Origin of the sequence: Ramlibacter sp., from assembly GCF_050250995.1 — a bacterium.
Lineage (GTDB): Bacteria > Pseudomonadota > Gammaproteobacteria > Burkholderiales > Burkholderiaceae_C > Ramlibacter.
This window is the reverse complement of record NZ_JBFWNP010000023.1, coordinates 1-57,671: the sequence shown is the minus strand read 5'-3', so window position 1 is coordinate 57,671 and position 57,671 is coordinate 1. Positions and strand designations below refer to the sequence as shown.

Genomic DNA, 57,671 nt, shown 5'->3' with positions numbered 1-57,671 from the left:
GCGCTCGAAGGCACTGGCTCTGCGCGACCTGGGTGCCGTGGTCGCCGCTAGCCCGCGCGAAGCCGCGACGGACGCGGATGCAGTGATCGCCATGGTCGGCGACGACGAAGCGGCCCGGTCCGTCTGGCTCGGCGAAGCGGGTGCGCTGGGTGCGCGCGCCAAGCCCGGCGCGTGGGCCATCGATTGCTCTACGCTGTCGATCGACTGGGTCAATGCGTTTAGCCGCAATGCGCGGCAGCACGGTTGGCGACCGATCGATTGTCCGGTAACGGGGCAGCCCGCGAACGCCGCGCGCGGCGAACTGCGGCTGCTGGTCGGCGCGGACGTAAGCGACCTTGAGGCAGCGCGACCTCTGCTCTCTCTGTTCGCCAAGGATGTCGTCCACTTCGGCGCCCACGGAGCCGGGACGCAGTTCAAGCTGATACTGAACCTGCTGGGCGCTGTTCAGATCGCGGGGGCTGCAGAAGCGCTGGCCATGGCGCGCGCTACCGGGCTCGATATGGACAAGGTCCTGCACGTCCTGTCGGATGGGGTGGCGAGCGCCCCGCAGGTCGTACGCGTTGCAAAGAACATCGTTGCCGATGATCACGAGCACAACATCATCTTCTCCGCCCGGTGGCGTTTGAAGGACATACGATATGGCGTCGAACTCGCGCAGCGACTCCAAAGCGCCGTACCGCTTGGCGCGGTGGCGCGATCCCTCTTCGACAAGGTCGTTGCGGCCGGTCTGGGCGAGTGCAACGAAAGCGTTGTGGTCCGAGCTTTCGACGGTGAAGCTTGAGCCGACGTATTGAACGCACCGTCATGAACTGTCCCGCCGCATGGCGCGCGCCGAGGCGCGGGCAGTCCGCGCGCGGATTCAAACACTTCTAGCTCCAAGCATCATTGCAGTCCGCGATCAGCGACCGAACGCTACGCGCGGTACACCGGGAATTCCCGAGTCAGTATTGCAACTTCGCGTGTAACGCGTGCTAGCGCCGCCGCATCGTCCGGCGCGTCGAGCAGGTCGGCGATAAAGCCGGCCACGAGGCGGCTCTCCGCTTCCTTGAAGCCACGCGTCGTCATTGCGGGGGAACCGAGGCGGATGCCGCTGGTGACCATGGGCTTCTCGGGATCGTTGGGGATCGCGTTCTTGTTCACGGTGATGCCGGCCCGTCCCAGCAACTGCTCGGCCACCTTGCCGGTGCAGCCCTTGGCACGCAGGTCCACCAGCATCACGTGGCTTTCGGTTCGGCCGCTCACGATGCGCAGACCCCGCGCGACCAGCTCGTCGGCCAAGGCCGCCGCGTTCGCGACGACCTGCTGCTGGTAGGCCTTGAACGTCGGATCGAGGGCCTCCTTGAACGCGACGGCCTTCGCGGCGATCACGTGCATCAACGGACCGCCTTGCAGGCCGGGGAACACGGCGCTGTTGATCGCCTTCTCGTGCTCGGGCCGCGCGAGGATGATGCCGCCGCGCGGGCCGCGCAGGCTCTTGTGCGTCGTACTCGTGACCACGTCGGCGTGCGGGATCGGGTTGGGGTACACGCCGGCGGCGATCAGGCCGGCATAGTGCGCCATGTCCACCATGAAGATCGCGCCGACTTCGCGGGCGACGCGCGCGAAACGCTCGAAGTCGATGCGCAGCGAGTAGGCGGAGGCGCCGGCGATGACGATCTTCGGCCTGCATTCCCGGGCCTTGCGCTCCATTGCCTCGTAGTCGATCTCTTCCTTGGCATCGAGCCCGTAGCTGACCGCATTGAACCATTTGCCGCTCATGTTGAATGCCATGCCGTGGCTCAGATGGCCCCCGTCCGCGAGGCTCATCCCGAGGAACGTGTCGCCGGGCTTCATGAAAGCCATGAACACCGCTTCGTTCGCCTGCGCGCCCGAATGCGGTTGCACATTGCCAACCCATCCATGCGTGTCGGCCCCGAACAACGCCTTCACTCGGTCCAGCGCGAGCTGCTCGGCAAGATCCACGTACTCGCAGCCGCCGTAGTAGCGGCGGCCGGGGTAGCCCTCGGCGTACTTGTTGGTGAGCTGGCTGCCCTGGGCCGCCATGACAGCGGGCGAGGTGTAGTTCTCGCTCGCGATCAGCTCGATGTGGTGTTCCTGGCGCTGGTGCTCCTGCTGCACCACCGTCCAGAGGTCGGGATCGACCTGCTTGAGTGTCTGTGTGCCATAGCTGAACATGCTGCGCTCCTGTCTTGATCGATGGGCAGGGATGGTGCGGCTTTCGCCGCCATGGCATGGCGCACGACGCGACAACTGCCTGCCAGCTTGCGACGCGGCACGCCGCAATCCTGCGCGGATTCCGTCACATCCTTGCCAAAAAGCGACAATGTCGTTGAGCCCTCCGGGTGCTCCCCTTAGAGTTGCCGTACCCACTCCTCGCGCCGCACGATGAACGTCCCCCGCACCCGGTCCCGCATCGAAGCACGCGCGCGCAGCGAGCCGCGGCTGCGGGTCGGCTTCCTGCTGGCGTCGCGTTTCACGCTGGTGGCCTTCGCCGGCTTCGTCGATGCATTGAGGCTGGCCGCGGACGAAGGCGACCGCAGCCGGCAATTGCTGTGCACCTGGAAGATCCTGGGCGATACGGACATGCCGGTCGCTTCGAGTTGCGGCGCATCGGTGCGGCCCGACACGCCGCTGGAGCGGCCGGAGGCCTACAACTACATCGTGGTCGTCGGCGGCCTGCTGCACGGTGGGCAGGTCGTTCCCGCGAAGACCTACAGGTTCCTGCGCGAAGCCGCGGCGCGCGACGTGAACATCGTCGGACTTTGCACCGGCTCCTTTGTCCTGGCTCGAGCCGGCTTGATGGATGGCTACCTCGCCTGCGTGAGCTGGTTCCACCGCGAGGAGTTCGTCGGCGAGTTCCCGACCTGCCGCGTCACGTCCAACCAAATGTTCGTGTCGGATCGCGACCGGCTCACCTGTGCGGGCGGCACCAGCGTCGTGCACTTGGCGGCTTACGTGATCGAGCGCGCCCTCGGCCGCGCCAGCGCCGTCAAGGCGCTGCGCATTATGCTGGAGGAGCAACCCCTGCCCTCGCGCATGCTGCAGCCGGAAGAGGTCGTGTCCGACCGCTCGCACGACTCGGTCGTGCACAAGGCGATGCTACTGCTGGAGCAGCAGCTACAATCGCAGACGCCGATCGACGAGATCTGCAAGCCCCTGGGCATCGGGCGCAGGCAGCTAGAGCGCCGCTTCCAGAAGGACGTGGGCCTGAGTCCCGCGGAGTATCGCCACAAGCTGCGCATGAACCGCGCCAAGTGGCTGCTGCAGAACACCGACCTCGACGTGCTGGAGATCGGACTGGAATGCGGGTTCCAGAACGGCGCGCACTTCTCGCGAACGGTGCGCCAGGCGCTCGGCGTGACGCCGACCGCGCTGCGCGCGAGGGCGCAGACTGCCTGATCCTCGCTACGCGGGGCCGGCGGCGCGAGCCGCCGCTGGCGCAGGGGCAGTCACCCGTTCGAGCAGCAGTTCGGAGAACAAGCCGTCGGGGACGGCCTGCGCCTCGACCGCCGCCAGCCCGTACGGACGCGACGCGCGTTCGACGAGATCCCATACGTACTGGGCGAAGCTTCGGCGGAACAGCAGCGTCACCGCATCTTCGCCCGTGCGCACGATGGTGTAAGCGGTCTTGCCGATCACGGTCGACGCGCTAGTCCGGACCCCGAGACCGTCGATATCGAAGGGCGACAGATGACGCAGCACGCGCGACCAGTCGCGGCCGCGCAGATGCAGCGCCGTGAAGCCGCCGCTGTTGTCCACGACCTGGGCGAAGCAGTCCTTCAGCGCGTCGCGCAACTCGGCGACGGTCGCATCCCGCTCGCCGCGCGTACACGCCAGCCACCACTCGTCCGGCGATTGCCAGAGCACGACACCCGCACGGCAGACGGCGATCGCTCCCGACGCGGCGGGCAGGTTCCCTCCGAGAGCTGCCTGTGCCGCGTCCACGAAGCGGGCGTCATCGGCTTTGCCGCGGATGACGACGTGGCCGAGGTTCGGGTATTCCGCCGCCTGCATCGCGAAGACGCCGTCGGCGGGCTGGCCCGGTCGGACATGCTGCAGCGGAGAAACCAGGCTCGGCCGCGAAGAAGAACGGGGATCAACCATGGTGGCGTTCGCCTTTCGGGTCGATGAAAACGGAGGAGACCACTTTGACCGGCGTGACCTTGCCGCGGGCGTAGGCGTACAGGCGCTGCCCCTCGCGTCCGGCGCCGCCGCGTACCACGGCCATCGCGAAGGAGCGGCCGAGTTCGGTACTGCGATAACTGCTGGTGACATGGCCCAGCATGGGCGCGGGCGCGGCGTGGCCGGGCTCCTCGACGACCTGCGCCCCCTCGGCAAGAACGTGGTTCGGGTCGTCGGGCAGCAGGCCGACCAGTTGCTTGCGGTCGTCGCCCGCAGTGTTGCTGCGCGCGAGCGAGCGCTTGCCGAGGAACGCGTACTTCTTCTTCTGCGAGACCGCCCAGCCCATGCCCAGGTCCATCGGCGTCACGGAGCCGTCCGTGTCCTGCCCGACGATGATGAAACCCTTCTCCGCGCGCAGCACGTGCATGGTCTCGGTGCCGTAAGGCGTGATGTCGTGATCCTTGCCGGCTTCCATCACCGCTTCCCACAGTGCTTCGCCGTAGCCGGCCTCGACGTTCACTTCGAAGGCGAGTTCGCCGGAGAAACTGATGCGGAACACGCGCGCGGAAAGTCCCGCGACGGTGGCGCTGCGCCAGTCCATGAACGGGAAGGCTGCAGGCGACAAATCGACGTCGGACGTGAGCCGGGCCAGCACCTCGCGCGATCGGGGTCCGACGATCGCGACGGTCGACCAGTGGTCGGTGACGGACGTCATCCACACCTTGAGCTCCGGCCATTCGGTCTGGTGCCAGCGCTCCAGCCAGTTCATGACGCGGGCGGCGCCGCCGGTCGTGGTCGTCATGTAGAACTGGTTGTCGGAGATGCAGGCGGTGACGCCGTCGTCCATCACCATGCCGTTCTCGTCGAGCATCAGTCCGTATCGGCACTTGCCTGGCGCGAGCTGGCTCCACGCATTCGTGTAGACGCGGTTGAGGAATTCCCGCGCGTCGGGGCCGTCGATCTGGATCTTGCCCAGTGTCGACGCGTCCATCATCGCGACGCCGGTGCGCGCGGCCATGCACTCGCGACGAACCGCGGCGTGCATGTCCTCGCCCGGTTTCGGGAAATACCACGGACGCATCCACTGGCCCACGTGCTCCAGGTCCGCATTGCGCCGCGCGTGGCTCGGATGGATGGACGTCAGCCGCGTCGGCTCGAAGGTCGCGCCCCCCATGTTGCCCGCCAGCGCGCCCAGCGACACCGGCGTGTATGCGGGACGGTAGGTCGTCGTGCCGACCTGTCCGACGGGAATGCCGAGCGTGCGCGCCGTGATCGCCACGCCGTTCACGTTGGACAGCTTGCCCTGGTCGGTGCCGAAGCCCATCGCCGTGAAGCGCTTCACGTGCTCGATGTGCTGCCAGTTCTCGCGGATCGACAGTTCGATGTCGGCCGCGGTCACGTCGTTCTGGTAGTCGATGAAAGCCTTGGCGCCCGTCCCCTCGTCCTTGCCGTCGGGAATGCGGAACAGGTGGCGCGGATCCTGGCGTTGCGCATCGGCGCACGATGGCGCCCGCAGCGACGGATCGCGGCCCAGCGCGGCCAGGACCGTGCGCATCGCCTGCGTCGTCTGCTCCAGAGCCGCCTCCATCCCGAACGCGCCGGTCACGGCACCCACGCACGCGACGCCGCGCCGGCCTTCCGCGGGCACGACGAAGGCGGCGATATCGTCGCGCCACGTGGGACGGCTGCCATCGTGGCAGAACAGGTGCACGGTCGGCGACAGGCCACCCGAGCTGAGCACGGCGTCGCAACGCAACTCGGGGCCCGAACCCGCAAGTGCATCGTGGCCTTCGTGGATGCGCGCCAGGCGCACGCCGCGGACCGCGTTCGAGCCGAGCGCCTGCGCCACCACGTGGCCCTGGTAGACCTCGACGCCAGACTGCAGGTTGCGCACCACCGACATCGGGCGCGGATCGGCGACGGCCACTTTCGCTCCGGCCTTCGCGAGCGCATTCGCACAGTCGTAGATCGCGTCGCCCGTGCCGGTGACCACCACGTCCTGGCCGACGAGAACGCCGTAACGCTGCAGGTACGTTTGCCCCGCCGACACAGTCATCACGCCGGGCAGGTCGTTGTTGCCGAACACCAGCGGGCGCTCGATCGCGCCCGTGGCCAGTACGACGTGGCTCGCGCGGAACTTGTGCTGCCTCTGGCGCGGAATGCGCTTGTCGCGCGCGGCGGGCGACAGGTGATCCTGCAGCAGTTCCACCGCCAGCAGCAGATTGTCCTGGTACAGGCCGAAGGCCGTGGTGCGCCGCAGGCAGGTCACGTTGGGCAGCAGCGCGAGCGCCGCCTCGACCCAGCGGATGTGCGCTGCGGCGTCGCGCCCGTCGATGCGCGCGTCGGGATCGGACAGCAGCCAGCCGCCGAACTCGGGCTGCTCATCGAGCAGGATGGTCTTCAGGCCCGCCTGTCCGGCCTGCAGCGCCGCAAGCAGCCCGGCGGCGCCCGCGCCGACGACGACGACGTCGACGTGGTGATGCAGGTGGTCATAGTGCTCGGGGTCGGCCTGGGTGGGCGCGCTGCCGAAGCCGGCGAACTTGCGAATCATGGCTTCGTAGCCCGGCCAGAAGCTTCGCGGCCACTTGAAGGTCTTGCTGTAGAAGCCGGCTGGCATGAAGCGCGAGCCAATGCCGAGCACCGCCTTCAGGTCGAAGTCGAGCGAGGGCCAGCCGGAGGTCGAGGTCGCCTTCAGCCCTGCGTAGAGCTCCGCTTGCGTCGCCTTGACGTTGGGCACCGTGTACGCGCCCTCTTCCAGCTGCACCAACGCGTTCGGCTCCTCGGCCCCGGCCGCGACGATGCCGCGCGGACGGCCGTACTTGAAGCTGCGCGCGATGCGCTGCCAACCGTTGGCCAGCAGCGCGGACGCGAGCGTGTCGCCGGCGAAGCCATGGCAAGTCCTGCCGTCGAACGTGAACGTGAGCGGGCGGGCGCGGTCGATGCGCGCGCCCGGAATGTCGATGCGGGTGGCCGTCATGCTTGCTCTCCGATTTCCATGTCGAACAACGGCCTGGCCTGAGCCAGCGTCAGGCATCGGTCGACTTCATACGTGCCGGTATGGCGCCGCACGGCAAAAACCTTCCGGCAGGCGGCGGTGTGCTGCCACTGCTCCCAGAGCCATCCCTTGGGATTGCGGCGCATGAACAGGTAGTCGCCCCAGGCGCGGTCATCCACGCTATCGGACTCGGCCGGGCGCGGGATGAACGCTTCGCCCGCGTAGCTGAATTCCTCTTCCTCGCGCGTCTGCCCGCAGTGGGGGCAATGCAGTGTGAGCATGTGGGGGCCCCCGGTGTCAGTGCGCCACGGCGGCGGCGCCGTGTTCGTCGATCAGATGTCCGCTGTAGAAGCGGTCGAGCGCGAACGGCGCGGCCAGCGGATGCGGCTCGTCGTTCGCGATGGTGGCGGCGAAAACGTGGCCGGAGCCCGGCGTCGCCTTGAAGCCGCCGGTTCCCCAGCCGCAGTTGAAGTACAGGCCCTCGATCGGTGTCTTGCCGATGATCGGGCAGGCATCGGGCGATACGTCGACGATGCCGCCCCACTGGCGGTTCATGCGTACGCGCGAAAATTGCGGGAACAGTTCGATGATCGCTGCCGCCGTGTGGTCGATGACGTGCGGGCTGCCGCGCTGGCCGTAGCCGAGGTAGGTATCGATGCCCGCGCCGATCACCAGTTCACCCTTGTCCGACTGGCTCAGGTAGCCGTGAACCGCGTTGCTCATGATCACCGTGTCGATCACGCGCTGCATGGATTCGCTCACGAAGGCCTGCAGCGGATGGCTCTCGATCGGCAGGCGCAGCCCCGCCATGCCGGCAAGCACCGAGGAATGTCCCGCGGCGACACAGCCCACGCGCCTGGCCTTGACGTAGCCCTGCGTGGTCTGGATTCCACGCATGCGACCGCCGGCGACGTCCAGGCCGGTGACTTCGCAGTTCTCGATCAGGTCCACGCCGAGCAGGCTGGCCGCACGCGCGAAGCCGCGGGCGACCGCGTCGTGATGGGCGATACCCGCGCGCGGCTGCCAGCTTGCACCCAGGACGGGGTAGCGGCTGCGCCGGCTGCAATCGAGCTGCGGGATCTTTTCCTGGACCTCGCGCGCATCGAGGACGAACGCATCGATGCCCTGCAGCTGGTTGGCATTGACGCGGCGCTCGATGTCGCGCATGTCCTGCAGCGTGTGGCCGAGGTTGAACACGCCGCGCTGGCTGAACAGGACGTTGAAGTTCAGGTCGCCCGTCAAACCCTCCCAGAGCTTCATGCTGTGTTCGTACAGCAGCGCCGCCTCGTCCCACAGGTAGTTGGAACGCACGATCGTGGTGTTGCGCGCCGTGTTGCCGCCTCCCAGGTAGCCCTTCTCCAACACGGCGATCCGGCCCGCGCTGTGGTTGCGCGCCAGGTAGTAGGCGGTCGCGAGGCCGTGGCCGCCGCCGCCGACGATCACCACGTCGTAGGCATCCTGCAGCGGCACGCGGCGCCAGGCGGGCTCCCAAGTCTTGTGGTTGCGCAGCCCGTGCTTCAACAGGCTCCAGATCGAGTAGTTCTGCCCTTGCATGTTCACCCTTGCAGTCGTGATCCGATTGTTCCCGGCCACCGATCCAAGGATTGCCTGTATCCGCTTCGCCTTGCCGGATGGCGACATCGCTCGACGGCCGGCGCGGCGTCAGCATTCGACGATGTTCACGGCGAGGCCACCGCGGGCCGTCTCCTTGTACTTGGCCAGCATGTCCGCGCCGGTCTCCCGCATGGTCTTGATCACCTTGTCCAGGCTCACGTGGTGCGTGCCGTCGCCGCGCAGCGCCAGCCGCGCCGAATTGATCGCCTTGACCGATGCGATCGCATTGCGCTCGATGCAGGGGATTTGCACCAGTCCGCCGACCGGATCGCAGGTGAGGCCGAGGTGATGCTCCATCCCGATCTCCGCCGCGTTCTCGACCTGCGCCGGCGTCCCGCCTAGAACCTCGCAGAGCGCACCGGCAGCCATCGAACAGGCGACGCCCACCTCGCCCTGGCAGCCGACCTCGGCCCCCGAGATGCTGGCGTTCTTCTTGTAGAGGACTGCGATCGCCGCCGCGGTGAGCAGGAAATCCGCGACTCCCGCGTCGTCCGATCCGGGGATGAAGCGGCGGTAGTAGTGCAGGACCGCGGGGACGATGCCGGCCGCGCCGTTGGTAGGCGCGGTGACGACACGGCTACCCGCCGCGTTCTCCTCGTTCACTGCCATCGCGAACAGGTTGACCCAATCCAGCGCCAGCAGCGGATCGGCGATCGCGTCATGCACGCGCACTTTCAGCTGGCGATGAATCCCCGGCGCTCGGCGCTTCACCTTGAAGCCGCCGGGCAGGATGCCTTCGGTCGCGCAGCCGCGCTCGACGCAGTCCTGCATCACGCGCCAGATGCGCTGGATGCCGGCGTCGATCTCGGCGTCGCTGCGCCATGCAAGTTCGTTGCGTCGCATGACGCCTGCAATGCCGCATCCCAGGCGGCGCGTCCATGCCAGCAGGTCCTCGGCGCTGTCGAAGGGATGCGGCACCATGTTCTCGTCGGCGCGCACGCGGACATGCCCGACCCCGGCGGTGTCGACTTCCTTCGTCACGACGAAGCCGCCGCCGACGGAGTAGTAGTCGCGCCGGTCGAGCTCGGCGCCGTCGGCGTCGAACGCGGCGAACTCCATGCCATTCACGTGCAGGTCCAGCACCTTGCGGCGATGAAAGACGAGGTCGCGCTTCTCGTCGAAAGAAATCTCCCGGGCGCCTGCGAGACGCAGCTTGCGCTCTGCGCGTACGGCGTCGAGCATCGAGGGGATCGCATCGACGTCGACGGTCTCGGGATCTTCACCCTGCAATCCCAGCAGAACGGCCTTATCGCTGCCGTGACCGCGACCCGTGGCTCCGAGCGAGCCGTACAACTGGGCCTCGACGCGCGCAGTGGCGTGAAGGAGTCCCCGATCGTGCAACCGTGCCGCGAACATGCGCGCCGCGCGCATCGGGCCGACGGTATGCGAACTCGACGGACCGATGCCGATCTTGAAAATGTCAAAGAGGCTGATGGTCATGTGAACTCCGTTGATGGAGTAGCCTCGCGTTCGAGCGTGACGCCGACGAGCGCCCCCGGGAACGGCGCCAGCTTCAGGAGGGTGAGCCGCACCCGGCGCACGCCGTGGACGGCTAGGACCGAAGCGCACATCGACTCGCCTAAGGCCTCGGCCAGCGTATGCGGTTGCATGCCAGCACCGCGCAGGCGTTCGATCAAGCGCGCGTAGTCGACGGTGTCTTCCAGACGGTCCGTTTCGCAGGCGCGGTGCGGCGCGACATCTACGTCGAGATCGACGACCACGGGCTGGGGTTCGGTCCTTTCCCAGTCGTGCACGCCGATGCGTGCGGGCATCTGCAACGACCGGATCATGATTGTCGGCGCGAAATTGGAGGATTTCACGTTCGGGGCTCGCGTTGTGTTGTCACCGCGACTTGCGGCCCCTCCATGCTCATGCAGCCACGTCCTGGGAACTTGCCTAGATCCGACGTGCGCTATGCCGACTGCGTCAGCCCGCGACAGAGCCCTGCCATGAGGCTTCACGCATACAGCGCATCCGTAGATTTAGAGCTGGAGTGACAGTTCTATGGCGCTTAAGGATCCGAGCAGATGCCAAGTCCCGAACTGGGAGCAGTCCAAAGCCGCGACGCGCAGGTCAGCGTTAGCAGCGAGTCAGGACCGGGTGGTCACAGGCTGCGCGTGTCTGCCGCGAGATTTGGGAATGGTGAGATCTCCGCCTCCACGTCACGTTCAACGGGACAATAATGCAGCCGAGCAGCGGAGCTTGAAAGCGCGCCGTCTCACATCGACCGCAAGCGTGAAGTGCGGCTCAATCCAAGACTTTCCAGTCCAATCACGTCCAAGCCGTGTTTAGACACTATTTGGACACCAAGAAATGAACAAAGGCTTAGGTCGAAACCTAAGCCATTGTCTTCGAAGAAAAATCTGGTGGGTGGTACAGGGATTGAACCTGTGACCCCTGCCGTGTGAAGGCAGTGCTCTACCGCTGAGCTAACCACCCGGGGTCCGCCGTTTTCGGCGAAGCGACGATTATGCCACAGGCTGTGCAGCACCCAGCCGCCACAGCGTCTTGCCGCCGCTCGCCTTGTCCAGCTGCGCCAGCACTTGCTCGTGCTCCGCGGCCTCTTGCTCGTTCGCCAGCAGCACCGGCAGCGTGAACTGGCTCAGATCGACGCGCGTGACGATGCCCACGGCTTCGGACGACGACGCCACGTCGATCAGCAGCGCGTCCTGGCCGCGCGTCATGTTGATGTAGACGTCGGCCAGCAGCTCGGCATCGAGCAGCGCGCCGTGCAGCGTGCGCGTGGAATTGTCCACGCCCAGGCGGTCGCACAGCGCGTCGAGGCTGTTGCGCTTGCCGGGGAACATCTCCTTCGCCATCGCCAGCGTGTCGGTCACCTTCGACACGCACGTCGTGATGCACGGACGCTGCAGCAGGCTCAGCTCCTTGCGCAGGAAACCGACGTCGAACGCGGCGTTGTGAATGATGATCTCGGCGCCCGAGAGATACTCGATCAGCTCGTCGGCGACGGCCGCGAACTTGGGCTTGTCGCGCAGGAACTCGTTGCTGATGCCGTGGACCTTGAGCGCGTCCTCATGGCTGTCGCGCTCGGGGTTCAGGTAGAAATGCTTGTTGTTGCCGGTGAGCTTGCGGGCCACAAGCTCCACGCAGCCGATCTCGATGATGCGGTCGCCGGCTTCGGCCGACAGGCCCGTGGTTTCGGTGTCGAGGACGATCTGGCGCATGGTCGCAATTCTAAGCGCCGGGGTCCGGTCCGGTAGCACTGGATTCCCGCCTTCGCGGGAATGACGCGCGACGTCAGTGCTTCTCTTTCGCGTGGTTGATCGTGTACTTCGGAATCTCGATCGTCACGTCCTTCTGCGCCAGGATCGCCTGGCACGACAGGCGCGAGTTCGGTTCGAGCCCCCACGCGCGATCGAGCAGGTCCTCTTCCTCTTCCTCGAGTTCGTTGAGAGACGCGAATCCTTCACGCACGACCACATGGCACGTGGTGCAGGCGCAACTCAGGTCGCATGCATGCTCGATGGCGATGTTGTTGTCCAGCAGCGCCTCGCAGATCGAGGTGCCGGCGGGCGCTTCGATCTGCGCGCCTTGCGGTGCGTACTCGGGGTGCGGAAGAATCTTGATGACCGGCATGACGTTGTTCTTCAGATCGATTCGAGGTTCTTGCCCGCGAGCGCCTTGCGGATGCCCTCGTTCATGCGCTGCGCGGCGAACGCTTCCGTGCCCTTCGCGAGCGACTGCACCGCGGCCTCCACGGTGGCGGCGTCCGTGCTTTCCTCCGCCACGCGCTTCGCGGTCGCCATCAGGGACTCGATCTCCGCGCGCTCGTCCGCGGCGAGCAGCGAACCATCCGCATCCAGTGCGCTCTGCGTCGCGAGCAGCATGCGCTGCGCGTCCACGCGCGCCTCGGTCAGCGCCCTCGCCTTCATGTCGCCCTCGGCGGTCGTGAAGCTGTCCTGCAGCATGCGCGCGATCTCGGCGTCGGCGAGGCCGTAGGACGGCTTCACGTCGACCGTCGCCTCCACGCCGCTGCCCTGTTCCTTCGCGCTCACGTGCAGCAGGCCGTCGGCATCGATGGTGAAGGTCACGCGGATGCGCGCCGCGCCCGCGGCCATCGGCGGAAAGCCGCGCAGCTCGAAGCGCGCGAGGCTGCGGCAGTCGGCCACCAGGTCGCGCTCGCCCTGCACCACGTGGATCGCCATCGCCGTCTGGCCGTCCTTGAAAGTCGTGAAGTCCTGCGCCTTCGCCGTGGGAATGGTTTCGTTGCGCGGCACGATGCGCTCCACCAGGCCGCCCATGGTCTCGATGCCGAGCGACAGCGGGATCACGTCGAGCAGCAGCAGGTCGCCATTCGGGTTGTTGCCGGCCAGTTGGTTGGCCTGCACGGCCGCGCCGAGCGCGACGACTTCGTCGGGGTTCAGGTTCACGAGCGGCTCGCGGCCGAAGAATTCGGCGACTGCTGCGCGAACCTGCGGCATGCGCGTGGAGCCGCCGACGAGAACGACGCCCTGCACTTCGTCCTTCGTCAGCTTCGCGTCGCGCAGCGCCTTGCGCACAGCGGTGAGCGTGCGGGCGGTGAGGTCCTTCGTCGCGGCGTCGAATTCGTCGCGCGTCGTCTCGACGTCGACAACACCCGACGACAGCTTGACGTTCACGCGCGTGGACGCCGCATCGGTGAGCGCCTCCTTCGCGCGGCGCGCGGCGATCTGGATCGCGGCGCGGTCGCCCGCGTTCATCGCGTCGAGGCCCGCACGCGCGAGCAGCACGTCGGCGAACGCACGGTCGTAGTCGTCGCCGCCCAGCGCCGAATCGCCGCCGGTGGCAACCACCTCGAACACGCCGCGCGACAGGCGCAGGATCGAGATGTCGAAAGTGCCGCCGCCGAGGTCGTACACCGCGTAGGTGCCTTCGCTCGCGTTGTCGAGGCCGTAGGCGATGGCTGCGGCCGTGGGCTCGTTGATGAGGCGCAGGACGTTGATGCCGGCGAGCTGTGCCGCATCCTTGGTCGCCTGCCGCTGCGCATCGTCGAAGTAGGCGGGCACGGTGATCACCGCGCCGTACAGGTCGTCGTTGAAGGTGTCTTCGGCGCGGAAGCGCAGCGTCGCGAGGATCTCGGCGCTCACCTCCACCGGGGACTTCTCGCCGGCGCGCGTGTTCAGCGCGAGCATGCCGGGCTTGTCGATGAAGTCGTAAGGCAGCTTCGCGTAGTTCGCGATGTCGCCCAGGCCGCGGCCCATGAAACGCTTGACCGAAGCGATGGTGTTCTCGGGGTCCTCGGCCTGCGCCGACTGCGCGTCGTAGCCGATCTTGCGGCCGTTGTCGGCGAGGTAGCGTACGACGGAGGGAAGCAGCACGCGGCCTTCGTCGTCCGGCAGGCATTCGGCCACGCCGTTGCGCACGGCGGCGACCAGCGAATGCGTAGTGCCGAGGTCGATGCCGACGGCGATGCGGCGCTGGTGAGGGTCGGGGGACTGGCCGGGTTCGGAAATCTGCAGGAGCGCCATGGACGTTATTGTCCCAGTTGGTCCAGCTTGTGTTCGACCTCGTGCGCAAAACGCTCGATGAACATGAGGCCTCTCACCTGCCCGGCCGCGGCGCGCGCGTCGCCTTCATCGTCGAGCAGCTTGCGGATGCGTTCGAAGGCTTCGCGCCGCGTCTTCGCCAGGGGCTCGCCCAGCGCTTCGAGCGCCTCGACCGTCCCGGCTTCTTCCAGCGCCTCGCGCAGTTCCATCTGCTCCATGAGGAACGCCGCAGGCATGGCGGTGTTGTTCTCGGCCTCGATGGGTGCGCCGCGAAGCTCGCACAGGTAGGACGCACGCGCCAGCGGATCCTTCAGGCGGCGATACGCCTCGTTGATCCGCACCGACCATTGCATCGCGATGCGCTGGGCGGCATCGCCCTGCGCAGCGAAGCGGTCGGGATGCGCCTCGCGCTGCAAGTCCTTCCAGCGCGCATCGATCTCCGCCCGGTCCTGCGCGAAGCGCTCCGGCAGGCCGAAGAGCGCGAAATCGCTGGACTGCAGGTCGACGAGGCTCACACCCGGAACGATTCGCCGCAGCCGCAGCGGTCGCGCTCGTTCGGGTTGTTGAACTTGAAGCCCTCGTTCAACCCTTCGCGCACGAAGTCGAGTTCGGTCCCGTCGATGTAGGCCAGGCTCTTCGGGTCGATGAGCAGCTTCACGCCGTGGTTCTCGAACACCACGTCCTCGGGCGCCACCTCGTCCACGTACTCCAGCTTGTAGGCCAGGCCCGAGCAGCCGGTGGTCTTCACCCCCAGCCGCACGCCCACGCCCTTGCCGCGCTTGGAAAGGTAACGTGTGACGTGGCGGGCCGCGGCTTGCGTCAAGGAAACGGCCATGACTCAGGCGTGCTTCTTCTTGTAATCGTCCACCGCGGCCTTGATCGCGTCTTCCGCGAGGATCGAGCAGTGGATCTTCACCGGCGGCAGCGCCAGTTCCTCGGCGATCTGCGCGTTCTTGATCGACGCCGCCTGGTCGAGCGTCTTGCCCTTGACCCACTCGGTCACGAGCGAGCTCGACGCGATGGCGGAGCCGCAGCCGTAGGTCTTGAAGCGCGCATCCTCGATGACGCCGGTGGCCGGGTTCACCTTGATCTGCAGCTTCATCACGTCGCCGCAGGCGGGCGCGCCCACCATGCCGGTGCCCACGGTCTCGTCACCCTTTTCGAACGAGCCGACGTTGCGGGGGTTCTCGTAGTGGTCGACGACTTTTTCGGAATAGGCCATGTTCTCAACTCCTCGTGTTCAATGCGCGGTCCACTGGATCGTGGCGAGGTCGATGCCGTCCTTGTACATCTCCCACAACGGGCTCAGCTCCCGCAGCTTCGCGACGTTCTGGCGGATCGTCGCGATGGCGTAGTCGATTTCTTCCTCGGTCGTGAAACGGCCGATGGTCATGCGCAAACTGCTGTGCGCGAGTTCGTCGCTGCGGCCGAGCGCGCGCAGCACGTAGCTCGGCTCCAGCGACGCGGACGTGCAGGCCGAGCCCGACGACACCGCCAGCCCCTTGATGCCCATGATCAGCGACTCGCCTTCGACGAAGTTGAAGCTCATGTTGAGGTTGTGCGGCACCCGGCGCGTCACGTCGCCGTTGATGAACACCTGCTCGATGTCCTCCAGGCCCTTGAGCAGGCGCTGCTGGAGCGCCCGCGCATGCTCGGTGTCCTTCGCCATTTCCTCGCGGGCGATGCGGAACGCCTCGCCCATGCCCACGATCTGGTGCGTGGGCAGCGTGCCCGAGCGCATGCCGCGCTCGTGGCCGCCGCCGTGCATCTGCGCCTCCAGCCGCACCCGCGGCTTGCGGCGCACGTACAGCGCGCCGATGCCCTTGGGCCCGTAGGTCTTGTGCGACGCCATGCTCATCAGGTCGATGGGCAGCGCCTTCATGTCGATCTCGACCTTGCCGGTCGCCTGCGCGGCGTCGACGTGGAAAATGATGCCGCGCTCGCGGCAGATCGTGCCGAGCGCGGGAATGTCCTGCACGACCCCGATCTCGTTGTTCACGAACATCACGCTCACGAGGATGGTGTCCTCGCGCAGCGCGGCCTTGAACTTCTCCATGTCGAGCAGGCCGTCTTCCTGCACGTCGAGGTAGGTGACCTCGAAGCCCTGGCGCTCGAGCTCGCGCATGGTGTCGAGCACGGCCTTGTGCTCGGTCTTCACCGTCACGAGGTGCTTGCCCTTGGTCTTGTAGAAGTGCGCGGCGCCCTTGATCGCGAGGTTGTTCGACTCGGTCGCGCCGGAGGTCCAGACGATCTCGCGGGGGTCGGCGCCGATGAGGTCGGCCACCTGCTGGCGCGCCTTCTCCACGGCCTCTTCGGCCTCCCAGCCCCAGGCATGGCTGCGCGACGCGGGGTTGCCGAAGTGCTCGCGTAGCCAGGGGATCATCGCGTCGACGACGCGCGGGTCCACCGGCGTCGTCGCGCCGTAGTCCATGTAGATCGGAAAGTGCGGAGTGCTGTCCATCTTCTTGATTCTCTCGACCGGCGGATTACGACTTGGCGAAGGCGTTGCCCAGCGCGAACACCGAGTTCGGCGCGTTCACGCGGATCGGCTTGACCACGGGCTGGCTCGAAATGGCGCGCTTCGGCGACGGCTTGTCCTCGATCTGGATGCCCTTGGCGAGTTGGTCGTCCACCAGCTTCTGCAAGGTGACGGAGTCGAGGAAGTCGACCATGTGCTTGTTCAGCGCCGACCACAGCTCGTGCGTCATGCAGCGGCCGCCGTCGCCATGGCAGTTTTCCTTGCCGCCGCACTGCGTGGCGTCGATCGGTTCGTCGACCGACACGATGATGTCGGCCACGGTGATCTCGCCCGCCTTGCGGCCCAGCGTGTAGCCGCCGCCGGGGCCGCGGGTGGATTCGACGAGCTCATGCCGGCGCAGCTTGCCGAAGAGCTGCTCGAGATAAGAGAGGCTGATTTGCTGCCGCTGGCTGATGGCCGCGAGCGTGACCGGCCCATTGTTCTGGCGCAGGGCCAGATCGATCATCGCGGTGACCGCAAAGCGGCCTTTGGTCGTGAGACGCATTGCAAGCTCCTTTTGCTTGACGCGCCAAGTGCTTGACTTGACAGCGATTTCCTGTGTTCCTGACTGAATGAGTCAAGTATAGCAGAAGACCACTCAGGACGCTCGGGAATCACAGGGTCAACCCGGATAAAGCCCGTCCTCGACGGCGCGCAGCCGCGCCAGTTCCACGAAGAGGTCGAGCATGGGCGTCGGCACGCCGTGCAGCCGCGCGAACTCGAGGGGCACGGTGCAGATCGCGTCGAGCTCGATGGGCCGGCGCGCACTGAAGTCCTGCGCCATGCTCGGCCGGTGCCCGGAGCGGCGCGCACCTTCGAGCGCCTTGTCGGCATCGAGATGGACCGGATAGCCCATGGCGGCGGCGATCGCTTCCGATTCTTCATGGAGCCGCCGCCGTGCCTCGCCGATCACCTCGGACGCGAACAGATCTTTCAGCCGCGCGCCCGTCACCGCCGCCAAGGGCGCCGAACTGAGATTGAGGATGAGCTTGGTCCACACCGCCTGCCGGATGCGCTCGGCCGCGTCCACGGCCAGGAAGCCGCTTCCGAAGGCAGCCACCACGTCGCGCAGGCGCGTCGACAGCCCACCGGCGGGCTCGCCGAGGGTCAGCGTGCAGGGGCCGGCGAAATTGATGACCTGCACGACGCCGGGTTCGAGGGCGGTACACATGGCATTGACGGTGCCGCCCAGCACGCGCTCGGGCCCGATGGCGTCCCAGGCAAGTCCGCCCGGATCGAGCCGCTCGATGCGCCGCCCTTCGTACGCGCCGCCCTCGCCGTGGAAGTACCACCAGGGAATGCCGTTGACGACGAAGACCACCACGGTCGATGGCGCCAGCAGCGGGGCGATGGTCCGTGCCACCTGCGGCAAGGCGGTCGCCTTGGTGGTGACGAGAACGACGTCATGCGGCCCCAATGCCGAGGGATCGTCGGAGCACACGGGCGCGAAGCGGATCGTCTCCGCCGGCAGTTCCACCCGCAAGCCGCGCTCGCGGATCGCGGCGAGCGCAGGACCGCGAACGACGAGCGACACGTCCTGCCCCGCGCGATGCAGCATCGCGGCGAGGAACCCGCCGATCGCACCGGCGCCGAAGACTGCGAATTTCATGAGGCGCGATTGTGCGGCAGCTTCGGCGGCCACGCGGGGCCGCCTCGCTCACGCCGCGCGCGCGAGCTTCTTCGTCACCTGGTCCGCATGCTCGCGCATCGCGCGCAGCAGCTCGCGCGACCGCACCGTCGACAGCCGTGCCGACACCGTGCTGATGCTGATCGCCGCCACCACCGCCCCGCGGTCCGGCACCGGCACGGACAGCGCGCGCGTGCCCGGCACCACGCCAACTTCCTTGAACGCGAAACCGCGCGCCCGCGTGGTCTCGATGTTGTCCAGCAGGCCGCGGCGAGTGAGGCCGCTCGCGGCCAGGCGTGGCAGGTTGCGCTGGACGATGCGTTCGACCTCCGCGTCATCCTCGCTCGCCAGCAGCACGAGCCCGGCGGCGCCCACACCCAGCGGCCGCCGGATGCCCACCCCGGCGGACAGGACCTGGATCGGATGCGCGCCGATCCTGCGGTCGATGCAGATGGAGTCGGCTCCGGTGCGCACGGTGAGGTAGACCGAGTCGCCGGATTCGTGGCACAGCGACGTGAGCGCCGCGTCGGCCAGCGTGCGGATTCGCAGCGGCGCGCCGCGCGCGAGCCCCAGCAGCACCGCCTCCGGGCCGATGACGTAGCGGCGCGACTCGGGGTCCTGCTCGACCATCTGCTCTTCCACCAGCGCGCGCAGCATGCGCTGCACGGTCGGTTGCGCGAGTTGGGTCTGGCGCGCGATGTCGATGGCCCGCACGCCGGTCTCTTGCCCCGCCGCGAGGACGCGCAGGATGGAAATGACGCGCCGGATGCTCTGGGCGCCGGAAACTTCCTCGCTCATATTCACATTATGGACATTGGTGCGCGATTTTTCGGGGGTGCGCGGCAGGCTCGGTCCACGATGCGCGCTTGCCCTTCTACCCAACCGCCGCTTTGCCATGAACACCAAGGTCCTGCAGCCCTACGGCGCCTATTTCTCCCCGCGCGACTTCAGCGAAGACGCGGTGCTCACCCACGTCGGCCGCGGCACGCCCTGCGGCGAATACCTTCGCCGCTACTGGCAGCCGGTCGGCTTCGCGAGCGACCTCGGCGACCTGCCCACGCGCATCCGCATCCTGGGCGAGGACCTCGTGCTCTTCAAGGACGGCAGCGGCCACGTCGGGGTGCTCGAGCTGCACTGCGCGCACCGGGGCGCATCGCTCGAGTTCGGCGTGATCGAGCCGCGCGGCATCCGCTGCTTCTATCACGGCTTCCTCTACGGCACCGACGGCACGATCCTCGAGACGCCCGCCGGCGCGCCCCTGTGCGGCGCGGGCAAGGTCTGCCAGGGCGCCTATCCGGTGCATGTGTTCCACGACCTCGTGTTCATCTACATGGGCCCCCCGGACCGCAAGCCCGCGTTTCCGATGTTCGACGTGTACGACGACCCGAACATCGTCATCGAGCCCGCCCCGCTTCGTACGGGCCTCATGGAATGCAACTGGCTGCAGGTGCAGGAGAACGGCATGGACCCGGCGCACACCGCGTTCCTGCACGTGCTGATGAGCGGCACGCAGCGCGGCTTCTCGGACGAGATGGGCGTGCTGCCGCACATGGAGTTCTTCCGCAACGAGACGGGCACGCACTACGTCGCCACGCGGCGGGTGGGCGACAACGCCTGGGTGCGCATCGTCGACGCCACGCTCGGCAACGTGAACCTGATCCCGCCGGACGACCAGAAGGGCGCGGTGTCCTCGGTGGCGCAGAACGCCTTCACGGTCATCTGGGCCGTTCCGGTGGACGACACCGCCACGAAGCGCTGGTACCTGCTGCTCAACGACAAGCGCGATCCGCTGAAGGACTACCAGAAGGCGCGCGCCTTCGGCCAGGCGAACGACCGCAGCTACGAGGAGCGGCAGCGCCGCCCCGGCGACTACGACGCGCAGACGAGCCAGGGGCCGATCAACATCCACGCCTACGAGACGCTCACCACCAGCGACCTCGGCATCCAGATCTTCCGCGACTACGTGCGCGAGCAGATCCGGCGCGTGCAGCAGGGCGAGGACCCGGACGGCGTGAGTTTCGATCCGTCGTACCGCATCCGCACGCGCACGCAGAACACCGTCGTAAGCCTCCCGCGGGTGGAGAATGCCGACGAGGAGCGCGAGCGCCTCGCCGCCGCGGGCCGAGAAGTGGCCGAAGGCGATTTCCGCCGGCAGTGGCCCCCGGCTCGCAAGGCATGAATGCCCGGCCCCGCACGAGAACACGAATGACCCGGAGACACCTCATGACCAAGTTCGCTCTCTTCCTCGGCGCCCTGCTCCTCGCTGTCCAGCCGGCGCGGGCCGAATGGCCCGAACGGCCGGTGCGCCTGGTGGTGCCGTTCGCCGCCGGCGGCAACATCGACGTGGCCGCGCGCATCGCGGCCGAGGGCCTGCAGAAGGCGCTGGGCCAGACGATCGTCATCGACAACCGCGCGGGCGCGGGCGGGCTGATCGCGTCCGATCACGTCGCGTCGTCGCCACCCGATGGCTACACCGTGTTCATCGGCGGCAACGGGCCGCTCCTGTTCGCGCCGCTCGTGGCCGGTCGCACGGGCTTCGACTGGCGGCAGAAATTCGAAGCCGTCGGACCGCTCAACTTCACCCCGCTCGTCCTGCAGGTGAGGCCGTCGCTGGGCGTGAAGACGATGGCGGAATTCGTGGATCTGGCGAAGAAGAAGCCGCTCAACATGGGCTCGGGCGGCGCGGGCAGCACCAACCATCTGCTGAGCGAGCTGCTGCAGGAGATCATTCCGGCGAAGTGGACCACGGCGCACTACCGCGGCAATGCGCCGGTGGTCACCGCCCTGCTCGGCGGCGAGATCGACTTCGCCATCGAACAGGTGTCGGTCGCATTGCCGCTGCTGAGGGATGGCCGCACGATCCCCCTGGCCGTGTCCTCGCGCACGCGCTCGCCGATGCTGCCCGCGGTGCCCACGCTCGCCGAGGCCGGCTTCAAGGATTTCGAGGGGGTCACGTGGACCGGCTTCCTCGTGCCGGCAGGTACGCCGAAGCCAGTGATCGCGCGGCTCTCGTCGGCGCTCGCGAAGGTGCTGGAAGACAAAGGCGTGCAGGAGAGGATGAACGCCGCGGGCTCGGTGACGCAGGCGATGTCGCCCGAGGCCTTCGCGGACTACCTGAACCGCGAGAACGCGAAGTGGGCGCCCATCGTGCAGCGCCTGAACCTCAAGCCGAACTGAGCGCGGGGAAGCGGGCGGCAGCGCTTCAGCGCTTGGCCGCCCCGATCGGCACGACGTTGTCGTGGACTACCGCGCCGAAGGCCTGCTCCTTGAGCACCGCGAGCTGGTCGCGCACCCGCGCGGCCTTCTCGAACTCGAGGTTGCGCGCGTGTTCGAGCATCTGCTTTTCGAGCTGCTTGATGCGCTTGGCAATGTCCTTCTCGGACATGTCCTCGACCATCGCGCGCTGCAGTTCCTGCTTCTCCTGCTCCTTGCTCGCCTTCTCGCTGTAGACGCCGTCGATCATGTCGCGCACCTTCTTCACGATGCTGCGCGGCGTGATGCCGTGGGCCTCGTTGTGCGCGATCTGCTTCACGCGGCGGCGCTCGGTCTCGCCGATGGCCTTCTTCATCGAGTCGGTCATCTTGTCCGCGTAGAGGATCGCGCGGCCGTTCAGGTTGCGCGCGGCACGGCCGATGGTCTGGATCAGCGAACGCTCGGCGCGCAGGAAACCCTCCTTGTCCGCATCGAGGATCGCGACCAGCGACACCTCGGGGATGTCCAGGCCTTCGCGCAGCAGGTTGATGCCGACCAGCACGTCGAACTGGCCCAGGCGCAGGTCGCGAATGATCTCGACACGCTCGACCGTGTCCACGTCCGAGTGCAGGTAGCGCACCTTGACGCCGTTGTCCGACAGATAGTCGGTCAACTGCTCCGCCATGCGCTTGGTCAGCGTGGTAATCAGCACGCGCTCGTTCTTGTCGACGCGCTCGCGGATTTCCTGCAGCACGTCGTCGACCTGGTGCGTAGCCGGGCGAACTTCCACCACGGGGTCGATCAGGCCCGTGGGCCGCACGAGCTGCTCGACCACCTGGCCCGCATGCGTCTTCTCGTAGTCGGCCGGCGTGGCCGAGACGAAGATCACCTGGCGCATGCGCGTCTCGAATTCCTCGAACTTCAGCGGCCGGTTGTCCATGGCCGAGGGCAGGCGGAAGCCGTATTCCACCAGCGTGAGCTTGCGCGCGCGGTCGCCGTTGTACATGCCGCCCAGCTGGCCGATCATCTGGTGGCTCTCGTCCAGGAACATCAGCGCGTCCTTGGGCAGGTAGTCCGTCAGCGTCGAAGGCGGCGCGCCCGGTGGCGCGCCCGAGAGGTGCCGCGTGTAGTTCTCGATGCCCTTGCAGTGGCCGAGCTCCGAAAGCATCTCGAGATCGAAGCGCGTGCGCTGCTCCAGCCGCTGCGCCTCGACCAGCTTGCCCTCGCCCACGAAGAACTTCAGTCGCTCGTCGAGCTCGAGCTTGATCGACTCCACCGCGCCCACGACCTTCTCGCGCGGGGTGACGTAGTGGCTCGACGGGTACACCGTGAAGCGCGGCACCTTCTGGCGGATGCGGCCGGTCAGCGGATCGAACAGCTGCAGCGACTCGATCTCGTCGTCGAAGAGCTCCAGCCGGATCGCGAGCTCGGAGTGTTCGGCGGGGAAGATGTCGATCGTGTCGCCGCGCACGCGGAACGTGCCGCGCGAGAAGTCCTGCTCGTTGCGGTTGTACTGCATGCGAATGAGCTGGCCGATCACGTCGCGCTGGCCGATCTTGTCGCCCACGCGCACGATGAAGCGCATCTGCGTGTAGTCCTCCGGGGCGCCGATGCCGTAGATCGCGGACACTGTCGCCACGATCACGGTGTCGCGCCGCTCCAGCACGCTCTTGGTGGCCGACAGGCGCATCTGCTCGATGTGCTCGTTGATCGAGCTGTCCTTCTCGATGAAGAGGTCGCGCTGCGGAACGTAGGCCTCGGGCTGGTAGTAGTCGTAGTAGCTGACGAAATATTCGATCGCGTTCTTCGGAAAGAACTCGCGGAACTCGGAGTACAGCTGCGCCGCGAGCGTCTTGTTGGGCGCGAACACGATCGCGGGGCGGCCCAGGCGCGCGATGACGTTGGCCATCGTGTACGTCTTGCCCGAGCCGGTGACGCCCAGCAGCGTCTGGAACACCTCGCCGTCCCGCACGCCCTCCACCAGCTTCTCGATCGCCTGCGGCTGGTCGCCGGCGGGCGCGTAGGGCATGAAAAGCTCGAAGGGCGAGTCGGGGAAGGTGACGAACTCGCCCTCCTTGTGCGCCTGCTGTGCTTCGTCGGGTGCTTGCGGAACTGCGGGCATGAGGTGCGGATGAGAATGAGAGGAAGGCGAACGCTAAAATCGAACGAAGCCGGACAGCGTACAACAAGCGCCGGCATGCCCGCTACTGACATCCCTGAAGGACATCCATGTCTCTGTTCAATGCCGTCGAAATGGCCCCGCGCGATCCGATCCTGGGGCTCACGGAACAGTTCAACAACGACCCCAACCCGAAGAAAGTGAACCTCGGGGTGGGCGTGTATTTCGACGAGAACGGCAAGCTGCCGCTGCTCGAGTGCGTCCAGAAAGCCGAGAAGCAGATGATGGAAGCGCCCAAGCCGCGCGGCTACCTGCCCATCGACGGCATCGCCGCGTACGACACCGCGGTCAAGTCCCTCGTATTTGGGGCCGACAGCGAGCCCGTCAAGAGCGGCCGCGTCGCCACCGTGCAGGGCATCGGCGGCACGGGCGGCCTGAAGATCGGCGCGGACTTCCTGCGCAAGATGAATCCGCAGGCGAAGGTGCTCATCAGCGACCCGAGCTGGGAGAACCATCGCGCGCTGTTCACCAACGCCGGCTTCACGGTCGAGACCTATCCGTACTACGACGCCTCGAAGCGCGGCATCGATTTCGACGGCATGCTGAAGGCGCTGAACGCGGCGCCCGCCGGCACCATCGTCGTGCTGCACGCCTGCTGCCACAACCCGACGGGCTACGACATCACACCCCAGCAGTGGGACCAGGTCATCGCCACGGTGAAGGAGCGCAAGCTCGTCGCCTTCCTCGACATGGCCTACCAGGGCTTCGGCCACGGCATCGCCGAGGACGGCGCGGTGATCGCGAAGTTCGTCGCGGCCGGAATCGATTTCTTCGTTTCGACCTCGTTCTCGAAAAGCTTCAGCCTGTACGGCGAGCGCGTGGGCGGCCTGTCGGTGCTGTGCCAGAACAAGGACGAAGCGGCGCGCGTGCTGTCGCAACTGAAGATCGTCATCCGCACCAACTACAGCAACCCGCCGACGCACGGCGCGCAGGTGGTCGCCACGGTGCTGGGCACGCCCGAGCTGCGTGCGCTGTGGGAGCAGGAGCTGGCCGGCATGCGAACCCGCATCAAGAAAATGCGCGGCGCGCTGGTCGAGAACCTCAAGGCGGCAGGCGTGAAGGAGGACATGAGCTTCATCACCGACCAGATCGGCATGTTCAGCTACTCGGGCCTCACCAAGGACCAGATGGTGCGCCTGCGCGACGAGTTCGGCGTGTACGGGCTCGACAGCGGCCGGATCTGCGTCGCCGCGCTCAACAGTAAGAACATCGACTACGTTTGCGAGTCGATCGCCAAGGTTCTCTGACGTTCCAGAGCCGGGAGTCTCGTCGCATGGGGGATAGTCCGACAGGTGCCTCCCGGCAAGCACTGCTATATTGCACTGCACCATAGGACGGGACTTCCATGCTTTATCAGATCTACGAAGCGCAGCGCTCCATGATGGAGCCCTTCGCGGACTTCGCCCAGGCGGCGAGCAAGCTGTACAGCAACCCCATGTCGCCGTTGGCGCAGAACCCTCTGTCGCAGCGCATGGCCGCCGGCTACGACCTTGCGTACCGGCTGTGGAAGGACTACGAGAAGCCCCAGTTCGGCATCCAGACCGTGCAGGTCGACGGCGTCGAGCTCGCGATCCACGAGCGCGTGGAGATCGACAAGCCCTTTTGCGAACTGCGCCGCTTCAAGCGCTTCAGCGACGACCCCGAAGCGCTGACGCGCCTGAAGGGCCAGCCCGCGGTGCTGATCGTCGCGCCGCTCTCCGGCCACTACGCCACGCTGCTGCGCGACACGGTCCGCACAATGCTGAAGGACCACAAGGTCTACATCACCGACTGGAAGAACGCCCGCACGGTGCCGCTCGAGCAGGGCGAGTTCCACCTCGACGACTACGTGAACTACGTGCAGGAGTTCATCCGCCACCTGCAGCACGAATACGGCAACTGCCACGTCATGAGCGTGTGCCAGCCGACGGTACCGGTGCTCGCGGCCGTGTCGCTCATGGCCTCGCGCGGCGAGACGACGCCGCTGTCGATGATCATGATGGGCGGCCCGATCGATGCGCGCAAGTCGCCCACCGCGGTGAACAACCTGGCCGCGAACAAGAGCTTCGAGTGGTTCGAGTCGAACGTGATCTACCGCGTGCCGACCAACTTCCCGGGCGCCGGCCGCCGCGTGTACCCGGGCTTCCTGCAGCACACGGGATTCGTCGCGATGAATCCCGACCGGCACCTCTCGAGCCACTACGACTACTTCAAGCACCTCATCGCCGGCGACGACGCGAGCGCGGAGATGCACCGCCAGTTCTACGACGAGTACAACGCCGTGCTCGACATGGACGCCGACTACTACCTCGAGACGATCCGCGTCGTCTTCCTGGTTTTCGCGCTCGTGAACGGCTCGTGGGACGTCATCTGCGAAGACGGCGACCTCGAGCGCGTGCGGCCGGAGGACATCACGACCACGGCGCATTTCACGATCGAGGGCGAGCTCGACGACATCTCGGGCTCGGGCCAGACCGAGGCCGCCCATGCGCTGTGTACCGGCGTGCCGAAGACGAAGCAAAAGCACCTGGAGGTGAAGGGCGCGGGCCACTACGGCATCTTCAGCGGCCGGCGCTGGCGCGAGGTGGTGTATCCGCAGGTGCGCGACTTCATCCTGCAGCACAACGACGGCCCCAAGCTCGCCGCGCCCGCGGCGAAGAAGGCCGCGCGCCGCAAGCAGGTCGCGGCCTGAGCGTCTGCCCGTGAGCGCCTCCCCGTGAGCGCTTCCGATCGCGGCGCGCTCGCGGCGCGGCTCCACGCCGCGCTGCCGCAGACGCAATGCACGCGCTGCGGGTATCCCGATTGCGAAGGCTATGCGCGCGCGATGGCGGACGGCGAGGCGGACATCAACCAGTGCCCGCCGGGCGGCGCCGAAGGCGTCGTGCGTCTCTCGGCCCTGCTCGCACGCCCGCCCCTCCCCCTGAACCCCGACAACGGCGTCGAAGCGCCGCGCGGCGTCGCCGTGATCGACGAGGCCTGGTGCATCGGCTGCACGCTGTGCATCGCCGCCTGCCCGACCGATGCGCTGCTGGGCACGAACAAGCGCATGCACACGATCATCGAGCCATATTGCACCGGCTGCGAACTGTGCGTGCCGGTGTGTCCGGTCGATTGCATCTCGATGGAGAGCGTGACGGGCGAGCGCACCGGCTGGAACGCATGGTCCGCCGAGGATGCCTCGCTCGCCTTGCAGCGCTACGAGGCGCGCAAGGTGCGCCTGGCGCGCGAGGAGATCGAACACGCCGAGCGCCTGGAGCGCAAGGCGCGCGAGAAGCTGGCCGATCTACCCAATCTCGTGAAGGGCGGCGACCTCGAGCGCAAGCGCGCGGCGATCGAGGCGGCGCTGGCGCGGGCGCGGGCACGGGCGCCGGCGAAGGGCTGAACGCGCCCCATCCGGTCCGCGGACAACCCATTGTTACGTTCGGGCCGCAGGCGTAGACTGGCTCGGCCGGCATGGAGGTGAGCCATGGTCCGATTGCTTGCGAAGTCTGTCTTTTTCGGTGCAGTACTGGCGGGCGCGGCGCTGACCGGCTCCGGCAGCGCGTGGGCCGAATATCCCGAACGGCCCATCCGGGTCGTGGTCTCGTTCCCTGCGGGCGGCGCGGCCGACGTGCTGGCGCGCGCCATCGCGGCGCCCTTGTCGAAGTCGCTGAACCAGCAGGTGATCGTGGACAACCGCCCCGGCGCGGACGGTCTCATCGCCGGAGAAGCCGTGGCGCGCGCGGCGCCCGACGGCTACACCCTCTTCTTCGGCACGTCGACGACCCTGAGCTATGCCCCGGCGATCCACCGCGCCATGCCGTTCGACCCCGTCGCCAGCTTCACCCCGATCGGGAGCGTGAGCGACGTCAGCTACTTCCTCTATGCGAGCGGCAACACGTCCGTGCGGTCGGTCGACGACCTCCTCGTGCTGGCCCGCGCGCAGCCGCGCACCGTCAACTACGGCAGCGGCGCCGCCTCGGGCGTGCTGCTCGCCGCACTCTTCGCGCAGGAAGCGAAGCTCCAGATGACGCACGTGCCCTACAAGGGCGAGGCGCCGATGCTGCAGGACCTGCTCGCGGGCCGGGTCCAGGTCGCCTTCGCGACCGCGGGCGTGGCGCTCGCGCATGCGCGCGAAGGGCGGCTGCGCGTCATCGCGACCGCCGACGCGAAGCGCAATCCGGCCGTGCCCGAGGTGCCCACGCTGCGCGAGGCGGGCGTCGCCCTGCGGCTGCCGATCGCCTGGACCGGCCTGTTCGGCCCGGCCGGCATGCCGGCCGCCGCCGTGGAAAGGATTTCGCGCGAGCTGCGCCTGGTCCTCGCGCGGGCCGAGACGCGAGAACATTTCGAGCGCATGGGCCTGCAGCCGATGTCGCTCTCGCCGCTGGATTTCGGCGCCTTCGTCAAGCAGCAGCAAGGCGCCTGGAGCGCCGCCGTGGAAGCCGCGGGGATCAAGCCGCAGTGAAGCGTGCCATCCCCGAGGCGCCGGATGCCGAGTTCCTGGCGGACCTCGGGGACGCGGCAGAGGTTCTGCATGCGAGTCCCACGACGCGCATCGAGCGGCGGGCCGGTCCGGCGCCCGGCGAACGCATTGTCTGCAAGACCCACCTCGGCCCGCATGCAGAGCGGCGGCGGGACGATGAAGCCGCGATGCTGGCGCAGCTCGAAGACGTGGACGGCGTCGCGCGCATCGCGCCGCACGTCGCGCTGCCGCAGGGCCTTGCCCTGCGGGACGCGGGCGGCGTCACGCTCGCGAGCCTTCTCGGGCGCGGCCGCTGCGGGACGGACGCGGCGCTGCGGTGGGCGCTGCAGCTGGCCCGCATCCTCGCCGACGTGCATCGCGCCGGGGTGGTGCATCGCGACGTGAATCCGTCCAACCTGCTGGTCACCGCCGAGCGGGACATGGTGCTGATCGACTTCGACCGCGCGGTCCTCGCGCATGCGCCCGCCTGGCCCGCGGAAGACGGCGCGATCGAGGGCACCCTGGCCTATGTGGCGCCCGAGCAGACCGGCCGCACGGGCCGCGCCGTCGACCACCGCTGCGACCTCTATGCCTTCGGGGTCACGCTGTACGAGATGGCGACGGGCCGCCTGCCCTTCGAGGGCGGCGACGCGCTGACGCTGATTCGCGACCACCTCGTTCGCGAGCCCCGTCCGCCGGCCGAGCTCGACCCTGCCATCCCGCAGGCGCTTTCGGACATCATCCTGCGCCTGCTCGCCAAATCGCCGGAACACCGCTACCAGAGCGCCGAGGGCGCGATGCACGACCTCGCGCGGGTGCGCGATGCGCTCGCGCGCGGGCATGCGCCGCGCCTGGCCCTCGGCGAGCGCGACTTCCCGAAGCGGCTCGCGACCTCGCACCTCGTCGGGCGCAACGCCGAGCGCGCGGTGCTGCGCGAAGCGTACGCGCGCGCCCTGAGAAGCGCGCACCGGACGGTGCTCGTCGAAGGCGCCGCGGGGGTGGGCAAGACCTCGCTGATCCAGGAGCTGCGGCCCCTGGTGACGCAGGCGGGCGGCTGGTTCGTGCAGGGCAAGTTCGACCAGGCCCAGCGCGACGCGGGGGGCGAAGGCGCGTTCACGCAGGCCGTGCGCGCCGTGGGGCACCTTCTGCTCGCCCTGCCGGCGGACGAGCTCGCCGCGCAGCGCACGCGGCTGCTCGAGCGGCTGGGCACCGGCGCGGCCCTCATGACGCGCCTGTCGCCAGAGCTCGCGCTGCTGCTCGGCCGCCAGCCCGAGGCCGCGCTGGCCGAGCCGCGCCAGGCGCAGTTGCAGCTGTTGCAGGCCACGGTGGATTTCTTCGGCACGGTCGCCTCCGCGCACCGCCCCCTCGTCGTGGCGGTCGACGATCTGCAATGGGCAGGCGCGGACGCCCTGCGGGCCTTCGATCGCTGCCTCGAAGAGCCCCAGCCGCGCGGCCTGATGCTGGTCGGTGCGTATCGCGGCGATCAGGTCGCGCCCGGCGCTCCGCTGGCCGAGATGCTGGCCCGCTGGCGCGAGCACCGCAACGCGCCGGCCGAAATCGCGCTCGCGCCGCTGGGCGCCGCCGACCTGGGCGACCTCGTGACGCGAGTGCTGCGCCTACCCGACGGACCCGCGCAGGAACTGGCCGAGGCGTTGCATGGTTCGACGGGCGGCAACCCCTTCGACACGGTGGAACTCCTCAACGCGCTGCGCAGCGACGGCGCGCTCTCGCTGGGCGCGGCCGGCTGGCAATGGGACGACGCGAGCGTGCGCACCTTCGTGGGCCAGGGCAACGTGGTGGACCTGCTCGCCGCGCGCATCGCACGGCTGCCGGCGGCGTCGCGCGAAGTGGTCGACGCCATGGGATGCATCGGCAACGCCATGCCGACCGCCTTGCTGCGCGCCGCGCTCGGGGTCGATGCGGCCGAACTCGCCGCCCGGCTGCGCGCGCCGCAAGCCGACGGCCTGCTCGCGGCCGACGAGGCCGCCGGCGCCGACAGGGTGAAGTTCCGACACGACCGGGTGCAGCAGGCGGTGGCCCAGACGATGGAGCCGGGGCGGCGCGCGCGGCTGCAACTCGCCATGGCCCGCCGGTTCGCCGGGACGACCGGGATGCGGGCGGCCGCGGCACAGCAGTATCTGAACTGTCACGAACTGGTCCTGGCATCCTGTCCGCCCGAAGAGCAGCGGCTGGCGGCCCGGGCGTCGCACGACATCGCCGCGCAGTGGATCGGCAAGGCGAATTTCGACCTCGCGGAGCGCCACCTCGCGGCCGCGTCGGCACTCATGGCGGTGGCCGGCGATCACGGCATGCGGCGCGAGCGCGCCGCCATCGAAGCGAAGCGGCACGCATCGCTTTATTCGCTGGGCCGGCTCGACGAAGCGGACCGCTGCTTCGCCGCGCTGCAGGAACTGCTGGCCCATGGTGCGGACGGAACGGCCGCATCGGACGACCCGGGGGCCGATGGCGCGTTCGACGACATCGAGCCGACCTGCCTGCAGATGCGCAGCCTCGACATGCGCGGCCGCATGCGCGACGCCATGGCGCTCGGCCGCCTGGGGCTCGGACGCCTGGGCGTCGTCATCCCCGAGCAATTCGATTCGGGCGAGGTGGAACGCCGCCTCGACGCGCTGGAGCTGTGGGTGGCGCAGGAAACGGGTCTCGACCACCGCCGGCGCGCGCCATTGCACGACCGCCGGCTGCGCGCCACCGCGCGCCTGCTCGACCGCACCATGCGGGCCGCCTACGTGCAGTTCGACATTCCCGCCCATGCCTGGCTCGCGCTCGAGAGCCAGCGACTGTGGACCCTGCACGGACCCTGTCCCGAGATGCTGCCGAACCTCGGCATGCTCAGCGGCCTCCTCATCCTGCTGCGGCGCAATTGGCGGGCAGCCTACGCCGTCGCGCGCCACGTCATGGTGGTGGGGGAGGCGCTCGACGCCGAGCCGCAGTCGTCGGAGGCGCGCTGGATGTTCGGGGCCTACTCGTCCCACTGGTTCGACACCCTCGAGGAGGCCCAGGCGCTGTGCCGGCGTGCGATCGCCTCGGTCAAGGCGTCCGGCAATCCGACCATCGCGAGCACCATGCAGCGCGCGCTGGTGTTCACGCTGATCGACACCTCGCCCACCATCGAAAGCTGCCTGGCCGAGATCGACGAGTGCCTGGCGCTGTGCCGCCGCATCGGCAACAACGCCTTCGCCGCATTGCACACGACCGAGCGCCAGTGGCTGCGCGCGCTGGCAGGCGCAACGCACTCGCTCGACGATTTCGACGACGACGGGTTCGACGAGGCGGATTTCCTTTCGCGATTCGGGGACCTGCCCTGGCTGCGCCACACGCACGCCACCCGGCGCGCGCTGCACGCGCTGCTGGTGGGCGACGCGAACGGCCTCGCCCGGCACGCCGCATTCGCGGCGGAGCGCCTCGACACGCTCCCCGGCTACTACCTGTCGGCCCACGTGCATCTGTGCCGCGCGCTGGCCGCGGCCTGGCGCCTGCAGGCCAGCCATCGCGCGGATGCCGACGCACTGCGCGCGGAACTTGTCCATTGCAGGGGCTGGCTCGCCGATCGCGCGCGGGACCAGCCGCACAACTTCCTTCATCTTCTGCGGCTGGCCGAGGCGGAGGAGGCGTGGGCGCTCGGACAGGAATGGGAAGCGTCGCGCGCGTTCGATGCGGCCATCGGCGAGTGCGACGCGCGCAGGCGCCCGTGGCATCTCGCCCTGATCGTGGAGCGCGCCGCTTGTTTCCATCTGGCCCGCGGCTTGCCTCAGACAGGCCGGCTGCTGCTCGCGCGCGCACGGGAGCACTATCGGGCCTGGGGCGCCCACGGGAAGGTGGCACGGATGGAGGAGGAGCATCCGTTCCTGAGGCTGCTCGCAGACCCTTCGGCGCTCGACTCCCCCGGACGCAGCAACACCGCGGTCTCGCCGCGAGCGCTGGACCTGCTCGGCGTGCTGCGCGCATCGCAGGCGCTCAGTTCGGAGACCCGCCTCGCGCCGCTGAACGCGAAGGTCACTGAAGTGCTGGCGGCGCTGACCGGCGCCACCTCCGTGCGCGTCCTGTTGTGCGCCGATGGCGAATGGGCGCTCGCCCCCACGGACGACGGGCCGCCGACGCCGCTTGCGCAGGCCGCGCGCGACGACCTGCTTCCGATGTCCGCCTTCGCCTATGCGGAGCGCACCGGCGAACCCCTGCTGGTCGACAGCGCCCGCGACGACGACCGGTTCGCGCGCGACCCCTACTTCGGCACGGCGGGCGACTGCTCGCTGCTGCTCGTGCCCATCGCGGGCCAGGGCAGCGCGCGCGCGATGCTGTACCTGGAAAACCGGGCGGGCCGCGCCGCGTTCAATGCGCAGGGCCTCGACGCGGTGAAGCTCATCGCGGGCCAGCTGGCCGTCTCGCTGGCCAACGCACAGCTCTACGCCAGCATGGAGCAGCGCGTGCAGGCCCGCACGCACGAACTGCGCGAGGCGCAGAGCCAGCTCGTTGCCTCCGCGCGGCAAGCCGGCAAGGCGGAGATCGCCAACAACGTGCTGCACAACGTGGGCAACGTGCTCAACAGCGTCACCGTCTCGGCCACCCTCGCGGGCCGCACGGTCGCGCAGTCGCGCATCGGCCGGGTCGCCCAGGCGCTCGACCTGATGATGGAGCACACCGGACGGCTCGACGAATTCATGTCTCGCGATCCGCGCGGCCAGGGCCTGAGCGACTATCTGCGCAAGCTCTCGACCGCGCTCGTCGCGGAACAGGGCACGGTGTCGGCGGAGCTGGATCGGCTGATGCGCAGCGTGAGCCACATCCGCGACATCGTGGCGACGCAGCAGTCGATCGCGGGCGCATCGACGGTACGCGAGCCGGCGCGGCCGGACGAGCTCGTCGAGGAAGCGCTGCACGTGAGCGAGGCGGCCCTGGCGCGCGGCCAGGTCGCGCTCGTGCGCGAGTACGAGGCCACGCACCCTCTGCCGCTCGACAGGCCGCGCATCCTGCAGGTGCTCGTCAATCTCATCGGCAACGCGGCGCAGGCGATGGAGTCCGTCGACGCGGACCGCAGGCGGCTCACCCTCGCCACCCGCGTCGTGGAAGCGAGCGATGCGCCCTGCCTGCACATCGCCGTGCGGGATGCCGGCGAAGGCATCGCCGCGGAGAACCTCGCGCGCATCTTCTCGCACGGCTTCACCACGCGGAAGTCGGGCCACGGCTTCGGCCTGCACGGCAGCGCGCTGGCCGCGATCGAGATGGGCGGCAAGCTCACCGCGCACAGCGACGGCCCGGGACTCGGCGCCGTCTTCACGCTCGAACTACCGCTGCGTCAATGACCGCCGCGCCCAACCGCCGCGTCCTGCTCGTCGACGACATGCCGTCGATCCACGAAGACTTCGGCAGGATGCTCGCGGCCAGCGGCACGGAACTGTCCGCCGCGGAAGCCGCGCTGTTCGGCGAGCCGGCGCCGCCGCCGGACGACGGCTTCGAACTCCATTCCGCCTACCAGGGCGAGGACGGGCTCGCGATGGCGTCGCGGGCCGTCGCAGCGGGCCGGCCCTACGCGGTCGGCATCATCGACATGCGCATGCCGCCCGGCTGGAACGGCGTGGAGACGATCGAGCAGATCTGGCGCGTCGACCCCGAGCTGCAGGTCATCCTGTGTACCGCGTATTCGGACATGTCGTGGGACGACATGTTCCGCCGCGTGCGCCTGCGCGAGCAGCTCACCGTGCTGCGCAAGCCCTTCGATCCCATGGCCGCCTACCAGCTGATCCTGTCGCTGGCGTCGAAGTGGGATCTGGCGCGCCAGGTCCGCGAGCGGCCCTGAGCCTCAGCCCAGCGCGTCGTTCACCTGCTCGTGGAACTCCGCCTGCGAGATCGCCGCGCTCAGCTCGCGCGGCATCGCGTCGCGGATCGAGAAGACGCCGAGGATGCGGCCGGTCTTGTCCACCAGCGGCAGGTGGCGAAAGCCCTTCTCCAGCATGATGACCACGGCGTCCGACACGGGCGTCTCGGGCGGCACGCACAGCGGACTCGGCGTCATCACGTCGCGCACCGCCGTCTTCTCGGGGTCGACCGATTTCGCGAGCACGCGCGTCATGAGGTCCCGCTCGGTGAGGATGCCCAGCAGCTTGTCCGGCGGCGCCATCACGAGCACGCTGCCGCAGTTGGCGCGCGTCATGGCCTGTGCGGCCTCAACCACGCTCGCCTGCGGCGGAATGCTCAGTGCGGACTTCTTCGTGATCGACTGGAAGACGGTTCTCTCGGCCATGGTGCCCTCCTCATGTCAGGGACGCGTTGATCTTCGCGAGGGCACGGCTTCCCGGGCACAGCATCTCGGGGCCCAGCGTGTTCAGGGGTTTGTCGCTCGTGTTGAGCGCGGTGTGCAGGTCGGTCGCGAGCGGATCGACGTACAGCAGGCCGGTCACGACCTCGCCGCGCGCCGCCGCTTCCTGCATGTAGCCCATCGCCGCGTAGCGGTTGGTCGGGTCGTAGTCGGCGTGCAGGCTGCGCAGGCGCAGCAGCGTGCCGTCGTGCTGGCGCACGTCGACCACTTCGCCCGGCGCGTACTGCGCCACGATCTCGTCGCGCTCGGTGATGAAGTCGATGCGGCTCACCGCCTCGTTGTGCTCGCGGATGTAGTCGTAGCTCTTGGTGCTGCCGGGATGGTTGTTGAAGGCGACACAGGGGCTGATGACGTCGATGAACGCCGCGCCGCCGTGGCTGATCGCGCCCTTGATCAGCGGCACGAGCTGCTCCTTCGCCCCGGAGAATCCGCGCCCCACGTAGGTCGCGCCGAGCTGCAGCGCCATCGCCACGAGGTCGACCGGGCTGTCGCTGTTGGTCACGCCCTTCTTGCTCTTGGATCCCGCGTCCGCGGTCGCGGAGAACTGGCCTTTGGTGAGGCCATACACGCCGTTGTTCTCGACGATGTAGGCCATGCGCACGCCTCTGCGCATCGCGTGGGCGAACTGCCCCAGGCCGATGGATGCCGAGTCGCCGTCGCCCGACACGCCGAGGTACAGCAGCTCGCGATTCGCGAGATTCGCGCCGGTCAGCACCGAGGGCATGCGCCCATGCACGGTGTTGAAGCCGTGCGACGCGCCGAGAAAATAATCCGGCGTCTTGGAACTGCAGCCGATGCCCGAGAGCTTGGCGACGCGATGCGGCTCGATGTCGAGTTCCCAGCAGGCCTGCACGATGGCCGCAGAAATGGAATCGTGGCCGCAGCCGGCGCACAGCGTCGAGACTTTGCCTTCGTAGTCGCGTCGGGTGTAGCCGACCTTGTTGGCCTCCAGCGAGGGATGGTGCAGCCGTGGCTTGGCGATGAAGGTCATGCTCGCTGGCTCCCCGTGAGTTTCAGGATGGCGTCGACGATGAATCGCGCGGTGATCGGCGTGCCGTCGTAGTGCAGCACCTTCGTCAGCTTGCCCGGGTCCACACCGAACTCGTTGACGATCATGTTGTGCATCTGCGCGTCGCGGTTCTGCTCCACGACCAGCACGCGTTCGTGCGAGCGGATGAACTCCTGCACGCTGTCGGCGAAGGGAAAGGCGCGCAGGCGCATCGCGTCGATATGCACACCGTTGGCGGTGAGCACGTCGAGCGCCTCGTTCATCGACGGGCTGGTCGAGCCGAAATAGATCACGCCCAGCGGCGTCGCCTGCGTCGCCGCGCGCACGACCGGCCCGGGCACGACGGTCGCCGCGGTCGCGAACTTCTTCAGCAGCCGCTCCATGTTGTACATGTAGTCCTGGCCGCGTTCGGAATAGCGCGCATACGGATCGCGCGTCGTCCCCCGCGTGAAGTACGCGCCTTTGGTCGGGTGCGTGCCGGGCAGCGTGCGCCAGGGCACGCCGTCGCCGTCGACGTCCTTGTAGCGGCCGAAGTCCTTGCCGGCCTCCAGTTCCTCGGCCGTCATCACCTTGCCGCGGTCGTAGGTGCGCCCCTCTTCCCACACGAAGGGCTTGCACATGCGCTGGTTCATGCCGATGTCGAGGTCGGTCATGAGGAACACCGGCGTCTGGAAGCGGTCCGCCAGGTCGAGCGCGGTGGCCGCATGCTCGAAGCATTCGTGCGGGTCTTCGGGGAACAGCAGGATGTGCTTCGTGTCGCCGTGCGAGGCGTAGGCGCACGCGAAGATGTCCGCCTGCTGGGTGCGCGTCGGCATGCCGGTGGACGGGCCGCCGCGCTGCACGTCGATGATCGTCACCGGAATCTCCGCGAAGTACGCGAGGCCGATGAACTCCGTCATGAGCGACACGCCGGGGCCGGACGTCGCGGTGAACGCGCGCGCGCCGTTCCACCCCGCGCCGACCACCATGCCGATGGAGGCGATCTCGTCCTCGGCCTGCACGATCGCGAACTTGTTCTGTCCCGTCGACGGATCGACGCGCAGCTTCGCGCAGTACTTCTGGAAGGCCTCCGCCACCGAAGACGAAGGCGTGATCGGATACCAGGCCGCGACGGTGGCGCCGCCGTACACGCAGCCGAGCGCCGCCGCCGTGTTGCCGTCGACGAAGATCGAATCGCCCACGTTGTCGGCCTGGCGCACGCGGATGCCGAGCGGCCACTGAAGATGTTCCTTCACGAAGTCGCGCCCGAGGTGCAGCGCCTGCACGTTCGAGGCGAGCAGCTTCTCCTTGCCCTTGTACTGCTCGCCGAACAGCTTCTCGATCACGGCGGGGTCGATCTCCAGCAGGACCGACAGCGCGCCCACGTAGACGATGTTCTTGAACAGCTGGCGCTGGCGCGGGTCGCTGTAGACCGCGTTGCAGATCTCGGTGAGCGGCATGCCGATCACATGCACGTCGTCGCGGAACTTCGAGGGCGGCAGCGGCCGCGTGCTGTCGTAGAACAGGTAGCCGCCCGGCGCGATCTCGGCGACGTCCGCGTCCCAGGTCTGCGGATTCATCGCGACCATCATGTCGACGCCGCCGCGCCGGCCCAGGTAGCCCGCCTCGCTCACGCGCACCTCGTACCAGGTGGGCAGGCCCTGGATGTTGCTGGGGAAGATATTGCGCGGGCTCACGGGCACGCCCATGCGCAGGATCGCCTTGGCAAACAGTTCGTTGGCCGACGCCGAGCCGGAGCCGTTGACGTTGGCGAACTTCACCACGAAGTCGTTGACGGCCTCGATGCGATGCAGGTTGACGCGCGCGTTCATGCCGCCACCTCCGCGAGGACCTTCGCGTCGCGGCACGCCGGCCCCGCCTGCGTGGTCTTGAACAGGTATTTCTGCATGTCCCATGCGCCCGTCGGGCACCGCTCGGCGCACAGGCCGCAGTGCAGGCAGACGTCTTCGTCCTTCACCATCACGCGCCCCGTCTTCAAGGTGCCGGACACGTAGAGGTCTTGCGCGAGGTTCAGCGCCGGCGCCTTCAGGCGCGTGCGCAACTCGGGCTCGTCACCATCGGCCGTGAACGAGATGCAGTCGGTCGGGCAGATGTCCATGCACGCATCGCACTCGATGCACGCGCTCTGCGTGAACACGGTCTGCACGTCGCAGTTGAGGCAGCGCTGCGCTTCGTCGAAGGCCGTCGCCGCGTCGAAGCCGAGCTCCACCTCGACGCGGATGCTCGCCAGCGCGATCTCGGCCTTGGCCCAGGGCACCTTGAAGCGCTCGTCGAGCGAGGTCTCGTTGTGGTAGCTCCACTCGTGGATGCCCATCTTCTGCGACATCAGGTTCGTGGTCGGCGCGGGGCGCGCCTTCACGTCCTCGGAATTCAGCAGCTTGTCGATGGACACCGCGGCCTCGTGTCCGTGCGCCACCGCGGTGATGATGTTCTTCGGCCCGAACGCCGCGTCGCCGCCGAAGAAGACGTTCGGCACCGTCGACTGGTGCGTGGCCGCGTCGAGCACGGGGAGCCCCCACTCGTCGAACTCGATGCCGCTCTCCCGCTCGATCCAGGGAAAGGCGTTCTCCTGCCCCACCGCGATCAGCACGTCGTCGCATTCGAAGAAGGCATCCGGCTCGCCCGTCGGCACGAGCTTGCGCCGTCCCTTCGCGTCGTACTCCGCGCGCACGACCTCGAAGGTCATGCCTTTCAGCTGGCCGCCTTCGTGGATGAACGCCTTGGGCACGTGGAAGTTGATGAAGGGAATGCCTTCGTGCATGGCATCCTCCTTCTCCCACGGCGAGGCTTTCATTTCTTCGAAGCCGCTGCGCACGATGACCTTCACGTCCTTGCCGCCGAGCCGGCGCGAGGACCGGCAGCAGTCCATGGCGGTGTTGCCGCCGCCCAGCACGATGACGCGCCGGCCGATCTTCGTGACGTGGCCGAACGAGACGGAAGCGAGCCAGTCGATGCCGATGTGGATGTTCGCGGACGCTTCGCGCCGCCCGGGAATGTCGAGGTCGCGACCGCGCGGCGCGCCGCAGCCGACGAACACCGCGTCGTAGTTCTCGGCGAGCAGGGAGCGCATCGACTCGATGCGCCTGCCGCCGACGAAGCGCACGCCGAGCTCCAGGATGTAGCCCACCTCTTCGTCGATCACTTCTTCCGGCAGGCGGAAGCGCGGCACCTGCGTGCGCATGAAGCCGCCGCCTTTCGCCTCGGCGTCGAACACCGTGACCTCGTAGCCGAGCGGCGCGAGATCGCGCGCCACGGTCAGCGAAGCCGGGCCGGCGCCGACGCAGGCGATGCGTTTGCCGTTGCTGCGCGGCGCGGGCTGCGGCATGCGCGCGCGCACGTCGCCCTTGTGATCGGCCGCGGCCCGCTTGAGCCGGCAGATGGCCACCGGTTCGGGGTGCTCGCCGTTGTTCTCTTCCACGCGCCCTCGCCGGCAGGCGGGCTCGCAAGGCCGGTCGCACGTTCGGCCGAGGATGCCCGGAAAGACGTTGGACACCCAGTTGATCATGTAGGCGTCGTCGTAGCGGCCCTGCGCGATCAGTCGGATGTATTCGGGGACGGGCGTGTGCGCGGGGCAGGCCCATTGGCAATCCACGACCTTGTGAAAGTAGGCCGGGTTGGCGGTATTCGTCGGCTGCAAAGCGTTCGTCTCCTGTCGCCGGTGCGCCGCCGGTGGCGGGGCGCTCCGGGCAGTCTACGCCAAGGCGGAAGACGAACGCTCTGGGGGGATTCCCCGAGACGGGCGGGTCTGCGGGGGCCGTGCCGCCCTACAACTCGGCCGACGCGCTCCCAAAGAGGCCACGTTCGTACAGCTGCGTCTCGACACGGGCAAGTCGCTGCCGCAAGCCATGGAGCTCGTCACTTTCGGCAGCCGCTGGCGACGAAGCCTTTTCCAGCTCCGCAATCGCTCGCTCAGTCCTCTCCTTCTTGGCGACAAGATAGTGGTCCGATGTCCTGGGCTCGTCGACCGCATTCGCGTATTCGGCGAGAGCGTCTGCACATGCGTCACGGTCGCCGCGGGCGAAGGCGCTGGTTGCCATTTTCAGTGCCACCCCGGCCACATCGCGATCGCTCGGGCGCATGGCTTTCGCCTTCAAGTCGATCTCCATCTTCTGGACGACCGCGATGAATTTTTCGGCGGCGTTGCGCTGGTCCGCTTGCGCCTTCGCCGTCTCGGCCGCCGCCGCCTGCTCCTTTCGCTTCGCCTTCAGGTCGTCGACGAAGATGCCGCGCGGTCCGAGGAAGCCGCGCAGGAGGGCCCGCGCCGTGATCGCCCCCGAAATCATGTCCGGGGGCACGCCGTCCACCAGCCCGTAGCCCACGGTGCCCGCCTTCGCCATCACCAGCACCCGCCAGTCGAAGTGGGGGCCTGCGTTGTTGTTCCACTGCTTCCAGAAATCGGTGCGCAGCCCTTCGACGTTCTGCTCCATCTTCGCGACACCGCCGCCCGGCTTGAGCTCGAGCGGCTCGAGGAAAGCGACGGCTGTGACGAACCGCGCAAGCTGCGTAATGATGGCGCCCAACAGGGAAAGGATGGCGCCGTTCGTGAAGACCGTAATTTCGGCGCCGAGGCTCTCGGAGAAGGCCTCCTCGAAATTCGAATTCCCGTCCGTGAGGCTACTCAGATCGATCGACTGGGTCGCGCCCATCTGCGCCCTCAGCGCCTCCGACGCGAAGCTCAGCGCCACCCACATCGCGACGTTGACCACGACCTCGAACATCTTCATCGCGTTGCAGCATCGGGACCGGCGTTCGACGGCGCCATCTTCCCGCACCGGCAAGGCGGCCGTCGCCTTCTCTGCGAACTTGAGGGAAGGCAGCACCCCATCGGCCACCGCGCCTTGCTGGAGATCGCGGCCGAAAGCGGTGAGCACGAAGGTCGCTGCCCGCATCATGATGTTGAGAACAGCCCAGCCGTGCTCGTCGTCGACGCCCTTGACCAGGATCGGCGTGGCGATGGCGGTGAGGGTGGCGAAGGTGATCGCCCATGTGGCCGCCCTCAGCGCACGGGGATTGTCGAGGTAGGTCTCGAGCGCCCGCTTCACCGGCGTCCCGGTGCTCGCCTGGAGCACGCCGAGCGCGCCGATGGAGGACACAACGGCTGCGAAATTGCCCGCGCCATGGCTCGAACGGCTCGCCGCGGCCAACGCCCCCCGCCAGGCGCTCAGCACGACCGCCGAGGCGCTTCCCGCTGCCAGCTGCGATCCGCCCTGGAGCACGCCCGAGTTCAGGGAGACGACCATCGTGGCCTGGAGCTTCTTGACGAACGTGTCCATCGACTGCGGATCGCCACCGAAGTAGGTCATGTCGCCCGCGAACACATGACGGGCCGACTCCAGAAATTGTTCGACCTCGGCACGCGTGATGCCTCCCGGGTCCCCGTTGTGGTCCACCGAGGAGGTCAGGTCGGGAACGTCGCCGACGTCGATGACACGGGAGTCCACGGGTGCATGCTTTCTCTCCTCCGGCTGCTTGCTCTGCGGCGGCTGCTCGACCTCCAGGACGCTCTCGACGATGCGCAATGGCGGCGGCACCTTCGCCGAGAGTTGCGGAGGAGCCTGGACCTCGGCCGACAGGTCGGAGGAGGATTCGGACGCAAGGTGCGCCGGTCGGCGGGTCGCGGCATACAGCGTTTCGGGTTTCAGATACTCCTTCTCTTCCTCCTCCGGCTCTCCCGGAAGAGCGTCGTGGTTGGAGCGTTCGCCGCTGGCAGCGGAGAGTTCGGACACTTCGCGCATGGACACTTCGCGATGCGGAGGCGACAGCGGCGGCACGCGACCGAGTGCGCTCGTCACCTCGCTGGCCAACGTGGCGGCCTCACTGCCGTGCAACTCTCGACGCTTCGGCGAACCGGGCACGAAGCTCGACCCCTCGTCCCATGCCTGGTGGACATGCGAATCGACATCAGGTTGGCGGTGGGGGGTGTTGGGCCCTACGCGCGAGGTGTCGGGGCGCCAGCGCGGGCTCTGGAGCGGGGTGTGGATCGGCGTCTCCTGCCGACTGCCAGACCCGACATGGTGCCGACGAGGCGTGAACTCTTCACGCGCGGTGCGTGGAGGAGAGCGGGGGGTGAGCCTATCCATGACGCGAGCCTCTCGTGAAAATTCGTGATCAATCGGACGAACGCGTGGACCGCCCCGATGCCTCCGCATCGGCCGAACGCCCCGGCTTCAGCGACAGCGGCCAGAGGACGGTCAGCGGCCCCAGGGTCTTCAGTTTCTCGAGCAGCCGCCGGGGCCCTTCTTCGAGGGCGTACGGAAACTGCAGCGACAGCACGCCCGTGTCGGGATTGCGGCCGAAGCGCGCGCCGTCTTCGCCCATCAGCAGGTCGAAGTTGGCCTCGGCCAACCCGAGCATCGACTCGAGCTCATGTTCCGGCGGCGGCACGCCGAAATCGACGACGACCCAGGCGCGATCTTCCGCGCCGGGCAGAAGCAGCACCCGCGCCAAGGCGCCCTCGTAAGCGAGGTCGAAGGCGTGGACGCCGTCGATCGGCTGCATGTCCTGCGCGGGCTGCCGCAGGATGTCGCAGATCGCGCGATGAAAGTCGTGGAAAGCGGTCGCGTCCATCGCTCAGGCCCTCGCGAAATCGGCCGGCGGCCGCACGACCGCGGGGGCGGGCGGCGAAGCCGCGCCGGCCGTGTCGCCGAAGAGGCAATCGTCCCGCCACTCGAGCGCCTTCTCGGCCATCGAGCAGGCGAACCGGAAGACGTCGGGCACCGTCGTTTCGTGCAACGCGAACATGGCGTGCATGAGGACCTCGCCGCTTCCGGGCACGCGGCTGTAGCCGCCGCCTTCGTGGCCCGCCAGGCCGAAGTTCGCGGCCATGAGGATGCGCCATCCCTCGGCTTCGCACTCCGGCGGCATCGTCCCCAGCGTTGCCGTGGCGAAGACGATGCCGGGTCGGGCGTCGGACTCGCTAAAGCCGAGCGGCACGCCTTTCCAGTGGAGTGCGAAGCCCTGCGGTCCATGGGGTTCGCCCTGCAGTGGCGGCGGCTCGCAGCCGGCCAGTTCGCAGAGTCCGACGTGCAGTTCGTGAAGATTCGCGACCGACATGCGCTCCTTTCGCGCGGCACCCGATGCACCGCAATGGATGAATCGCACGTTAGAGCAGATCGCCGGAGCGCGGGGTCAGCCAATGGTCTTTGTCGCGCCCCGGGTTAACGCGCGGAGATTGCTCGCGCACGGCATGCACTCTGCTAGGCTTCGCCGAAGAAGTACGCAGGAGCGTTTCCGATGCATCCCCCCGCCGAAGTCCCGCGCGCACCCGAGAATTCCCGATGGCTGGCGCCTGCGCGCCGGCTCATGGACCGCCTGACCTATCCGAGGAAGTTCGTCCTCATCTTCATCCTGTTCGCCCTGCCCCTGGGCTTGAGTCTGTATCTGCTCGTCGGCGAGTTCGACAGCTCCATCCGCTTCGCGCGCAAGGAGATCGCGGGCGCGCAGTTCCTGCGGCCCCTGCGTGCGATGCAGGAGGAGGTGGCGAAGAGCCGGCTTGCCGCAGCGGCGGTGGCGAGCGGCCAGTCGGACCAGCGGCCCGAACTGGTGCGCGTGCAGGCCGCGATGAAGACCGCGCTGCGCAACCTCGAACGGGCCGACGCCGAGTTCGGCGCCGAGCTGCAAACGACGCTGAAGCTTGCCGTGCTGAAGGAGAACGCGGCCTATCTCTCCAGCCGCGCGCTTGCGATCCCGCCGGTGGACACGAGCCAGCTGCACGCCAAGCTGCAGGACGACGTGGTGGCCCTCATGGCGCACGTGGGCGACGAGTCCAACCTCATTCTCGACCCCGATCTCGATAGCTACTACCTGATGGAGGCGGTGCTGCTCAAGCTGCCCGATACGGCCAACCTGCTGCTGCAGGCGCGGCTGCTCGCGCAGGGTACGGGCGGATCGAGCGTGACCGGCATGGACCGGCAGAACGCGGACCTGATCCGCCTGAGCGGCCTGATCGAGTCGAACCTCGCGCGCACGCGCTACGGCGCCGAGACGGCGTTCCGCAACGAGAAGACGGGGCAGCTGAAGCTGCGCATGGCCGACCCGGTGGAGGCGTACGGCCAGGCCGTGAAGGATGCGGTTGCGGCCATGCGCAATCTCACCGCTGCGACCGCGACGCCCGCCGCCCTGACCGCGGCCGGCGAGCTGCTCGCCCGGGCGCAGGCCGCCAACTTCGCGCTGGGCGAGCGCGAGTCGGCCGAACTCGAAGGCTTGCTCGTTGCGCGCATCCAGGGCTTCCAGCAGCGCTCGCTCGCGATCATGGCGTTCGTGGCCGTGGTGCTGCTCGCCGTGCTCTATCTTCTCTTCGCGTTCTACGCGGGCGTGATGCGCACCGTGGGTGGACTGCGCGAAGCGTCCGAGCGCATGCTCAATCGGCGCGAAGCCCACGCCGCCGTCGAACTCGACACCGCCGACGAGCTCGGCGAGGTGGTGCAGGCCTTCAACCGCGTGGCCGACCGCCTGCGCGAGGAGAAGACGCAGGCCGAGACCGAGAGCGCGCGGGCGCGCCAGGCCGAGGAGGAAGTCCGCGCCCGCGAATCCGAACTCGTGCGCGCACGCGAAGCGGCCGAGGAAGCCGCGAAGGCCAAGGCGGCCTTCCTCGCCACCATGAGCCACGAGATCCGCACGCCGCTCAACGGCGTCGTCGGCATGAGCGCCCTGCTCGCCGAGACGTCGCTCGACGCGGAGCAGCGCGACTTCCTGCAGACGATCCGCCTGTCGAGCGACCAGTTGCTCGCGGTCATCAACGACATCCTGGACTTCTCCAAGATCGAGTCGGGCAAGTTCGACCTGGAGCAGGAGCCGGTGAGCGTGCGAAACGTGCTCGAAGAGGCGTGCGACATCGCCGCGCCGCGGGCGCGCGAGAAAGGCATCGAGCTCATCGTCGACGTGCCGGAGCCGACGGCGGGCGGCCCGCCCGCGGCGATCCTGGGCGACTCGACGCGGCTGCGGCAGATCCTCATCAACCTGGTGAACAACGCGGTGAAGTTCACCGAGCGCGGCGAAGTGTCCGTGCATGCGCACCTGGCCGAAGCGCCGGACGAGCGCGGCGTCGCGCTGCTCGAATTCAGCGTGCGCGACACCGGCATCGGCATTCCGCCCGACCGCGTCGGCGCGCTCTTCGAAGCCTTCACGCAGGTCGATGCGTCTACAACCCGCAAGTACGGCGGCACGGGCCTGGGCCTCGCCATCTGCAAGCGGCTGGTGGAGATGATGGGCGGGACGGTGCGTGTCGAAAGCGAACTCGGTCGAGGCTCCACGTTCAGGTTCACCGTGCGCGCCCCGATCTCCGAGCTGCCGCCCACGACCGCGCGGCTCGACGCCGCCGCACTGCAAGGCAAGCGCGTGCTGATCGTCGACGACCATCCGATCAACGTGCGCGTGCTCACCCGCCAGTTGCGCCAGTGGGGCATGCTGGTCGACGCCGCGAACTCAGGCGCCGAGGCGCTGGAGCTGCTGGAGCGGTCGGCGCCGCCCGAGCTCGTGATCAGCGACATGCACATGCCGGGCATGGACGGCGTCGAGCTTGCGCACGCGATCCGCGAGCGCCCGCAGACGCAGCGGCTGCCCTTGATGCTCCTCAGCTCCGGCTTCATGCCGGGGGGCACCGGCAACACGGCGCTCTTCGACGTGCGCCTGCTCAAGCCCGTGCGGCAGGCGCAGTTGTTCGACGCGATCTCGCGCACGCTCGCGCCGGGCGCGCTGTCGCAACCGAAGCCCGTGGAACGGGAAGAGACGCGCAAGAACGTCACGGTGCTCGTCGCCGACGACAACGCCATCAACCTCAAGGTGGCGTGCAGCATGCTCGCGCGCCTGGGCTACGATGCCGTCACCGCGGGCGACGGGCAGGAGGCGGTGGAAGCGCTGGCCGCCGCGCACGCGCAGGGACGAAATTTCGGCGCGATCCTCATGGACCTGCACATGCCGCGCATGGACGGCCTGGAGGCGACGCGCGCGGTGCGCGAGAAGTTCGGCAAGGACGCGCCGCCCATCGTCGCCCTCACCGCCGACGCGTCGAGCGACGACCGCGACCGCTGCCTCGCGGCCGGCATGGACGACTACCTCACCAAGCCGCTGCAGGCCGGCGCGCTCGCGCAGGCGATGGAACGCTGGGCGACTCGCAAGCAGACGGCCAGCGTTTCGCCATCGGCCGCGCAGGCTGCATCGGACGTAATGGACTGGAGCCGGCTCGACAGTTTTCGCGAGTTCGATCCCGAGTTGACGACGACGCGCGAAGTGGTGAACCTATTCCTGCAGGACGCGCCGCGCCGGCTCACCGCCATCGCGCGCGAGCATGGCGCGGGCAATGTCGCCGCGCTGGCGACGGCCGCGCATGCGCTGCGCGGGTCTGCGAGCAATCTCGGCGCGGCGACGGTGGCCGACCTGTGCGCCGGCATCGAGGCGGAATGCGCGCAGGGCCACATGCCTGCGGACATCGAGCGAAGGCTCGACCGGCTGCGCAGCGCGTGGCGCGCGACCGAGCGGGAGCTTCAGGGGTGGGCGGCGCGGGCGGGGTCGGGCTGAGGCAAGTCCATCTCGATGCTCCACCCGTGGCTTCACCGCAAGCCAAGCTCGTCTCGGCGCTGAAGCCAAGCTCGGCGCTCGCGACCCGCCTGAACCTCAGCCCGGCTGCCGCCCCAGCGCCGCGAACGCGTTGACGACCTCGGCCGGCGCCTGCACCAGCTCGATCAGCACGCCCTCGCCGCCGATGGGCAGTTCGTCGCTGCCCTTGGGATGGACGAAGCAGATGTCGAAACCCGCAGCACCCTTTCGGATGCCGCCCGGCGCGAAGCGCACGCCCTGCGCGCCAAGCCACTCCACCGCTTTCGGCAGATCGTCGATCCACAGGCCGACGTGATTGAGCGGCGTGGCATGCACAGCCGGTTTCTTCTCGGGGTCGAGCGGCTGCATCAGGTCGACCTCGACCTTGAACGGGCCGACGCCGATGGCGCAGATGTCCTCGTCGACGTTCTCGCGTTCGCTGCGGAACGTGCCCGTGACTTCGAGGCCGAACATGTCGACCCAGAGCTTCGACAGGCGTTTCTTGTCGGGGCCGCCGATGGCGATCTGCTGGATGCCGAGAACCTTGAAGGGGCGATTCACTTTTCGAACTCCACGATGGGTTGATCCACGGCGAGCGACTCGCCCTTGTTCGCGAGCACCTTGCCCACCACGCCGTCGGCGGAGGCGAACAGCACGTTCTCCATCTTCATCGCCTCGATGACGGCGATGCGCTCGCCGGCCTGCACCTTCTGGCCCGGCTGCACCGCCACGTCGACCAGCAAGCCCGGCATGGGCGACAGCAGGAAGCGGCTCATGTCCGGCGGCGCCTTGTACGGCATGAGCGCGTGCAGTTCCGCATGGCGCGGCGTGAGCACCATGGCGTCGATGCGCGTGCCGTTGTGCGAAATGCCGACGGCCAGCGGATTCTTGCCGGGGCCGCGCTCCACCAGCGCCGTGAACGCCTTGCCGTTGACGGTGCCGCGGATGCGTGCGCCGCCCAGGTGCCAGTTGCTCGCGATCTCGTAGGTCTTGCCGGCGACTTCGACCGCGCTCGTGCCGCTGCGGGCGTCGATGTCGCGCAGCTTCGCCGGCAGGCGAGTGTTCGCCCCGCCCTCGCCAAGTCGCACGACGACGAAATCGCTGCCCACCTTGTATTCGTGCCCGCGCAGCTGGCCGGTGATGCCGGCCGATCGCACGACGGCGCGACGGTGCATGTACGCGGCGAGCGCGACGAGAAAATCCGGGTCCTCGTGCTGCACGTCCTCGGCGCGGAAACCCTGGCCGTAGTTCTCGGCGATGAAGCCGGTGTTGAAGTCGCCCGCGACGAACTTCGGATGCGCGAGCAGCGCGGCCTGGAAGGGAATGTTGCTGGAGATGCCGCGGATGACGAAACCGTTGAGCGCCTCGCGCATCTTCGCGATGGCGTCGTTGCGGTCGGTGCCATGCACGATGAGCTTGGCGATCATCGAGTCGTAGAACATCGGGATCTCGCCGCCCTCCTGCACGCCCGTGTCGACGCGCACGCCTTGCAGGTGCTCGGTGTCGGACGCCCACATCGACTCCTTCGGCGCCTGGAAGCGCACGAGGCGGCCGGTCGAGGGCAAGAAATTGCGGAAGGGGTCCTCGGCGTTGATGCGGCACTCGATCGCCCAGCCATTTCGCTTCACGTCCGCCTGCTTCAGCGGCAGCTTCTCGCCGGCCGCCACGCGGATCATCAGCTCGACGAGGTCAACGCCGGTGATGCACTCCGTGACCGGATGCTCCACCTGCAGCCGCGTGTTCATCTCGAGGAAGTAGAAGCTCTGGTCCTTGCCGACCACGAACTCCACCGTGCCCGCGCTCTGGTACTTCACCGCCTTGGCGAGCGCCACGGCCTGCTCGCCCATCGCCTTGCGCGTCGCCTCGCTGATGAAGGGCGACGGCGCTTCCTCGATCACCTTCTGGTGGCGGCGCTGGATCGAGCATTCGCGCTCGTTGAGGTAGATCACGTTGCCGTGCGAATCGCCGAGCACCTGGATCTCGATGTGCCGCGGCTCCTCGACGAACTTCTCGATGAAGACGCGGTCGTCGCCGAAGCTGTTGCGCGCCTCGTTGCGGCAGGAGGTGAAGCCTTCGAGCGCTTCCTTGTCGTTGAAGGCCACGCGCAAGCCCTTGCCGCCGCCGCCGGCCGAGGCCTTGATCATCACCGGGTAGCCGATGTCCTTCGCGATGCTCACGGCCTGCTCGGCCGTCTCGATGGCGTCGTTGTAGCCGGGGATCGTGTTGACCTTCGCCTCGTTCGCGAGCTTCTTCGAGGCGATCTTGTCGCCCATGGCCGCGATGGAATAGTGCTTGGGTCCGATGAAGACGATGCCCTCTTCCTCGACGCGCTTGGCGAACGCTTCGTTCTCCGACAGGAAGCCGTAGCCGGGATGCACCGCCTGCGCGCCGGTCTGCTTGCACGCCGCGATGATCTTGTCGGCGACGAGGTAGCTCTCGCGGCTGGGCGCGGGGCCGATGAACACGGCTTCGTCGGCCAGGTCGACGTGCCGCGCATCGCGGTCGGCGTCCGAATACACGGCGACGGTCTTGATGCCCATCTTGCGGGCCGTCTTGATGACGCGGCAGGCGATCTCGCCGCGGTTGGCAATGAGGATCTTGTCGAACATGATGGGTCCTCTTACAGCGGAATGTTGCCGTGCTTGCGCCACGGGTTTTCCAGTTTCTTGTCGCGCAGCATCACGAGCGAGCGGCAGATGCGCTTGCGCGTCTCGTGCGGCAGGATCACGTCGTCGATGAAGCCGCGCGCACCCGCGATGAAGGGGTTGGCGAAACGCGACTTGTATTCGGCTTCGCGCGCCGCGAGCTTCGCGGCGTCGCCCTTGTCCTCGCGGAAGATGATCTCCACCGCGCCTTTCGCGCCCATCACCGCGATCTCGGCATGGGGCCAGGCGAAATTGACGTCGCCGCGAAGATGCTTGGAGCTCATCACGTCGTACGCGCCGCCGTAGGCCTTGCGCGTGATGACGGTGATCTTGGGCACGGTGCATTCCGCGTAGGCATACAGCAGCTTCGCGCCGTGCTTGATGATGCCGCCGTACTCCTGGCTCGTGCCGGGCATGAAGCCGGGCACGTCGACGAAGGTGATCACGGGGATGTTGAACGCGTCGCAGAAGCGCACGAAGCGCGCGGCCTTGATCGAGCTCTTGATGTCGAGGCAGCCCGCGAGCACCAGCGGCTGGTTGGCGACGATGCCCACCGTCTGCCCCTCCATGCGCGCGAAGCCGATGAGGATGTTCTTCGCGTACTCGGGCTGCAGCTCGAAGAAGTCGCCGTCGTCCACCGTCTTGGCGATCAGCTCCTTCATGTCGTAGGGCTTGTTCGGGTTCTCGGGCACGAGCGTGTCGAGCGAGGCGTCCATGCGGTCGGCCGGGTCGTTGCTGGGGCGCACCGGCGGCTTCTCGCGATTGTTGAGCGGCAGGTAGCTGTAGAAGCGGCGCAGCATGAGCATCGCCTCGACGTCGTTCTCGAACGCGAGGTCGGCGACGCCGCTGCGCGTGTTGTGCGTCGTGGCGCCGCCCAGCTCCTCGGCCGTCACTTCCTCGTGCGTCACGGTCTTCACCACGTCGGGGCCGGTGACGAACATGTACGAGCTGTCCTTCACCATGAAGATGAAGTCGGTCATGGCCGGGGAGTACACCGCGCCGCCCGCGCACGGGCCCATCACCATGCTGATCTGCGGCACCACGCCCGAGGCCATGACGTTGCGCTGGAACACGTCGGCATAGCCGCCGAGCGAGGCTACGCCCTCCTGGATGCGCGCGCCGCCGGAGTCGTTGAGGCCGATCACGGGCACGCCGACCTTCATGGCCTGGTCCATCACCTTGCAGATCTTCTCGGCATGCGCTTCGGAGAGCGCGCCGCCGAAGACGGTGAAGTCCTGGCTGAAGACGAAGGCCATGCGGCCGTTGATCATGCCGTAGCCGGTGACCACGCCGTCGCCCGGGACCTTGTTGTCGGCCATGCCGAAGTCGGTGCAGCGGTGCTCGACGAACATGTCCCACTCTTCGAACGTGCCCTCGTCGAGCAGCAGTTCGAGCCGCTCGCGCGCGGTGAGCTTGCCTTTCTTGTGCTGGGCGTCGATGCGCTTCTGCCCGCCGCCCAGCCGCGCCGCGGCGCGCTTCTTCTCGAGTTGTTCAAGGATGTCCTGCATGTCCTTCTCCGTTGTTCGCTCCGTTGTTCATTGCGGCGAGCAGTTGCCTCGCCGCGGTGGACGCGGCGAGCGCGCCCTGTTCGACTTGCGCGGTGAGTTGCGGCAGCAGCCGCTTCACTTCCTCGTGTTGATGGAATTGCTGCTTCAGCCCGGACTCGATGCGCTCCCACATCCAGGCGAGCGACTGGTGCCGGCGTCGCGCCTCCAACTGCGCGGATGCATTCTGCGCCGTTTCGAATTCCTTCACGGTCTGCCAGAAGGCCTCGATGCCCTGCGACTTCAAGGCGCTCAGCTGCATCACCTTCGGATGCCAGCCGCGGTCGCGCCCCTGCTGCGTCAGGATGCGCAGCGCACTCGTGATCTGCGCCTGCGCCCGCGTCGCCGCATCCGCATCGATGTCGGCCTTGTTGATGACGACGAGGTCGGCGACTTCCATCACGCCCTTCTTGATCGCCTGCAGGTCGTCGCCCGCATTGGGCAACTGCATCAGCACGAACATGTCCGTCATGCCGGCGACCGCGATCTCGCTCTGCCCCACGCCCACGGTCTCGACGATCACGATGTCGTAGCCCGCGGCCTCGCACACGAGCATGGCCTCGCGCGTCTTCGCGGCCACGCCGCCCAAGGTGCCGCTCGACGGGCTCGGCCGGATGTAGGCGCGCTCGTCGACCGAGAGCCGCTCCATGCGTGTCTTGTCGCCGAGGATCGAGCCGCCCGACACAGAGGACGACGGGTCGACCGCGAGCACCGCGACGCGGTGACCCTTCTCGATGAGATACAGGCCCAGCGCCTCGATGAACGTGCTCTTGCCCACGCCCGGCACGCCGCTGATGCCGAGGCGGAAAGCGCGTCCCGTATGCGGCAGCAAGGCAGTCAGCAACTCGTCGGCCCGCGCGCGATGGTCGGCGCGCGTCGACTCGAGCAGCGTGATGGCCTTCGCGATGGCGCGGCGCTGCGCCGGTCCGGGAGCGCCGGCGATCGCGCCGAAGTTTGCTTCGCTCACCGCGAGCCTACGAAGTCGAACGCCCGCCGCGTCGATGGACGCCCGGCACATCGAGCCCCGCGCAGTTCACGCCGAGACCGCCTTGCGGATCTGCTCCAGCACGTCCTTGGCGCTGGCCGGGATCGGCGTGCCGGGACCGTAGATGCCCTTCACGCCCGCCTGGTAGAGAAAATCGTAATCCTGCTGCGGGACGACGCCCCCGACGAACACGACGATGTCATCCGCGCCCTGCTTCTTCAGTTCCTCGATGATCGCCGGCACCAGCGTCTTGTGGCCCGCGGCCAGCGTGCTCACGCCCACCGCATGCACATCGTTCTCGATGGCCTGCCGCGCGCATTCTTCCGGCGTCTGGAAGAGCGGCCCCATGTCGACGTCGAAGCCGAGATCGGCATAGGCCGTGGCGACGACCTTCGCGCCGCGGTCGTGCCCGTCCTGCCCGAGCTTCGCGACCATCACGCGCGGGCGACGACCCTGCGCTTCGGCGAACTCCGCGATTTCCTTCTGGAGCTTTTCCCAGCCCTCGGCCGAGTCGTAGGCAGCTGCATACACACCGGTCACCTTTTGCGTATCGGCGCGATGGCGCCCGAAGACTTCCTCCAATGCGTCGCTCACCTCTCCCACGGTGGCGCGCAGGCGCATCGCATCGACGGTGAGCGCGAGCAGGTTGCCCGTGCCGCTCTTCGCCGCCGCGGTCAGCGCTTCGAGCGCCGCCTGCACCTTCGCGCCGTCGCGCGTGGAACGGATCTTCTGCAGCCGCGCGATCTGCTGGTCGCGCACTTTCACGTTGTCGACCTCGAGGATCTCGAGCTTGTCTTCCTTCGCGAGCTTGTACTTGTTGACGCCGACGATCACGTCCTTGCCCGAGTCGATGCGCGCCTGCTTCTCCGCGGCCGCCGCCTCGATCTTGAGCTTGGCCCAGCCGGAGTCGACCGCGCGCGTCATGCCGCCGAGCGCATCGACTTCCTCGACGATCTTCCACGCGGCATCCGCCATGTCCTGCGTCAGCTTCTCCATCATGTAGCTGCCGGCCCAGGGGTCGATGACGTTCGTGATGTGCGTCTCTTCCTGGATGATGAGCTGCGTGTTGCGCGCGATGCGCGCGGAGAACTCGGTGGGCAGCGCGATCGCCTCGTCGAAACTGTTGGTGTGCAGGGACTGCGTGCCGCCGAACACCGCGGCCATGGCTTCGATGGTGGTGCGCACGACGTTGTTGTACGGGTCCTGCTCGGTGAGCGACCAGCCCGAGGTCTGGCAGTGCGTGCGCAGCATCAGGCTCTTGGGGTTCTTCGCCTCGAAGCCGCTCATGATGCGATGCCACAGCACCCTCGCCGCGCGCATCTTCGCGATCTCCAGATAGAAATTCATCCCGATCGCCCAGAAGAACGACAGGCGACCCGCGAACTCGTCGACGTCGAGCCCCTTGGCCAGCGCGGTCTTCACGTACTCCTTGCCGTCGGCCAGCGTGAACGCGAGTTCGAGCGCCTGGTTCGCGCCCGCTTCCTGCATGTGATAGCCGGAAATCGAGATCGAGTTGAACTTCGGCATGTTGCGCGCCGTGTACTCGATGATGTCGCCCACGATCCGCATGCTGGGCTCGGGCGGGTAGATGTACGTGTTGCGGACCATGAACTCCTTGAGGATGTCGTTCTGGATGGTCCCCGAGAGCTTGTCCTGCGGCACGCCCTGCTCTTCGGCCGCGACGATGTAGCCGGCGAGCACGGGCAGCACCGCGCCGTTCATGGTCATGGACACGCTCACCTTGTCGAGCGGAATGCCGTCGAAGAGGATCTTCATGTCCTCCACCGAGTCGATGGCCACGCCGGCCTTGCCGACGTCCCCCACCACGCGCGGATGGTCGCTGTCGTAGCCGCGGTGCGTGGCGAGGTCGAACGCGACCGAAACGCCCTGCCCGCCGCCCGCGAGCCCCTTGCGATAGAACGCGTTCGACTCCTCCGCCGTGGAGAAGCCCGCGTACTGGCGGATCGTCCACGGGCGCGCCGCGTACATGGTGGCCTGCGGGCCGCGCAGGTAGGGCGCGAAGCCGGGCAGGGAGTGGTGGTGCTCCAGGCCCTTCAGGTCGTCCGCCGTGTAGAGCGGCTTGACGACGATGCCGTCCGGCGTGGTCCAGTTCAGGGCCGACACGTCGCCGCCGGGGGCGGATTTGGCGGCGGCTTTCGCCCAGTCTTGCGGGCTTGCGGGCTTCTCGCTCATGGTTTGTCCTCGGTGTGCCGGCGAGTTTATCTCATTCATAATTATTGATAAACAATTTCTGACCTCGTAGAATTCGAAACGATGTCCGCCGTATCCCTTGCTCCGCGCGCCCTCTACGAAGAGGTGGCGGAGCTCGTGCGCGAGCGCATCTACAAGGGCCAGCTCGAGCCCGGCAGCTGGATCGACGAGGTGAAGCTCGCGCAGGAATACGGCATCAGCCGCACGCCCTTGCGCGAGGCCCTCAAGGTGCTGGCCGCCGAGGGGCTGGTGACGATGAAGGTGCGGCGCGGCGCGTACGTGACCCAGGTGTCCGAACGCGACCTTGCGGAGGTCTACCACCTGCTGTCGGTGCTCGAGAGCGATGCGGCGAGCGACGTCGCGCGGGCCGCGACGGCCGCGGAGGTCGCCGAGCTCAAGACGCTGCACGCCCAGCTCGAAGCGTCGGTGAAGAACCACGTGAAATTCTTCGCGCTGAACGAGCGCTTCCACATGCGCATCCTCGAAATCGCCGACAACCGCTGGCGCAACCAGCTCGTGGCCGACCTGCGCAAGGTGATGAAGCTCAATCGCCACCACTCCTTGCTGAAGTCCGGGCGGGTGGAGGAGGCGCTGGCCGAGCATCGAGGCATCGTCGAGGCGATCGAGAAGCGCAACCCCGCCGCGGCGGCGAAGCGCACGCAGGCGCATTTCGCGAGCGGGCTGGAGGCCGCGCACGGGGGGTGACCTCCGTATAGTCGACAGCTCCACCGCGTCTGCATGACGATGGGCGTTCCTTTTGAGGATGCTCATGACGACCGTGCGAGTGGACGACAGGAATCTCCGGGCCGACCTGCGGGCCGAGGTGCAGCCATGAACCCGGTCGTGCATGGCACCGGACAGACCTGGCCGTCCAGCGGCTCCGGGACGACGACGAGTCCGAACCAGACGGTCGATCCCGCCGTTGCGCAGACGTTCAGCTCGCTCGTGTACGGCCCGTCCATGCTCGAGGCCAACATGGTCGGCGAAGCGCCGGATCCGGAGCAGGAAGACACGTCTACACCCACCTCCACCCCCACGGGCAGCGACACCCCTGTCGACGATGGGACCGGTTCCGGTGACAGCATCACCGAGCCGCCGGCGCCTTCCCCGGCGCCCCCAGGTCCCTCGCCTGCGCCAGAACCACCTGCGCCAACGTCGGCTCCGCCTGCGCCCACGACTGCGCCCGAGCCACCCGCGCCGACTCCCGCGCCGCCGCCAGGCCCGTCGCCCGCTCCGCCGCCCGATCCGACGCCGGCGCCGCCACCCCCCCACGACCGCGCCGCCCCCGGGGCCGACTCCCGCACCGCCTGCGCCGACCCCTGCCCCCGCGCCTGTTCAACTCTCCGCGACCTGGCCGTGGCCCAGCAGCGGCGCCGACGATCCGTCCGCCGCGACGCTCAATCAGGTCTACCGCGGCCTCGAACACTTGCTGAGCGGCGAGTTCGCGCCCACGAGCAACGACCTGACTCGCGCGCTCCCCCTCCTCGATCCGTCGGCGACGGTGCGTCCGCAGCACGTGATCGCGCAACTCACCTTCATGATCCGCGACGACGACCTGGGTCCGCGTGCCCTGGGCCTGATCCGCGACCTCACGGACAGCCAGCGGCAGGATGCCGAATGGATGTCGAATGCCGAGGACGTGCTGCTGGGTTCGCTCACGCAGTTGCTCTGGGATGCGCCTTCCGGCTCGCCGCCGCCGATTCAGAACCTGATGGCGATGCTCGGCCGCGTGCAGAACTCCGACCTCGGCTGGGCGCTCGACATCGACGACGTCGCCGCGCAGCTGCACCGCATTCAGCAAACCGACCCTCAACTCGAAGTGCGCGCACGCGACATGCTCGTGCTGCTCGGGGAAGATCCGGATCCGGGTCTGCCTCACGTGCCGTGGCCGCCGGTGTCCGAGGGCACGACCCCGACCCAGGCGACGCTCGACCGCATGCTCGACGCGCTCGCGCAACTGCTGTGGGAGTCACCGCCCGGATCCTCGCCGCAGGTGCAGGACGTGATCGCGCTCACCTCGATGGTCGAGGGCGGCAACACGCTGCGGCAACGCGACGTCGTCGCGCTCCTCGGCCGCATCAACGCCAGCGGCGACGAACTCGGACCGACGGCGACCGACCTGATGCTGGTGATGGTGGAAAACCAGGCCGCCGACCCGGCATGGTCACGGCAGGCGCACCGCCTGCTGCGGGACGAACTGAAGGAATTGATCGCCGCCACGCCGCACGGCGAAAAGCCCAGCATGCAGGACGTGCTCGCCAAGCTCGGCGCGCTCAACGACACCGCCGGCGGCTGGGCCCTGCGCCTGCAGGATGTTCGCGAGGCGCTCGACCGCATTCAGGCGACCGATCCGCTGCTCGCGCCGCGTGCGCGTGATTTCGAGGTCATGCTGGCCGCGTTGAGCGTCGAGAACGATCGAAAGCCTGTCATCTCCGACGTCGTGACGACCTCGGCCGAAGACATGGCGAAGCTGCGGGCCGCGAATGCGGCGGGGGCGCGCCCGCTCGATCCGAGCGACCTGCTCCAGCTCATCTCCGACAATCGCCAGAGCGCGAGGCCGCTATCGATGAGTCAATTGTCGGCGCTGCTCTCCGCCAACCCTGCGGTCACGCCCGCGCCGACGATGCCGACCGCTGCCGACGGCGCCTTCGCCAACGCGGTCGTCGACCTCCTGAAGGCGACGCCCAGCGGCAGCGTGCCTTCGCTCGCGACACTCGATCAATGGCTTGCGGAGGGCCTGGAGAGGCCCGAGAAGCCCATCGATGTCGTCGCGCTGCTCGATCGCATCGCCGGCGCGGACGCCTCCCTGGCGCAGCGCGCACGCGACCTGATGACCGCCTATGCCGACCGCACGCGGTCGACGAACGACGAGTGGATGGAAAACGCGCTTGACGCCCTCGAACGGAGCCTGCACGGCATGGCCGGCGGGAATCCGGCCACCTGGCAACCGAACCCCGCCGACCTCAACGGTTTGCTGGCGAATGCCCAGCGGACCGAAGGCGGCTGGGCGCTGCGCATGTCCGACGTGATGTCGATCGTCAGCCGCCTGCCCTCCGAGGCGCTGATCATGCAGCGCGCCGAAGTGCTGCGCTCTCAACTCGCGGGCATCACGTCCACGGCGCCGGTCGTCACCCTTGCCGATGCCGCGCACCTGCTGCGCGCGAACGCGAGCCACCGCATGCCGCTGTCGAACGAAGACCTGACGGAGCTGCTGAAGGACAACCGCGCGAGCGCGACGCCGCACACGGTGACCGAGCTTTCCGCCGCACTTCGCGGCAACAGCGCGAACGACTCCTCCGCCCGCGCGAAGGATCTCGAGCTCGTGACCGACGCCAAGCTCGACACCCTGCCCGAAGACGAGAAGCGCGCGATGATGGACCGCCTGTGGACGAAGGACGGCGTCTTCGACGAGGAAGGCTACCGCGCCGATGCGCAGGCCCGCGTCGCCATCCGCGACGGCATCGTGCAGGGCATCATCATGGACGGCATCGAGCGCCTCTATAAGAAGGGCGCGCCCGAGATGTATTGAACCCGGGCGGACCCGCCTCAGAACGCCGCGATCCCCGTCTGCGCCCGCCCCAGGATCAGCGCATGGATGTCGTGCGTGCCCTCGTAGGTGTTCACCACTTCCAGGTTCACGAGGTGCCGCGCGACGCCGAATTCGTCGCTGATGCCGTTGCCGCCCATCATGTCGCGCGCCACCCGCGCGATGTCGAGCGCCTTGCCGCACGAGTTGCGCTTCATGATCGAGGTGATCTCCACCGAGGCCGTGCCCTCGTCCTTCATGCGGCCCAGGCGCAGGCAGCCTTGCAGCCCCAGCGTGATCTCGGTCTGCATGTCGGCCAGCTTCTTCTGGATCAGCTGGTTGGCCGCCAGCGGCTTGCCGAACTGCTTGCGGTCCAGCACGTACTGGCGTGAGCGGTGCCAGCAGTCTTCGGCGGCGCCCAGTGCGCCCCAGGCGATGCCGTACCGAGCGGAATTCAGGCACGTGAACGGCCCCTTGAGTCCGCGCACGTCGGGGAAGGCGTTCTCCTCGGGACAGAACACGTCGTCCATCACGATCTCGCCGGTGACGGAAGCGCGCAGGCCGACCTTGCCTTCGATCTTCGGCGCGCTCAAGCCCTTCCAGCCCTTCTCCAGCACGAAGCCGCGGATCGCGCCCTCGTCGTCCTTCGCCCACACGACGAAGACGTCGGCAATGGGTGAATTGGTGATCCACATCTTGCTGCCGGTCAGCTTGTAGCCACCCTCGGCCTTGCG

At 68.0% G+C, this 57,671-nt stretch carries 44 protein-coding genes and 1 tRNA gene (1 of these 45 running past the window's edge); 13 read left to right on the top strand and 32 right to left on the bottom strand.

The genetic code is table 11. The features are described from left to right. Positions 1-781, top strand: partial view of an NAD(P)-dependent oxidoreductase gene (locus AB7E83_RS15810; protein WP_428571087.1) — the 3' portion only. 101 nt of this gene lie to the left of the window's left edge; 781 of the gene's 882 nt are visible here — the last part of the coding sequence; the start codon falls outside the window, past its left edge; its stop codon occupies positions 779-781. A gap of 131 nt (positions 782-912) precedes the next feature. Here AB7E83_RS15810 and glyA read toward each other — a convergent pair whose 3' ends face one another. Further along, positions 913-2,175, bottom strand: a complete 1,263-nt coding sequence (gene glyA / locus AB7E83_RS15805) for a serine hydroxymethyltransferase (protein WP_428571086.1) — start codon at positions 2,173-2,175, stop codon at positions 913-915. A gap of 210 nt (positions 2,176-2,385) precedes the next feature. On the opposite strand from glyA, the gene AB7E83_RS15800 reads away from it, so the two are divergent. Next, positions 2,386-3,399, top strand: coding sequence for a GlxA family transcriptional regulator (locus tag AB7E83_RS15800; RefSeq protein WP_428571085.1), 1,014 nt, complete (start codon positions 2,386-2,388; stop codon positions 3,397-3,399). A gap of 6 nt (positions 3,400-3,405) precedes the next feature. Here the strand turns inward: AB7E83_RS15800 and AB7E83_RS15795 are convergent, their stop codons facing one another. The 17 genes from AB7E83_RS15795 to AB7E83_RS15715 form a co-directional block, all read right to left on the bottom strand. Then, positions 3,406-4,014, bottom strand: a complete 609-nt coding sequence (locus AB7E83_RS15795; protein WP_428571083.1) for a sarcosine oxidase subunit gamma — start codon at positions 4,012-4,014, stop codon at positions 3,406-3,408. A gap of 82 nt (positions 4,015-4,096) precedes the next feature. Beyond that, positions 4,097-7,099 carry a sarcosine oxidase subunit alpha family protein gene (locus tag AB7E83_RS15790; protein ID WP_428571081.1) on the bottom strand — a complete coding sequence of 1,001 codons (3,003 nt, stop codon included), beginning with the start codon at positions 7,097-7,099 and terminating at the stop codon, positions 4,097-4,099. Beyond that, positions 7,096-7,398, bottom strand: a complete 303-nt coding sequence (locus AB7E83_RS15785) for a sarcosine oxidase subunit delta (protein ID WP_428571079.1) — start codon at positions 7,396-7,398, stop codon at positions 7,096-7,098. The genes AB7E83_RS15790 and AB7E83_RS15785 overlap by 4 nt, the downstream gene beginning before the upstream one ends. Before the next feature lie 16 nt (positions 7,399-7,414). Further along, positions 7,415-8,671 (bottom strand): sarcosine oxidase subunit beta family protein, encoded by a 1,257-nt coding sequence (locus tag AB7E83_RS15780; protein WP_428571077.1) that lies wholly within the window; start codon positions 8,669-8,671, stop codon positions 7,415-7,417. Positions 8,672-8,779: 108 nt separating this feature from the next. Next, positions 8,780-10,171: an L-serine ammonia-lyase gene (locus AB7E83_RS15775; protein WP_428571076.1), complete on the bottom strand. Its 1,392-nt coding sequence runs from the start codon at positions 10,169-10,171 to the stop codon at positions 8,780-8,782. Then, a complete protein-coding gene (locus AB7E83_RS15770; RefSeq protein WP_428571074.1) occupies positions 10,168-10,551 on the bottom strand; it encodes a dihydroneopterin aldolase in 384 nt (127 codons plus the stop codon). Before AB7E83_RS15770 ends, AB7E83_RS15775 begins: the two co-directional genes overlap by 4 nt. 544 nt (positions 10,552-11,095) lie before the next feature. After that, positions 11,096-11,170: transfer RNA gene (locus AB7E83_RS15765), tRNA-Val, on the bottom strand. A 29-nt stretch (positions 11,171-11,199) separates the two neighbouring features. Then, the gene (gene dnaQ, locus AB7E83_RS15760; RefSeq protein WP_428571072.1) at positions 11,200-11,916 is read right to left on the bottom strand and encodes a DNA polymerase III subunit epsilon; all 717 of its coding nucleotides are present in this window, start codon (positions 11,914-11,916) and stop codon (positions 11,200-11,202) included. A 73-nt stretch (positions 11,917-11,989) separates the two neighbouring features. Continuing rightward, entirely contained in the window at positions 11,990-12,328 is a 339-nt protein-coding gene (fdx, locus tag AB7E83_RS15755) for an ISC system 2Fe-2S type ferredoxin (protein WP_428571070.1), read from the bottom strand. A gap of 11 nt (positions 12,329-12,339) precedes the next feature. Further along, positions 12,340-14,199: a Fe-S protein assembly chaperone HscA gene (gene hscA, locus AB7E83_RS15750; protein WP_428571068.1), complete on the bottom strand. Its 1,860-nt coding sequence runs from the start codon at positions 14,197-14,199 to the stop codon at positions 12,340-12,342. A gap of 5 nt (positions 14,200-14,204) precedes the next feature. Further along, complete coding sequence (gene hscB / locus AB7E83_RS15745) at positions 14,205-14,732, bottom strand: Fe-S protein assembly co-chaperone HscB (RefSeq protein ID WP_428571066.1); 528 nt, start codon at positions 14,730-14,732, stop codon at positions 14,205-14,207. Further along, the gene (gene iscA, locus AB7E83_RS15740) at positions 14,729-15,052 is read right to left on the bottom strand and encodes an iron-sulfur cluster assembly protein IscA (RefSeq protein ID WP_428571065.1); all 324 of its coding nucleotides are present in this window, start codon (positions 15,050-15,052) and stop codon (positions 14,729-14,731) included. The genes hscB and iscA overlap by 4 nt, the downstream gene beginning before the upstream one ends. A 3-nt stretch (positions 15,053-15,055) precedes the next feature. Next, positions 15,056-15,439, bottom strand: coding sequence for a Fe-S cluster assembly scaffold IscU (gene iscU / locus AB7E83_RS15735; protein WP_428571063.1), 384 nt, complete (start codon positions 15,437-15,439; stop codon positions 15,056-15,058). 18 nt (positions 15,440-15,457) lie between these two features. Further along, positions 15,458-16,678, bottom strand: a complete 1,221-nt coding sequence (locus tag AB7E83_RS15730; RefSeq protein ID WP_428571062.1) for an IscS subfamily cysteine desulfurase — start codon at positions 16,676-16,678, stop codon at positions 15,458-15,460. 25 nt (positions 16,679-16,703) lie between these two features. Further along, positions 16,704-17,240 carry a Fe-S cluster assembly transcriptional regulator IscR gene (iscR, locus tag AB7E83_RS15725; protein ID WP_428571060.1) on the bottom strand — a complete coding sequence of 179 codons (537 nt, stop codon included), beginning with the start codon at positions 17,238-17,240 and terminating at the stop codon, positions 16,704-16,706. Between the two features lie 117 nt (positions 17,241-17,357). After that, a complete protein-coding gene (locus AB7E83_RS15720) occupies positions 17,358-18,344 on the bottom strand; it encodes a ketopantoate reductase family protein (protein ID WP_428571058.1) in 987 nt (328 codons plus the stop codon). A gap of 48 nt (positions 18,345-18,392) precedes the next feature. Then, on the bottom strand, positions 18,393-19,160 hold the full coding sequence (locus tag AB7E83_RS15715) for an IclR family transcriptional regulator (protein ID WP_428571056.1): 768 nt from the start codon (positions 19,158-19,160) through the stop codon (positions 18,393-18,395). A gap of 97 nt (positions 19,161-19,257) precedes the next feature. Here AB7E83_RS15715 and AB7E83_RS15710 point away from each other — a divergent pair, with 97 nt between their 5' ends. After that, a complete protein-coding gene (locus tag AB7E83_RS15710; protein WP_428571054.1) occupies positions 19,258-20,541 on the top strand; it encodes a Rieske 2Fe-2S domain-containing protein in 1,284 nt (427 codons plus the stop codon). A gap of 44 nt (positions 20,542-20,585) precedes the next feature. Continuing rightward, the gene (locus AB7E83_RS15705) at positions 20,586-21,539 is read left to right on the top strand and encodes a Bug family tripartite tricarboxylate transporter substrate binding protein (protein ID WP_428571052.1); all 954 of its coding nucleotides are present in this window, start codon (positions 20,586-20,588) and stop codon (positions 21,537-21,539) included. A gap of 25 nt (positions 21,540-21,564) precedes the next feature. Here the strand turns inward: AB7E83_RS15705 and uvrB are convergent, their stop codons facing one another. After that, positions 21,565-23,676 (bottom strand): excinuclease ABC subunit UvrB, encoded by a 2,112-nt coding sequence (gene uvrB / locus AB7E83_RS15700; protein ID WP_428571050.1) that lies wholly within the window; start codon positions 23,674-23,676, stop codon positions 21,565-21,567. A 107-nt stretch (positions 23,677-23,783) separates the two neighbouring features. Here uvrB and AB7E83_RS15695 point away from each other — a divergent pair, with 107 nt between their 5' ends. From AB7E83_RS15695 to AB7E83_RS15670, 6 genes are all read left to right on the top strand, one after another. Continuing rightward, positions 23,784-24,980: an amino acid aminotransferase gene (locus tag AB7E83_RS15695; RefSeq protein WP_428571048.1), complete on the top strand. Its 1,197-nt coding sequence runs from the start codon at positions 23,784-23,786 to the stop codon at positions 24,978-24,980. A gap of 98 nt (positions 24,981-25,078) precedes the next feature. Continuing rightward, entirely contained in the window at positions 25,079-26,404 is a 1,326-nt protein-coding gene (locus tag AB7E83_RS15690; RefSeq protein ID WP_428571046.1) for a polyhydroxyalkanoate depolymerase, read from the top strand. Positions 26,405-26,428: 24 nt separating this feature from the next. Then, a complete protein-coding gene (rsxB, locus tag AB7E83_RS15685; RefSeq protein WP_428571044.1) occupies positions 26,429-27,094 on the top strand; it encodes an electron transport complex subunit RsxB in 666 nt (221 codons plus the stop codon). Positions 27,095-27,178: 84 nt separating this feature from the next. Further along, a complete protein-coding gene (locus AB7E83_RS15680) occupies positions 27,179-28,156 on the top strand; it encodes a Bug family tripartite tricarboxylate transporter substrate binding protein (RefSeq protein ID WP_428571042.1) in 978 nt (325 codons plus the stop codon). Beyond that, complete coding sequence (locus AB7E83_RS15675) at positions 28,153-33,471, top strand: trifunctional serine/threonine-protein kinase/ATP-binding protein/sensor histidine kinase (RefSeq protein WP_428571041.1); 5,319 nt, start codon at positions 28,153-28,155, stop codon at positions 33,469-33,471. Before AB7E83_RS15680 ends, AB7E83_RS15675 begins: the two co-directional genes overlap by 4 nt. Then, a complete protein-coding gene (locus AB7E83_RS15670) occupies positions 33,468-33,965 on the top strand; it encodes a response regulator (protein WP_428571040.1) in 498 nt (165 codons plus the stop codon). The genes AB7E83_RS15675 and AB7E83_RS15670 overlap by 4 nt, the downstream gene beginning before the upstream one ends. Positions 33,966-33,968: 3 nt before the next feature. On the opposite strand, the gene AB7E83_RS15665 is transcribed toward AB7E83_RS15670, so the two are convergent. The 7 genes from AB7E83_RS15665 to AB7E83_RS15635 form a co-directional block, all read right to left on the bottom strand. Beyond that, positions 33,969-34,409, bottom strand: a complete 441-nt coding sequence (locus AB7E83_RS15665; protein ID WP_428571038.1) for a CBS domain-containing protein — start codon at positions 34,407-34,409, stop codon at positions 33,969-33,971. Between the two features lie 10 nt (positions 34,410-34,419). Then, a complete protein-coding gene (locus tag AB7E83_RS15660) occupies positions 34,420-35,475 on the bottom strand; it encodes a 2-oxoacid:ferredoxin oxidoreductase subunit beta (protein ID WP_428571036.1) in 1,056 nt (351 codons plus the stop codon). Then, on the bottom strand, positions 35,472-37,304 hold the full coding sequence (locus AB7E83_RS15655) for a 2-oxoacid:acceptor oxidoreductase subunit alpha (RefSeq protein ID WP_428571034.1): 1,833 nt from the start codon (positions 37,302-37,304) through the stop codon (positions 35,472-35,474). Before AB7E83_RS15655 ends, AB7E83_RS15660 begins: the two co-directional genes overlap by 4 nt. Beyond that, entirely contained in the window at positions 37,301-39,130 is a 1,830-nt protein-coding gene (locus tag AB7E83_RS15650) for an FAD-dependent oxidoreductase (RefSeq protein WP_428571032.1), read from the bottom strand. Before AB7E83_RS15650 ends, AB7E83_RS15655 begins: the two co-directional genes overlap by 4 nt. Positions 39,131-39,257: 127 nt before the next feature. After that, entirely contained in the window at positions 39,258-41,297 is a 2,040-nt protein-coding gene (locus AB7E83_RS15645; RefSeq protein WP_428571030.1) for a hypothetical protein, read from the bottom strand. Positions 41,298-41,601: 304 nt separating this feature from the next. Continuing rightward, positions 41,602-42,060, bottom strand: a complete 459-nt coding sequence (locus AB7E83_RS15640; RefSeq protein WP_428571028.1) for a hypothetical protein — start codon at positions 42,058-42,060, stop codon at positions 41,602-41,604. Positions 42,061-42,063: 3 nt separating this feature from the next. Further along, positions 42,064-42,546, bottom strand: coding sequence for a hypothetical protein (locus tag AB7E83_RS15635; protein WP_428571026.1), 483 nt, complete (start codon positions 42,544-42,546; stop codon positions 42,064-42,066). A 180-nt stretch (positions 42,547-42,726) separates the two neighbouring features. On the opposite strand from AB7E83_RS15635, the gene AB7E83_RS15630 reads away from it, so the two are divergent. Next, the gene (locus AB7E83_RS15630) at positions 42,727-46,008 is read left to right on the top strand and encodes a response regulator (protein WP_428571025.1); all 3,282 of its coding nucleotides are present in this window, start codon (positions 42,727-42,729) and stop codon (positions 46,006-46,008) included. Positions 46,009-46,104: 96 nt separating this feature from the next. Here AB7E83_RS15630 and AB7E83_RS15625 read toward each other — a convergent pair whose 3' ends face one another. The 5 genes from AB7E83_RS15625 to scpA all read right to left on the bottom strand — a co-directional run bounded on the left by AB7E83_RS15625 (position 46,105) and on the right by scpA (position 53,393). Beyond that, positions 46,105-46,587, bottom strand: coding sequence for a VOC family protein (locus AB7E83_RS15625; protein ID WP_428571023.1), 483 nt, complete (start codon positions 46,585-46,587; stop codon positions 46,105-46,107). Beyond that, entirely contained in the window at positions 46,584-48,635 is a 2,052-nt protein-coding gene (accC, locus tag AB7E83_RS15620) for an acetyl-CoA carboxylase biotin carboxylase subunit (RefSeq protein ID WP_428571021.1), read from the bottom strand. Before accC ends, AB7E83_RS15625 begins: the two co-directional genes overlap by 4 nt. Before the next feature lie 11 nt (positions 48,636-48,646). Beyond that, positions 48,647-50,179 carry an acyl-CoA carboxylase subunit beta gene (locus tag AB7E83_RS15615; protein WP_428571019.1) on the bottom strand — a complete coding sequence of 511 codons (1,533 nt, stop codon included), beginning with the start codon at positions 50,177-50,179 and terminating at the stop codon, positions 48,647-48,649. Beyond that, positions 50,163-51,182 (bottom strand): methylmalonyl Co-A mutase-associated GTPase MeaB, encoded by a 1,020-nt coding sequence (meaB, locus tag AB7E83_RS15610; RefSeq protein WP_428571017.1) that lies wholly within the window; start codon positions 51,180-51,182, stop codon positions 50,163-50,165. Before meaB ends, AB7E83_RS15615 begins: the two co-directional genes overlap by 17 nt. A gap of 66 nt (positions 51,183-51,248) precedes the next feature. Further along, complete coding sequence (gene scpA, locus AB7E83_RS15605) at positions 51,249-53,393, bottom strand: methylmalonyl-CoA mutase (protein WP_428571015.1); 2,145 nt, start codon at positions 53,391-53,393, stop codon at positions 51,249-51,251. An 81-nt stretch (positions 53,394-53,474) separates the two neighbouring features. Between scpA and AB7E83_RS15600 the strand changes: the two genes are divergently transcribed. After that, positions 53,475-54,116, top strand: a complete 642-nt coding sequence (locus tag AB7E83_RS15600) for a GntR family transcriptional regulator (protein WP_428571013.1) — start codon at positions 53,475-53,477, stop codon at positions 54,114-54,116. Between the two features lie 721 nt (positions 54,117-54,837). Further along, positions 54,838-56,940, top strand: coding sequence for a hypothetical protein (locus AB7E83_RS15595; RefSeq protein ID WP_428571011.1), 2,103 nt, complete (start codon positions 54,838-54,840; stop codon positions 56,938-56,940). Between the two features lie 17 nt (positions 56,941-56,957). Here AB7E83_RS15595 and AB7E83_RS15590 read toward each other — a convergent pair. Further along, positions 56,958-57,671, bottom strand: a 714-nt coding sequence (locus AB7E83_RS15590; RefSeq protein ID WP_428571010.1) for an acyl-CoA dehydrogenase family protein, incomplete at its 5' end; no start/stop codon positions are given.

What these genes read in the sequence shown, in the direction of transcription:
- glyA (WP_428571086.1), bottom strand. Translation starts at nt 2,175, where the DNA reads ATGTTCAGCTATGGCACACAGACACTCAAGCAGGTCGATCCCGACCTC.
- AB7E83_RS15800 (WP_428571085.1), top strand. Translation starts at nt 2,386, where the DNA reads ATGAACGTCCCCCGCACCCGGTCCCGCATCGAAGCACGCGCGCGCAGC.
- AB7E83_RS15795 (WP_428571083.1), bottom strand. Translation starts at nt 4,014, where the DNA reads ATGCAGGCGGCGGAATACCCGAACCTCGGCCACGTCGTCATCCGCGGC.
- AB7E83_RS15790 (WP_428571081.1), bottom strand. Translation starts at nt 7,099, where the DNA reads ATGACGGCCACCCGCATCGACATTCCGGGCGCGCGCATCGACCGCGCC.
- AB7E83_RS15785 (WP_428571079.1), bottom strand. Translation starts at nt 7,398, where the DNA reads ATGCTCACACTGCATTGCCCCCACTGCGGGCAGACGCGCGAGGAAGAG.
- AB7E83_RS15780 (WP_428571077.1), bottom strand. Translation starts at nt 8,671, where the DNA reads ATGCAAGGGCAGAACTACTCGATCTGGAGCCTGTTGAAGCACGGGCTG.
- AB7E83_RS15775 (WP_428571076.1), bottom strand. Translation starts at nt 10,171, where the DNA reads ATGACCATCAGCCTCTTTGACATTTTCAAGATCGGCATCGGTCCGTCG.
- dnaQ (WP_428571072.1), bottom strand. Translation starts at nt 11,916, where the DNA reads ATGCGCCAGATCGTCCTCGACACCGAAACCACGGGCCTGTCGGCCGAA.
- fdx (WP_428571070.1), bottom strand. Translation starts at nt 12,328, where the DNA reads ATGCCGGTCATCAAGATTCTTCCGCACCCCGAGTACGCACCGCAAGGC.
- hscA (WP_428571068.1), bottom strand. Translation starts at nt 14,199, where the DNA reads ATGGCGCTCCTGCAGATTTCCGAACCCGGCCAGTCCCCCGACCCTCAC.
- iscA (WP_428571065.1), bottom strand. Translation starts at nt 15,052, where the DNA reads ATGGCCGTTTCCTTGACGCAAGCCGCGGCCCGCCACGTCACACGTTAC.
- iscU (WP_428571063.1), bottom strand. Translation starts at nt 15,439, where the DNA reads ATGGCCTATTCCGAAAAAGTCGTCGACCACTACGAGAACCCCCGCAAC.
- AB7E83_RS15730 (WP_428571062.1), bottom strand. Translation starts at nt 16,678, where the DNA reads ATGGACAGCACTCCGCACTTTCCGATCTACATGGACTACGGCGCGACG.
- iscR (WP_428571060.1), bottom strand. Translation starts at nt 17,240, where the DNA reads ATGCGTCTCACGACCAAAGGCCGCTTTGCGGTCACCGCGATGATCGAT.
- AB7E83_RS15720 (WP_428571058.1), bottom strand. Translation starts at nt 18,344, where the DNA reads ATGAAATTCGCAGTCTTCGGCGCCGGTGCGATCGGCGGGTTCCTCGCC.
- AB7E83_RS15715 (WP_428571056.1), bottom strand. Translation starts at nt 19,160, where the DNA reads ATGAGCGAGGAAGTTTCCGGCGCCCAGAGCATCCGGCGCGTCATTTCC.
- AB7E83_RS15710 (WP_428571054.1), top strand. Translation starts at nt 19,258, where the DNA reads ATGAACACCAAGGTCCTGCAGCCCTACGGCGCCTATTTCTCCCCGCGC.
- AB7E83_RS15705 (WP_428571052.1), top strand. Translation starts at nt 20,586, where the DNA reads ATGACCAAGTTCGCTCTCTTCCTCGGCGCCCTGCTCCTCGCTGTCCAG.
- uvrB (WP_428571050.1), bottom strand. Translation starts at nt 23,676, where the DNA reads ATGCCCGCAGTTCCGCAAGCACCCGACGAAGCACAGCAGGCGCACAAG.
- AB7E83_RS15695 (WP_428571048.1), top strand. Translation starts at nt 23,784, where the DNA reads ATGTCTCTGTTCAATGCCGTCGAAATGGCCCCGCGCGATCCGATCCTG.
- AB7E83_RS15690 (WP_428571046.1), top strand. Translation starts at nt 25,079, where the DNA reads ATGCTTTATCAGATCTACGAAGCGCAGCGCTCCATGATGGAGCCCTTC.
- AB7E83_RS15680 (WP_428571042.1), top strand. Translation starts at nt 27,179, where the DNA reads ATGGTCCGATTGCTTGCGAAGTCTGTCTTTTTCGGTGCAGTACTGGCG.
- AB7E83_RS15670 (WP_428571040.1), top strand. Translation starts at nt 33,468, where the DNA reads ATGACCGCCGCGCCCAACCGCCGCGTCCTGCTCGTCGACGACATGCCG.
- AB7E83_RS15665 (WP_428571038.1), bottom strand. Translation starts at nt 34,409, where the DNA reads ATGGCCGAGAGAACCGTCTTCCAGTCGATCACGAAGAAGTCCGCACTG.
- AB7E83_RS15660 (WP_428571036.1), bottom strand. Translation starts at nt 35,475, where the DNA reads ATGACCTTCATCGCCAAGCCACGGCTGCACCATCCCTCGCTGGAGGCC.
- AB7E83_RS15655 (WP_428571034.1), bottom strand. Translation starts at nt 37,304, where the DNA reads ATGAACGCGCGCGTCAACCTGCATCGCATCGAGGCCGTCAACGACTTC.
- AB7E83_RS15640 (WP_428571028.1), bottom strand. Translation starts at nt 42,060, where the DNA reads ATGGACGCGACCGCTTTCCACGACTTTCATCGCGCGATCTGCGACATC.
- AB7E83_RS15635 (WP_428571026.1), bottom strand. Translation starts at nt 42,546, where the DNA reads ATGTCGGTCGCGAATCTTCACGAACTGCACGTCGGACTCTGCGAACTG.
- AB7E83_RS15630 (WP_428571025.1), top strand. Translation starts at nt 42,727, where the DNA reads ATGCATCCCCCCGCCGAAGTCCCGCGCGCACCCGAGAATTCCCGATGG.
- accC (WP_428571021.1), bottom strand. Translation starts at nt 48,635, where the DNA reads ATGTTCGACAAGATCCTCATTGCCAACCGCGGCGAGATCGCCTGCCGC.
- AB7E83_RS15615 (WP_428571019.1), bottom strand. Translation starts at nt 50,179, where the DNA reads ATGCAGGACATCCTTGAACAACTCGAGAAGAAGCGCGCCGCGGCGCGG.
- scpA (WP_428571015.1), bottom strand. Translation starts at nt 53,393, where the DNA reads ATGAGCGAGAAGCCCGCAAGCCCGCAAGACTGGGCGAAAGCCGCCGCC.
- AB7E83_RS15600 (WP_428571013.1), top strand. Translation starts at nt 53,475, where the DNA reads ATGTCCGCCGTATCCCTTGCTCCGCGCGCCCTCTACGAAGAGGTGGCG.